The organism is Streptomyces sp. NPDC048197, from assembly GCF_043202395.1.
Taxonomy (GTDB): domain Bacteria; phylum Actinomycetota; class Actinomycetes; order Streptomycetales; family Streptomycetaceae; genus Streptomyces; species Streptomyces siderophoricus.
Window position 1 is genome coordinate 240,160 of sequence record NZ_JBIDAJ010000007.1, and the last position, 57,671, is coordinate 297,830.

Annotated in this window: 43 protein-coding genes, 1 pseudogene and 1 riboswitch (2 of these 45 only partly in view); of the genes and pseudogenes, 24 read left to right on the forward strand and 20 right to left on the reverse strand. The window is 72.4% G+C overall.

The features are described from left to right. Both ACGF4C_RS13035 and ACGF4C_RS13040 read left to right on the forward strand, forming a co-directional pair. Positions 1–182, forward strand: the end of a protein-coding gene (locus ACGF4C_RS13035) for an esterase/lipase family protein (protein ID WP_393565793.1). 619 nt of this gene lie to the left of the window's left edge; the window shows 182 of its 801 coding nt (coding positions 620–801); its start codon lies beyond the left edge, outside the window; its stop codon occupies positions 180–182. 191 nt (positions 183–373) lie between these two features. Next, positions 374–2,152, forward strand: a complete 1,779-nt coding sequence (locus tag ACGF4C_RS13040; protein ID WP_393565795.1) for a peptidoglycan DD-metalloendopeptidase family protein — start codon at positions 374–376, stop codon at positions 2,150–2,152. A gap of 75 nt (positions 2,153–2,227) precedes the next feature. Here the strand turns inward: ACGF4C_RS13040 and pcrA are convergent, their stop codons facing one another. After that, complete coding sequence (gene pcrA, locus ACGF4C_RS13045) at positions 2,228–4,705, reverse strand: DNA helicase PcrA (RefSeq protein ID WP_393565797.1); 2,478 nt, start codon at positions 4,703–4,705, stop codon at positions 2,228–2,230. A 282-nt stretch (positions 4,706–4,987) separates the two neighbouring features. After that, a riboswitch (cyclic di-AMP (ydaO/yuaA leader) is annotated at positions 4,988–5,157 on the forward strand. A gap of 7 nt (positions 5,158–5,164) precedes the next feature. Here pcrA and ACGF4C_RS13050 point away from each other — a divergent pair. Next, a complete protein-coding gene (locus ACGF4C_RS13050; RefSeq protein WP_393565799.1) occupies positions 5,165–6,307 on the forward strand; it encodes an NlpC/P60 family protein in 1,143 nt (380 codons plus the stop codon). Between the two features lie 188 nt (positions 6,308–6,495). On the opposite strand, the gene ACGF4C_RS13055 is transcribed toward ACGF4C_RS13050, so the two are convergent. Next, entirely contained in the window at positions 6,496–6,849 is a 354-nt protein-coding gene (locus tag ACGF4C_RS13055; RefSeq protein ID WP_030416551.1) for a hypothetical protein, read from the reverse strand. A 231-nt stretch (positions 6,850–7,080) separates the two neighbouring features. Between ACGF4C_RS13055 and ACGF4C_RS13060 the strand changes: the two genes are divergently transcribed. Continuing rightward, positions 7,081–8,229, forward strand: coding sequence for an NlpC/P60 family protein (locus ACGF4C_RS13060; RefSeq protein WP_393565802.1), 1,149 nt, complete (start codon positions 7,081–7,083; stop codon positions 8,227–8,229). Between the two features lie 170 nt (positions 8,230–8,399). On the opposite strand, the gene ACGF4C_RS13065 is transcribed toward ACGF4C_RS13060, so the two are convergent. From ACGF4C_RS13065 to ACGF4C_RS13080, 4 genes are all read right to left on the reverse strand, one after another. Then, a complete protein-coding gene (locus ACGF4C_RS13065) occupies positions 8,400–9,524 on the reverse strand; it encodes an alpha/beta hydrolase (RefSeq protein WP_393565804.1) in 1,125 nt (374 codons plus the stop codon). 272 nt (positions 9,525–9,796) lie between these two features. Beyond that, a complete protein-coding gene (locus ACGF4C_RS13070; protein ID WP_030416548.1) occupies positions 9,797–10,510 on the reverse strand; it encodes a response regulator transcription factor in 714 nt (237 codons plus the stop codon). 59 nt (positions 10,511–10,569) lie between these two features. After that, positions 10,570–11,868: a PspC domain-containing protein gene (locus ACGF4C_RS13075; RefSeq protein WP_393565806.1), complete on the reverse strand. Its 1,299-nt coding sequence runs from the start codon at positions 11,866–11,868 to the stop codon at positions 10,570–10,572. Between the two features lie 87 nt (positions 11,869–11,955). After that, complete coding sequence (locus tag ACGF4C_RS13080; protein ID WP_393565888.1) at positions 11,956–13,638, reverse strand: serine/threonine-protein kinase; 1,683 nt, start codon at positions 13,636–13,638, stop codon at positions 11,956–11,958. A gap of 330 nt (positions 13,639–13,968) precedes the next feature. On the opposite strand from ACGF4C_RS13080, the gene ACGF4C_RS13085 reads away from it, so the two are divergent. Next, complete coding sequence (locus tag ACGF4C_RS13085; protein WP_393565808.1) at positions 13,969–15,489, forward strand: PspC domain-containing protein; 1,521 nt, start codon at positions 13,969–13,971, stop codon at positions 15,487–15,489. Continuing rightward, entirely contained in the window at positions 15,486–15,746 is a 261-nt protein-coding gene (locus ACGF4C_RS13090) for a hypothetical protein (protein ID WP_393565809.1), read from the forward strand. The genes ACGF4C_RS13085 and ACGF4C_RS13090 overlap by 4 nt, the downstream gene beginning before the upstream one ends. 70 nt (positions 15,747–15,816) lie before the next feature. On the opposite strand, the gene ACGF4C_RS13095 is transcribed toward ACGF4C_RS13090, so the two are convergent. Next, complete coding sequence (locus ACGF4C_RS13095) at positions 15,817–16,362, reverse strand: TQO small subunit DoxD (protein ID WP_201806729.1); 546 nt, start codon at positions 16,360–16,362, stop codon at positions 15,817–15,819. Positions 16,363–16,711: 349 nt separating this feature from the next. After that, positions 16,712–17,989: a hypothetical protein gene (locus ACGF4C_RS13100; RefSeq protein ID WP_393565890.1), complete on the reverse strand. Its 1,278-nt coding sequence runs from the start codon at positions 17,987–17,989 to the stop codon at positions 16,712–16,714. A gap of 522 nt (positions 17,990–18,511) precedes the next feature. Between ACGF4C_RS13100 and ACGF4C_RS13105 the strand changes: the two genes are divergently transcribed. Together ACGF4C_RS13105 and ACGF4C_RS13110 are read left to right on the forward strand one after the other, a co-directional pair. After that, a complete protein-coding gene (locus tag ACGF4C_RS13105; RefSeq protein WP_393565811.1) occupies positions 18,512–19,195 on the forward strand; it encodes a hypothetical protein in 684 nt (227 codons plus the stop codon). Between the two features lie 9 nt (positions 19,196–19,204). Continuing rightward, positions 19,205–19,969 carry a hypothetical protein gene (locus ACGF4C_RS13110; RefSeq protein WP_393565812.1) on the forward strand — a complete coding sequence of 255 codons (765 nt, stop codon included), beginning with the start codon at positions 19,205–19,207 and terminating at the stop codon, positions 19,967–19,969. A gap of 148 nt (positions 19,970–20,117) precedes the next feature. Here the strand turns inward: ACGF4C_RS13110 and ACGF4C_RS13115 are convergent. Next, positions 20,118–20,906, reverse strand: a pseudogene (locus ACGF4C_RS13115) (class II aldolase/adducin family protein); the annotation flags it as partial. Positions 20,907–21,090: 184 nt separating this feature from the next. On the opposite strand from ACGF4C_RS13115, the gene ACGF4C_RS13120 reads away from it, so the two are divergent. Continuing rightward, positions 21,091–21,588 (forward strand): SRPBCC family protein, encoded by a 498-nt coding sequence (locus ACGF4C_RS13120; RefSeq protein WP_393565814.1) that lies wholly within the window; start codon positions 21,091–21,093, stop codon positions 21,586–21,588. Between the two features lie 103 nt (positions 21,589–21,691). On the opposite strand, the gene ACGF4C_RS13125 is transcribed toward ACGF4C_RS13120, so the two are convergent. From ACGF4C_RS13125 to guaA, 3 genes are all read right to left on the reverse strand, one after another. Further along, positions 21,692–22,597: a 2-hydroxy-3-oxopropionate reductase gene (locus ACGF4C_RS13125; RefSeq protein WP_393565816.1), complete on the reverse strand. Its 906-nt coding sequence runs from the start codon at positions 22,595–22,597 to the stop codon at positions 21,692–21,694. Between the two features lie 120 nt (positions 22,598–22,717). After that, the gene (locus tag ACGF4C_RS13130; RefSeq protein WP_393565818.1) at positions 22,718–23,320 is read right to left on the reverse strand and encodes a Uma2 family endonuclease; all 603 of its coding nucleotides are present in this window, start codon (positions 23,318–23,320) and stop codon (positions 22,718–22,720) included. Positions 23,321–23,440: 120 nt separating this feature from the next. Further along, positions 23,441–25,027: a glutamine-hydrolyzing GMP synthase gene (guaA, locus tag ACGF4C_RS13135; RefSeq protein ID WP_030812787.1), complete on the reverse strand. Its 1,587-nt coding sequence runs from the start codon at positions 25,025–25,027 to the stop codon at positions 23,441–23,443. Between the two features lie 251 nt (positions 25,028–25,278). Here guaA and ACGF4C_RS13140 point away from each other — a divergent pair, with 251 nt between their 5' ends. From ACGF4C_RS13140 to ACGF4C_RS13150, 3 genes are all read left to right on the forward strand, one after another. Continuing rightward, complete coding sequence (locus tag ACGF4C_RS13140; protein WP_393565821.1) at positions 25,279–25,635, forward strand: chorismate mutase; 357 nt, start codon at positions 25,279–25,281, stop codon at positions 25,633–25,635. Between the two features lie 514 nt (positions 25,636–26,149). Then, on the forward strand, positions 26,150–26,284 hold the full coding sequence (locus ACGF4C_RS13145; protein ID WP_393565822.1) for a hypothetical protein: 135 nt from the start codon (positions 26,150–26,152) through the stop codon (positions 26,282–26,284). 434 nt (positions 26,285–26,718) lie between these two features. Then, positions 26,719–27,858, forward strand: a complete 1,140-nt coding sequence (locus ACGF4C_RS13150; RefSeq protein ID WP_393565824.1) for an LAETG motif-containing sortase-dependent surface protein — start codon at positions 26,719–26,721, stop codon at positions 27,856–27,858. A 60-nt stretch (positions 27,859–27,918) separates the two neighbouring features. Here the strand turns inward: ACGF4C_RS13150 and ACGF4C_RS13155 are convergent, their stop codons facing one another. From ACGF4C_RS13155 to ACGF4C_RS13165, 3 genes are all read right to left on the reverse strand, one after another. Continuing rightward, on the reverse strand, positions 27,919–29,745 hold the full coding sequence (locus ACGF4C_RS13155; RefSeq protein WP_393565826.1) for a GMC oxidoreductase: 1,827 nt from the start codon (positions 29,743–29,745) through the stop codon (positions 27,919–27,921). Positions 29,746–29,796: 51 nt separating this feature from the next. Beyond that, the gene (locus ACGF4C_RS13160) at positions 29,797–31,476 is read right to left on the reverse strand and encodes a succinic semialdehyde dehydrogenase (protein ID WP_393565828.1); all 1,680 of its coding nucleotides are present in this window, start codon (positions 31,474–31,476) and stop codon (positions 29,797–29,799) included. 152 nt (positions 31,477–31,628) lie between these two features. After that, positions 31,629–33,587: a serine/threonine-protein kinase gene (locus tag ACGF4C_RS13165; RefSeq protein WP_393565830.1), complete on the reverse strand. Its 1,959-nt coding sequence runs from the start codon at positions 33,585–33,587 to the stop codon at positions 31,629–31,631. Positions 33,588–34,095: 508 nt separating this feature from the next. On the opposite strand from ACGF4C_RS13165, the gene ACGF4C_RS13170 reads away from it, so the two are divergent. The 3 genes from ACGF4C_RS13170 to ACGF4C_RS13180 all read left to right on the forward strand — a co-directional run bounded on the left by ACGF4C_RS13170 (position 34,096) and on the right by ACGF4C_RS13180 (position 37,455). Next, positions 34,096–35,103 carry a hypothetical protein gene (locus ACGF4C_RS13170; protein ID WP_393565832.1) on the forward strand — a complete coding sequence of 336 codons (1,008 nt, stop codon included), beginning with the start codon at positions 34,096–34,098 and terminating at the stop codon, positions 35,101–35,103. 481 nt (positions 35,104–35,584) lie between these two features. Continuing rightward, positions 35,585–36,247, forward strand: coding sequence for a response regulator (locus ACGF4C_RS13175; protein WP_393565833.1), 663 nt, complete (start codon positions 35,585–35,587; stop codon positions 36,245–36,247). Continuing rightward, positions 36,241–37,455, forward strand: a complete 1,215-nt coding sequence (locus tag ACGF4C_RS13180; protein WP_393565835.1) for a sensor histidine kinase — start codon at positions 36,241–36,243, stop codon at positions 37,453–37,455. Before ACGF4C_RS13175 ends, ACGF4C_RS13180 begins: the two co-directional genes overlap by 7 nt. A 132-nt stretch (positions 37,456–37,587) precedes the next feature. On the opposite strand, the gene ACGF4C_RS13185 is transcribed toward ACGF4C_RS13180, so the two are convergent. Then, positions 37,588–37,962 carry an STAS domain-containing protein gene (locus tag ACGF4C_RS13185; protein ID WP_030415409.1) on the reverse strand — a complete coding sequence of 125 codons (375 nt, stop codon included), beginning with the start codon at positions 37,960–37,962 and terminating at the stop codon, positions 37,588–37,590. A gap of 531 nt (positions 37,963–38,493) precedes the next feature. Here ACGF4C_RS13185 and ACGF4C_RS13190 point away from each other — a divergent pair. Both ACGF4C_RS13190 and ACGF4C_RS13195 read left to right on the forward strand, forming a co-directional pair. Beyond that, positions 38,494–39,126 carry a sigma-70 family RNA polymerase sigma factor gene (locus tag ACGF4C_RS13190; protein WP_393565837.1) on the forward strand — a complete coding sequence of 211 codons (633 nt, stop codon included), beginning with the start codon at positions 38,494–38,496 and terminating at the stop codon, positions 39,124–39,126. Between the two features lie 143 nt (positions 39,127–39,269). Further along, positions 39,270–40,793 (forward strand): zf-HC2 domain-containing protein, encoded by a 1,524-nt coding sequence (locus ACGF4C_RS13195; RefSeq protein ID WP_393565839.1) that lies wholly within the window; start codon positions 39,270–39,272, stop codon positions 40,791–40,793. A gap of 336 nt (positions 40,794–41,129) precedes the next feature. Here the strand turns inward: ACGF4C_RS13195 and purU are convergent, their stop codons facing one another. Together purU and ACGF4C_RS13205 are read right to left on the reverse strand one after the other, a co-directional pair. Next, on the reverse strand, positions 41,130–42,038 hold the full coding sequence (purU, locus tag ACGF4C_RS13200) for a formyltetrahydrofolate deformylase (protein WP_393565840.1): 909 nt from the start codon (positions 42,036–42,038) through the stop codon (positions 41,130–41,132). Between the two features lie 32 nt (positions 42,039–42,070). Further along, positions 42,071–42,529, reverse strand: a complete 459-nt coding sequence (locus tag ACGF4C_RS13205; protein ID WP_030812750.1) for a hypothetical protein — start codon at positions 42,527–42,529, stop codon at positions 42,071–42,073. Between the two features lie 171 nt (positions 42,530–42,700). Here ACGF4C_RS13205 and ACGF4C_RS13210 point away from each other — a divergent pair, with 171 nt between their 5' ends. Next, positions 42,701–44,056, forward strand: a complete 1,356-nt coding sequence (locus ACGF4C_RS13210; protein ID WP_393565843.1) for an ABC transporter substrate-binding protein — start codon at positions 42,701–42,703, stop codon at positions 44,054–44,056. A gap of 144 nt (positions 44,057–44,200) precedes the next feature. Here the strand turns inward: ACGF4C_RS13210 and ACGF4C_RS13215 are convergent, their stop codons facing one another. Both ACGF4C_RS13215 and ACGF4C_RS13220 read right to left on the reverse strand, forming a co-directional pair. Next, complete coding sequence (locus ACGF4C_RS13215) at positions 44,201–46,123, reverse strand: hypothetical protein (protein WP_393565844.1); 1,923 nt, start codon at positions 46,121–46,123, stop codon at positions 44,201–44,203. A gap of 329 nt (positions 46,124–46,452) precedes the next feature. Beyond that, positions 46,453–47,847, reverse strand: coding sequence for a transcriptional regulator (locus ACGF4C_RS13220; protein WP_393565846.1), 1,395 nt, complete (start codon positions 47,845–47,847; stop codon positions 46,453–46,455). 587 nt (positions 47,848–48,434) lie between these two features. On the opposite strand from ACGF4C_RS13220, the gene ACGF4C_RS13225 reads away from it, so the two are divergent. The 6 genes from ACGF4C_RS13225 to ACGF4C_RS13250 form a co-directional block, all read left to right on the forward strand. Next, positions 48,435–49,106 carry a bifunctional DNA primase/polymerase gene (locus ACGF4C_RS13225; protein WP_393565848.1) on the forward strand — a complete coding sequence of 224 codons (672 nt, stop codon included), beginning with the start codon at positions 48,435–48,437 and terminating at the stop codon, positions 49,104–49,106. 406 nt (positions 49,107–49,512) lie between these two features. After that, positions 49,513–50,292: an ABC transporter ATP-binding protein gene (locus ACGF4C_RS13230; protein WP_393565892.1), complete on the forward strand. Its 780-nt coding sequence runs from the start codon at positions 49,513–49,515 to the stop codon at positions 50,290–50,292. Continuing rightward, positions 50,289–51,929, forward strand: a complete 1,641-nt coding sequence (locus tag ACGF4C_RS13235; protein ID WP_393565850.1) for a transporter — start codon at positions 50,289–50,291, stop codon at positions 51,927–51,929. The genes ACGF4C_RS13230 and ACGF4C_RS13235 overlap by 4 nt, the downstream gene beginning before the upstream one ends. Before the next feature lie 1,181 nt (positions 51,930–53,110). Beyond that, entirely contained in the window at positions 53,111–55,495 is a 2,385-nt protein-coding gene (locus ACGF4C_RS13240; RefSeq protein WP_393565851.1) for a hypothetical protein, read from the forward strand. 457 nt (positions 55,496–55,952) lie between these two features. Further along, a complete protein-coding gene (locus ACGF4C_RS13245) occupies positions 55,953–57,248 on the forward strand; it encodes a hypothetical protein (RefSeq protein WP_393565853.1) in 1,296 nt (431 codons plus the stop codon). A gap of 323 nt (positions 57,249–57,571) precedes the next feature. Further along, on the forward strand, positions 57,572–57,671 hold the start of the coding sequence (locus tag ACGF4C_RS13250) for a hypothetical protein (RefSeq protein ID WP_393565855.1). The gene runs 677 nt beyond the window's last position; 100 of the gene's 777 nt are visible here — the first part of the coding sequence; the start codon lies at positions 57,572–57,574; the stop codon falls past the right edge of the window.

A 57,671-nucleotide genomic window follows, 5' to 3' on the forward strand; every position in this document is an offset into this window, starting at 1 on the left:
TTCCAGCCACCGCGGCCAGAATCGATCACCCGGATTTGCTCGCCCACAACGTCCATGTCGCCGGTGTCGGACATCTCGCCCTCCCGGTGAACGGCACCGTCGCGGCCGGCATACGGGAGGCACTGGCCGCGGCGGACCCGGCAGCCGAAGAAGGCGCGGGCGGAGCCATATCCGTGGCCTGAGACCGCTCCGCTCCGTGACGGGATATCGAACAGCCATCGAACGGGGCGCCAAGAACTCGCATGGCCTCTGCCGAAAGGCGGCCAAATGCCCGGTCTCGCGCAGCGTAAAACCCGTGGAAGATTGTCGCCGTCGTGTACCGCCGGGTACAGTCGCCGCTAATTCTCCTGCTGCCGAGGCGAAAGAGAAGTTGGTGAACGACCGTCACCCATCGGAGGCCGCGCTTCCGACCGGCTCCGCTTCCGACGCCTCGTATGCGCACTATCCGGCCTACGAGTCCTACGGGCAGCAGCATTCCCCGGCCGGTGGTGCCGAATACGGCGACGGCGACCCCCTCTTCGGCTCGCTCCCCGGCGCGTACGACACCGGTGCCCACGCCACGGGCGGTTACGACACCGGCGGCTATCCCGGCGGGACGTACGACACCGGCGCCTACGACATGAACACCTACGGCACGGGCAGCTACGGCGCCGGCGACTACGGCACGGGGACGTACCCGACGGCGGGCGACGGCTACGCCACCGGCACGTACGACACCGGCGGCTACCCCACGGCCCAGTGGGACACCGGCGCCTACGACCCGTACGCGCACACCGCCTACGAGACCCCGGCGCAGGACCCGAGCGGCTACGACACCCACGGCACCACGGTCTACGGCGTCGGCGGGTACGACACCGGGAACCACCCCACCACCGGCTACGACACCGGCAGTTACGCCGTCGGCGCGTACGAGGCGTACGGGACGACCGGGGCCTACGAGACGCTGGGCACGCAGGAGCCCGCCGGGACGTACGGGACGACGGGCGGCTATGACGCCCTCGGGCAGCAGGCCACCGCGGTCGAGGAGACCGCGGCCTTCGACAGGGCGGCCTTCGACACGGCCGCCTTCGAGATGGCGAACTTCGAGACCGCCACCTTCGACACCGTCGGCGTCGGCGCCCTGCACACGGACCAGCCCGACACCGCGAGCTACGAAGCCACCGCGATCTGGTCCACCACCGACCAGCCGCTGATGGCCGGCATCCCCGCCCAGCCCGGCCCGCCCCCGGCCGACTCCGCCGCCTGGGACGAACACGACGACCACGACCACACCGACGCCACCGACGAGGCCCCGGGCCAAGGGGCCGCCGCCGTGGCCGAGGCCCCGACCCAGGCGATGCCGGTGACCTCTCCGGCCCCCGCCCCGGCCGGCCGGCGGGTCACCGGGCCCGCCGCCGGGAAGCCGGTCCGCGGCCGCGGCCGGCGCCGCCCGGCGAAGCGTTCGGCGCTGCTGACCGTCGCCGTGCCGTCGGTCGCCGCCATGGGCGTCTGCGGGGTGGCCGCCGCTTCCGTCGCCGGTCTCGGCGGCAACGACAAGGACGACACCACCACCCAGGCCACCGCCCCCGACCCGGGCGGCGTCCAGCGGGCCGCGGCCAACAAGAAGCTCGACACCCAGCTCGCCGGACTCAGCGCCGGCGCCGACGACTTCCGCGACCGGGCCAGCCGTACCCAGGAACGGCTCGACCTCAAGGAACGTCAGGCGCAGGAGCGCAAGCGGAAGGCTGAGGAGGCCGCCCGCAAGGAGGCGCTGCGGCCGAAGTACGTACTGCCGGTGACCCAGCACGGGCTCAGCGCGCTCTTCGGCCAGGCCGGTGTGAACTGGATGTCCGTGCACACCGGAATCGACTTCCCGGTCAGCTACGGCACCCCGGTCATGTCCGCCACCGACGGCACCGTCCGGACCCAGTGGAACTCCGCCTACGGCAACATGGCGATCGTGACCGCGCCGGACGGCACGGAGACCTGGTACTGCCATCTGAGCAGCACCAAGATCCGGTCGGGTTCGGTCAAGGCCGGTGAGCAGATTGCCTATTCGGGCAACTCCGGCAACTCCACCGGCCCGCATCTGCACTTCGAGGTGCGTCCCGGGGGCGGCGCGGCGGTCGACCCGATCCCGTGGCTGCGCAGCCACGGCCTCAACCCCAACTGACGCCCGGCGTACCGTTCCTGCAGCGCAGGCCACCGGCCGGCGCTGCAGGATTACGTCAGAGCTGCCGGGCCTGCGTCAGAGCTTCTCCACCGGCGCGTACCGCAGCAGCAGCCGCTTGGGCTTCTCGCCGCCGAAGTCGATCGTCGCCTCGGCGTTGTCCCCGCTGCCCTTGACGGCGACGACCGTACCCAGCCCGAAGCTGTCGTGGGTGACGCGGTCGCCGACAGCCAGCGAGGCCACCTGGCGGTCATTGGTCCGGCGGGTGGCGAAGCCGCTCGGCCCCTTGGTGCGGGACGAGGACAGCGAGGAGCCGATGCCCCCGCCGAAGCCGCCACCGCCGCCGCCCCGGGACGACAGCCCGCCCATCGACGCGGACGGTGTCGCCGGGCCGGTCCGCTTCCACTCGACGTAGTCGTCCGGGATCTCCTCCAGGAACCGCGACGGCGGGTTGTACGAGGGCTGTCCCCAGGCGCTGCGCATCGTCGAGCGGGTGACGTACAGCCGCTCGCGGGCGCGGGTGATGCCGACGTACGCCAGCCGGCGCTCCTCCTCCAGCTCCTTGGTCTGGCCCAGCGCGCGCATGTGCGGGAAGACGCCGTCCTCCATGCCGGTCAGGAAGACCACCGGGAATTCCAGGCCCTTGGCGGTGTGCAGCGTCATGAGGGTGACCACGCCGCTGCCTTCCTCGTCCTCGTCGGGGATCTGGTCGGAGTCGGCGACCAGCGCGACCTGTTCGAGGAAGTCGGAGAGTGTGCCCGGATTCTCCTCGCCGCGGTCCTGCTCGAATTCCAGGGCGACCGCGGCGAGTTCCTGGAGGTTCTCGATCCGGGTCTCGTCCTGCGGGTCGGTGGACGCCTGGAGCTCGGCGAGGTAGCCCGTGCGCTCCAGGACGGCCTCCAGGATCGTGGCGGGCCCGGCGCCGGACTCCACGATCGTCCGCAGCTCCTCCATCAGGACGTTGAAGCGCTTGACGGCGTTGGCGGAGCGGGCCGCCATGCCGTACGCCTCGTCGACCCGGCGCAGGGCCTGTGGGAAGGTGATCTTCTCGCGGAGCGACAGGGCGTCGATCATCGCCTCGGCGCGCTCGCCGATGCCGCGCTTGGGGACGTTCAGGATGCGGCGCAGCGGGACGCTGTCCTCGGGGTTGGCGAGCACGCGCAGGTACGCGAGGACATCGCGGACCTCCTTGCGCTCGTAGAAGCGCACTCCGCCGACGACCTTGTAGGGCAGCCCGACCCGGATGAGGATCTCCTCGAAGACGCGGGACTGGGCGTTGGTGCGGTAGAAGACGGCAACGTCGCCGGCCTTGGCGTCGCCGGCGTCGGTCAGCCGGTCGATCTCGTCGGCGACGAACTGCGCCTCGTCGTGCTCGGTGTCGGCGACATAGCCGTTGATCTTGGCGCCGGCACCGGCGTCGGTCCAGAGGTTCTTGGGGCGGCGGTTCTCGTTGCGCTCGATGACGGCGTTGGCGGCGGACAGGATCGTCTGCGAGGAGCGGTAGTTCTGCTCCAGCAGGATCGTGGTCGCGTCCGGGTAGTCCTCCTCGAACTGGAGGATGTTGCGGATCGTGGCGCCGCGGAAGGCGTAGATCGACTGGTCGGCGTCACCGACGACGCACAGCTCGGCGGCGGGGATGTCGGCGGTGCCGGTGCCCACGAGCTCGCGGACGAGGGTGTACTGGGCGTGGTTGGTGTCCTGGTACTCGTCGACGAGGACGTGCCGGAAGCGGCGGCGGTAGTGCTCGGCGACGTCCGGGAAGGCCTGGAGGAGGTTGACCGTCGTCATGATGATGTCGTCGAAGTCCAGGGCGTTGGCCTCGCGCAGCCGCGCCTGGTACATCGCGTACGCCTCGGCGAGTGTCTTCTCGAAGCCATCCGCAGCGGTGCCGGCGAAGGTCTCCTCGTCGATGAGCTCGTTCTTGAGGTTGGAGATCTTCGCGCTGAAGGACTTGGGCGGGAAGCGCTTGGGGTCGAGGTCCAGATCGCGGCAGACCAGGGACATCAGGCGCTTGGAGTCGGCGGCGTCGTAGATCGAGAAGGAGGACGTGAAGCCCAGCTTCTTGGACTCGCGGCGCAGGATCCGCACGCAGGCGCTGTGGAAGGTGGAGACCCACATGGCGTTGGCGCGCGGGCCGACCAGCTGCTCGACGCGCTCCTTCATCTCACCGGCGGCCTTGTTCGTGAAGGTGATCGCGAGGATCTGGCCGGGGTGGACGTGGCGCTCGGCGAGGAGGTGGGCGATGCGGTGGGTGAGCACCCGGGTCTTGCCGGAGCCGGCGCCGGCGACGATCAGCAGCGGGCTGCCGGTGTGCACCACGGCGGCCTTCTGCTGGTCGTTGAGCCCCTCGAGCAGCGCGGCGGGGTCGAGGGCCGGGCGGGCGGCGCCGTCGCGGTAGTACGCGTCCCTGGGCACGGGCGCGTCGAACCGCCCGCCGAACAGGTCGGCGGGGATCTCCTCGGGGACCGGCCCGTGCTCGTCCTCGGGGGGCGGCGGGGGCTCCTCGTCCTTGTGGCCGAGGTCCGCCAGGAAGCTGTCGTCAAAGAGGCTGCTCATCGCCCACCGAGTCTAGGCCGCCGCACCGACAGCGTGCCGGGGACTGTGGACAAGTGGCCGGGACGGCCGGAGAACGGGCGTTGCGGACGGCGGCCGCACACACCGCCCGAAAACGGAACGACATCTCTCAGGTCACGAAAAGGTTTCGGGCATATCGAACATCAGCCTTCACAGGAGCCACACGAGTTGGCTAACGTCCTCGCTCAGGCAGCCCGCCTCCCCGCGGACGACAGCGTTCGCACGGGCCGCCGACGCCGAGTCCGGCCCTGCCCGCGACGTGTCCCTCCGGTCACGCCCGGGTCACCCGGAGCCGGGGACCCACCAGCAACACCGGGGTGAATCGATCCGTCCGACCGACGCCAGCGGACGTACGGACCGTAGGGCACGGCCTTCCGTCAGCGACACCGCCCGAACCCGACAGCTAACCCGGTAGGCGGTCCACGGAAGGAGTTGCCGGCCTTGGCGTCCCATCGCAAGCCGCGCACCAGCGTTCTCGTCTCGCCCGGGAGCCGCCGTACGGCGGCCGGGCTCACCACCGCCGCACTCGCCTCGGTCACCCTGCTCTCGCAGACCGCCGACGCCGCCCCCAGAGCCCCCCGGCCCACCATCGAAGACGTCAAGCAGAAGGTCGACGGCCTCTACCGGCAGGCCGAGGTGGCCACCCAGAAGTACAACGCCGCCAAGGAGCGCGCCGATCACCAGCGCGAGACCGTGGACCGGCTGCTCGACGCCGCGGCCAAGCGGGCCGAGAAGATGAACGCGTCCCGGCGGGAGCTCGGGACGTTCGCCTCGGCGCAGTACCGCACCGGCGGGATGAACCCGACCGCGCAGCTGATGCTCGCCAAGGACCCGCAGCAGTTCTTCGACCGCAGCCACCTGATGGAGCGGCTGACCGGGCGGCAGCAGCAGGCCGTCACCGACTACCAGCAGCAGGCCGCGGCGGCCGCCCGCCAGCGGGCCGAGGCGTCCCGCAGCCTGGATCAGCTGCAGAATTCGCAGGCCGCACTGAAGGAGTCCAAGCGCTCCGTGCAGCAGAAGCTGGCCGAGGCCCGGCAGCTGCTGTCCCGGCTGACCGCCCAGGAGAAGGCGCGGCTGGCCGAACTGGAGCGCCGGAAGGAGGCGGCGGCCAAGCGCCGGGCCGAGGAGGAGGCGCGCAAGCAGCAGGAGCGCGAGCGGCAGCGGCAGCACGACGGCGGCTCCACCGGGGGCCAGACCGGCGGGGACACCGGCGGCTCCACCGGGGGCTCGCAGTCCACCAAGGCCGAGAAGGCCCTCGCGTTCGCCCGCGCCCAGATCGGCAAGCCGTACGTCTGGGGCGCCACCGGGCCCTCGTCCTACGACTGCTCGGGGCTGACCCAGGCGGCGTGGAAGGCGGCCGGGGTCGATCTGCCGCGCACCACCTGGGAACAGGTCAAGGTCGGCCAGCGGGTGGCGACCAAGGACCTGCAACCCGGTGACCTGGTCTTCTTCTTCGACGACATCAGCCACGTCGGCATGTACATAGGCGGCGGCAAGATGATCCACGCACCGCACCCGGGCGCGAACGTCCGGGAGGAGTCGATCTACTACATGCCGATCTACGGGAGCGTCCGCCTGGGCTGACGCCCGCCCCCGCTCCCCCTTGGCCCACCCCCCACGGACACCCCCCACACGCCACCGCGCGGCCCTCGCCTCCGGATCCCGGAGTGCGATGACCGCGCGGTGTGCTGCTGTGGGGGGCGCTGTTGCCGGGCCCTGGGCACTACGGGCCCGGCTCCGGCGGCCGGCGTTCGCAGGGCCGGCCGGCGTTCTCAGGTCCAGAGGACGGCGATGAAGATGTTGGCCATCGTGAGGCCGCCGACCGCGCCGAACAGCGCCTTGTCGATCTGCTCCTCGTCCCGCTTGACGTAGACCAGCGCCAGGATCACCACCAGGACGGCCATCTTGATGCCGATCTTGATGTTGTTGACCGGGTGGTCCTGCGCCTGGTTGAGGCCGACCAGCACGATGCCGGTGACCAGCATCGTCAGCGCGCCGTGCAGCATGGCCGGAACGAACCGGGCGGTGCCCGCACCCATCGCCTTCATCTGCGTCAGGAAGCCGCCCAGCAGGGAGGCGATGCCGATGATGTGCAGGCCGACGAAGATATTGATGACTACGTCCATGGGGCCGGATCGTATCCGCCGCATAGCACGCGCTTTCCGGCAGGGCGTCCACATTCGCCGCTTCGGTCAGCGCGGAGCGGCCCCGGCGACCGGGCGATGACGCTCCGGTCAGCCGCGTTCCGGCAGCGGTCGAAACCGGACAATGCCGCGCAAGTGCGCCCACCCCCGTGACAGCCGGGCTTAGCGTCCTCCTCCAGGCGGCCGACTCCCGCCCCGCCGCAAGGGAAGGAAGTGACGGCCACCGTGGCCTCGCACCGCAAGCCCAGGCAGCATCCGCTCGCCTCGCTCACCGGCGGCTCGCGCACCGCGCGCACCGCCCGTACGGCCGCCACGCTGGCCCTCGCCGGCGCCGCCACCGCCACCGCGTTCGACGGCACCGGCCAGGCGGCGGACCTCTCCACCCCCGCCCAGGTCAAGGGCCGGGTCGATGCGCTGTACCAGGAGGCAGAGGTGGCCACACAGAAGTACGACGGCGCGCAGGAAGCCGCCAAGACCGCACGCGAGGAGCTGAGCAGACTGCAGGACGAGGCCGCCCGCCGGACCCAGAAGCTGAACACCGCGCGGGCCGGGCTGGGCGCCCTGGCCGCCTCCCAGTACCGCTCCGGCGGTGTGGACCCGACCGTACGGCTGCTGCTGTCCGCCGATCCGCAGCGCTATCTGGACGGCGCCGCGGTGCTGGAGCGGACGGGGGCCCACCAGGCGAGCGCGGTGGCCGGGTACGCGCGCCGGCTCGGCAGCGTGCGGCAGGTCCGGCAACGGGCCGAGGAGACCGCGGAACGGCTGACCCGGAACGAGTCCACGCTGAAGAAGCACCGGGTCACCGTCGTCCGGAAACTGGACGCCGCGGAACAGCTGCTGGCCCGGCTGACGGCGGAACAGCGGGGCCGGATGGCCGGACGGGACGGCTCCCGGGCCGGGACGGCGGGCGGCCGGGCGGACCGCGGGGGCGGCGGGCGGGACGGCGGTCTGCTCGGCGGGATCCCCACCGGCTCGGCGGCCGCGGCCACCGCCTCCGCGCAGCAGGCGCCCAACGCACGGGCCGCCCGGGCGGTCGCGTTCGCCTACGCGGCGCTCGGCAAGCCGTACGTCTGGGGAGCCACCGGGCCCGCCGCGTACGACTGCTCGGGGCTTACCCAGGCCGCGTGGCGGTCGGGCGGGGTCTCCCTCCCGCGCACGACCTACACCCAGATCAACGCCGGCCCGCGCATCGACCGTTCCCAACTGGCGCCCGGGGACCTGGTGTTCTTCTATACGGCCGTCAGTCACGTGGGGCTCTACATCGGTGACGGGAAGATGATCCACGCGCCGCATCCGGGCGCGCCGGTGCGGATCGCGCCGATCGACCAGATGCCCTTCGCGGGCGCCACGCGGCCGGCGTAGGGCCACGCGGCCGGCGTAGGGCCACGCGGCCGGCGTGCGGGAGCCACACCGCCGGCGCCGGGAGCCACACCGCCGGCACCCGGGGGGGCACGTCGCCCGGCGCCGGTGGTCGGGGCCGGTGATCGAGGGCCGGTGATCGAGGGCCGGTGATCGGGGGCCAGTCTGCTGGCTCAGGCCCGCAGCTGCAGGCCCAGCCAGCGGAAGATCTCCGGCACCTGGTTGCGCCACACCACCGTGGTGTGGCCGCCGGCGTTCGCCGCTATCTGGTGCACGGTGACCGTCGTCGGGCGCTTCGCGAGCTGCTGGAGGCCGAGGCCCGCCTGATAGCCGTCGCCTGCCGCGCCCGACACGTACAGGGCGGTGCGCGGCGGGCGGCCGGCCGCGTTGGCGGCCTTCAGGATGTGCAGCGGGTTGGACTGCACGCGCAGCGTGGGGTCCTTGCCGGCGAGCGAATCGGGCTCCAGCGCCGGGTCGTTGTAACCGGACATGGCGACCGCGGCGCGGTAGCGGTCCGGGTGGGCCAGGGCCAGCTTGGCGGCGCAGTGGGCGCCGGCCGAGTAGCCCGCCAGGGCCCAGGAGTGCGGCCGGTCGCCGGCCCGGAAGTTGTCGACGATCATCTGGCGGACGTCGACCGTCAGCCAGCTGTCCGCGTTGACCTTGCCGGTGATGTTGACGCAGCCGGTGTCGGCGCCGGTGAGGAGGGTGGTGCGCGGCGCCACGAGGATGGCGGGCTTGATCTCGCCGCGCTGCATCTTCGGGCCGAGCTGCTCGGCGACGTGCAGGGCGCCGAACCAGGCCTTCGCCGACCCGGGGTACCCGGGCAGCAGCTCGACGACCGGGAACTTCTTGTTCCTGAACGCGGGGTCGTTGTACTGCGGCGGCAGCCAGACGTACACCTCACCGACCACGCCCGAGATGCGGCCCTTGAGGTTGGTCATCTGGACGCCGGGGCCCACCTTCGGGTCGTCGGCGGGCCGGAACTGCTGGATCTGCCGGGGCTGGTTCTTGATCTGCCGGCCGCCCATGCCGTCCGGTCCGAGGTCCTTCGCGACCGCGACGTGGCTGTCGGTGCCGAGCAGGTCGCCCCAGGTGTCGTAGAGGTTGTTGGCGTTGTTGACCAGGACGAACACCACAGTGATGGCGGTGATCTGGGCGAACAGCAGCATCAGCAGCCGCGCGAGACCGCGCAGCAGCGGCGGGCCGGCTATCCGGCTCCAGATGGCGAGCGGCAGCACGACGGCGATGACCAGCAGCGCGATCGAGGTGAGGAAGAAGGGCGTGCCCGTCAGGCTCATCGGGAACTCGCTTCCAGGAACGCATGACGCGAAGGACGTGGGGTGGGGTGGTTCGGGCCCCGCCTTCGGCAGTGAGCCTCTCCGCGCCCTTAGATGGCGATCCGCGTGGTCCTGGTTGCCCGTCTTTGGCCCTTCTTTACGCCCTTCTTCACACCCCCTGCACGTCCCGTGTGGTGCGTGTGAGGTCCGTGTGACCTCCGTCCCGCCGTCCCCGCGCCGCCCGCCCGCCGTGCCTGCGGCCGCGTGTGCTGTCTCCCGGGCCGCCCCGTCCGTCAGACCAGGCGGCGGGCCGCGGCCCAGCGGGTCAGCTCGTTGCGGTTGGACAGCTGGAGCTTGCGCAGCACCGCCGAGACGTGCGATTCGACCGTCTTCACGGAGATGAACATCTGCTTCGCGCACTCCTTGTACGCATAGCCGCGGGCGATCATCCGCAGCACCTCGCGCTCGCGCTGGGTGAGGCGGTCCAGGTCCTCGTCGATCGGCGGGGCGTCCGTCGAGGCGAAGGCGTCCAGGACGAAGCCGGCCAGCCGCGGGGAGAAGACCGCATCGCCGTCCGCCACCCGGAAGATCGCGCTGATCAGGTCCGTGCCGGTGATCGTCTTGGTGACGTAGCCGCGGGCGCCGCCACGGATGACGCCGATGACGTCCTCCGCCGCGTCGGAGACCGACAGGGCGAGGAAGCGGACCGGCTTCTCGGGGTCGGCCATCATCGTGGCGCTGCGGCGCAGCACCTCGGCGCCGCCGCCCCCGGGGAGGTGGACGTCCAGCAGAACGACCTCGGGGCGGGTAGCGGTGATGACCGTGATCGCCTGGTCGACGTCGGCGGCCTCGCCGACCACCTCGACGCGGGTCCGCTCGGTCTCGCCGATCTCGGCCTGAACGCCCGTACGGAACATCCGGTGGTCGTCGACCAACACCACCCGTACGGTGCGGTCGCCGTCCTCCGCCCCGCCGTTGCCGTCCTGCTGCACGCCCTCGCTGCTCATGTCTTCCGTCCGTCCCTCGTGGTCTGCCCGGTCATCATCCCGTGTCCTGCCCGGCCCGGTCATGCGTCGGGCTCCTGCGCGGTGCGCTCCATCTCCAGCTCGACGACCGTGCCGCCCTCGGGGGCGGAACGCAGCCGGGCGGTGCCGCCGTGGCGCTCCATACGGCCGATGATCGACTCGCGGACGCCCATCCGGTCGGCGGGAACGGCGTCCAGGTCGAACCCGGGACCGCGGTCGCGCACCGAGACGAAGACCGATGAGCCCTCCACCTCGGCGAACACCTGGACCGCGCCGCCCTCGCCGCCGTATTTGGCGGCATTGACCATCGCCTCGCGCGCGGCCTGCATCTGGGCGCCCAGCGCCTCGTCCAGCGGGCAGTCGCCGACGACCACGACCTCGATCGGGACGCCGTGGTGGTCCTCCACCTCGGCGGCGGCCTTGCGGACCGCCTCCGCGAGCGTGGCCGGCTCCTCGTCCTCCTCCTTGCCGCGGCCCTCGGGTTTGTAGAGCCAGGCGCGCAGTTCGCGTTCCTGGGCCCGGGCCAGCCGCGCCACCTCGCGGGGGTCGTCGGCGTTGCGCTGGATCAGGGTGAGGGTGTGCAGCACGGAGTCGTGGACGTGGGCGGCGACCTCGGCGCGCTCCTGGGCGCGGATCCGCATCAGCCGCTCCTCGGAAAGGTCCTGGGCCATCCGCACCAGATACGGGCCGGCCAGCAGGGCGATGCCGACGAGGACGGCGAGCGCGGCCTGCAGCACCGAACCGAGGTGCCGCACCGAGCCCTGGAGCACCACGATGCCGGTCACGCCGACGCAGACCAACAGCACCCCGGCCGCGCCGCGCAGCACCGGCAGCAGCCCCTTGCGGCGGCCGAGCTCCAGCCACTGGGCGCGCCGGGAGTTGTCCGCCTGACGCCACACCAGGGCGACGCCGGCGCCGATCAGCAGCACCGGCCAGAGATAGCCGTCGGCCTGGCCGAGCTGGAAGCGGGAGGCGACCACGGCCGCGCCGATCAGCAGGGCGATCAGCGCGAAGACCTGCCCCCGGTCGGGCCGGCGGGTCAGCAGCCGCCGCCTGCCGTCGCCGGGAGCGGGCTGCCGGTGCTCCACGCCCCCGACGCCCAGCGGGACGAAGAACCAGAACGCGGCGTACAGCAGGGCGCCCATGCCGTCGGCCATGAAGAGGGCCACGAAGACGATCCGCACCCAGGAGACCGGCAGGCCGAGGTGCCCGGCGAGGCCGCGCGCGACGCCGCCGAGCAGCCGCCCGTCGGCGCTGCGGTAGAGCTTGCGCACGGGCGGCTCGTCGGGGTCCGGCGCCGGGGCGTAGATCGTCTCGGCGCGCGGTGGTGCGGTGGTCATGTCCCCGATCGTCACACGCGCCGGGCGCCCGGGGCATCAGGGTCGACCCTGAACCGGCCCTGAGGTTCCCCTGAGCCGGTCAGGGGGTCAGCTCTTGGGCGCGCTCTTGCGGAAGCCGTCCTTCACGTCCGAGAAGACCTTCTCGAACTTCGTCCAGTTCGCCGCGGGCGCGGAGACGTAGAGCGCGTACTCCTTGTCGCCCTCGCGTCCGAAGCCCAGGTCGATCCCGCGGTACGTGCGGGCCCGGCCGCCGAACGTGAACTCCCAGATGGCCGCGGGGTCTCCCTGGAAGACCGTGTCCTGCAGGCGCAGCCGGCTGTACACCGGGTACAGCTTCCTGAAGTCGGCCTCGACGTCCTTGAGGTGCTGCACCTGATCGGCCGAGGAGAAGTCCAGGACGCTGACGGTGAGCTGGGCGAGTTCGGCGTTGGAGGCGTAGACGATCTGCCGGCCGCCGTCCTTGACCTGGCGCCGCCATCCGTCGGGCACCGGGAAGGTGACGCCGAGCCCGCGTTCGACGGCCTTGTGGTAGCCGGCCGGGAGGGGCGGCGGCGGTCCGATGCTGCTGCTCGGCACGCCCGGCATCACGGGCACGCCCTTGTCACCCGCCGCCTTGTCGCCCGTCACCTTGCCGGCCGCGGCGGGCTCCTCGCCCTGCGTCAGATACCAGGCCGTTCCCGCGCCGCCGCCGACGACCAGCACCGCGGCGATGCTCAGGGCCACGCCCCGGCCGCCCCGCCGCTTACGGGACGCGGGGGCGCCGGCTCGTACGCCCGGACGGCCGCCGAGGCCGCCGTCCGGGAGGGCCACCCGGCCCGTGACGCCGCCGTCGACGGGCAGGCCCGTTCCGGTACCGGTGGTTGCTCCGGCGCGGCCCGGGCGGGTCGGTACGCCGCCCGTGTGCGGCACCGCGCGGGTCGTCGCCTCCGAGCGCTCGTCCGGTGCGGCCGGTTCCTCGCCCGCCGACCCGGGGGCGAGCGGCGGCCAGCCGAGCAGCGCGGTCTCCGCGTCGGTCTCGGCGGCCCGCAACGCCTGCTCGACGATCTCGGCGGTCGGCCGGTCCTCCGGTTCCTTGGCGAGCAGCGCCTCGACGAGCGAGGTGAGCGGCCCGGCGTTGCGCGGCGGGTCGAGCGGGTCCATGGCGATCGCGTAGGCCGTCTCGACCGCGGTGTTCTTACGGAACGGCGGCCGTCCCTCGACCGCCTGATAGAGCGTCGCGCCCAGCGCCCACAGATCGGAGGCGGGGCCCGGGGTGCCGCCCTTGACGCGTTCCGGCGCCAAGTAGTCGATGGAGCCGACCAGCTCGCCGGTCTTGGTGAGGGTGGAGGTCCCGGAGGCGACCGCGATGCCGAAGTCGGTGAGCACGACCCGGCCGTCCTCGCCGAGGAGCACGTTGCCGGGCTTGACGTCGCGGTGCAGCACACCGGCGGAGTGCGCGGCCCGCAGCGCCGCGATCATGCCGCGGCCGATCCTGGCGGCCTCGCGCGGGGTGACCGAACCACCGGTCCGCGCGGCCTCCTTGATGGCGTCGCCGAGGGTCGTGGAGGGGACGTACTCCATGACGATGCAGGGCAGCCCGGCGTCGTCCACGACGTCGTGGACGCCCACGACGTTGGGGTGGTTGATGCGCGCCGCGGCCTGCGCCTCACGGGTGGTGCGCTCATGGCGGGTCGCCAGTTCGTCCGCCTCCAGTTGCGGCGACACATGCAGGCGCTTGACGGCGACCTGACGCCCGAGGAGTTCGTCCCGGGCCCGCCAGACGGTGCCCATACCGCCCTGGCCTATCCGCTCAACCAGGCGATACCGCCCGGCGACCAGTCGCCCCTCGTCCACCGACGCCGCCTCCGCCACCGCACGCCCCTCCGGAAACCCGTACGTATCCGAGGCGCAACGATAGTCTCCGGCGCCGGCGGTCAGACCGCGGCCCACCGCAGGCCGACTCGTGTCCGCCGGTCCGGGCGGGAGCTCGTGGCATATGCCCGCCGGCGGGGGATTTCCGCACGGCCCCGAGAGGTCTCGGGGATGCCGGCGACGGATCTCAGGGATCTGCCAGGGTTTTCACGGATGTCGCGGCCGCGTGGATCTTGTCACCATGGGCCCATGAACGAAGCAGCCCCCGTCGCGGAGCCGGCACCGTCCGACCCCGCCGGCCCCACCCCACCGCATCCGCCGCTGCGCCGCAGCCGGCGGCACAAGGTCGTTGCCGGGGTGTGCGGCGGGCTGGGCCGGCAGTGGGACCTCGACCCGGTCATCTTCCGGATCGTGCTGGCCGTGCTCTCCGTCGGCGGCGTGGGCCTGATCCTCTACGGCTTCGCGTGGCTGGCGATCCCCCTCGACGGCGAGGAGGAGAACGAGGGCCGCAGACTGCTGTCCGGCCGCGTCGAGGGTTCCGCGCTGACCGCCCTGCTCTTCGCGCTGGTCGGCTGCGGACTGTTCCTGACCACGCTCGCCAAGGGCAGCATGATGTCGTTCGCCATCATGCTGCTGCTGGCGGTGGGCGGTTCGGCGTACTGGTCGCGGCGGCGCCGGCAGGCGGCGGCCCAGGGCCCGGAGTCGATGGACGCCGCCACGGCCCAGGCGGTGGCCGACGCCCCGCCGGAGACCAAGGCGCCGCCGGTGCCCGCCAGTCCCTCCTGGTGGCGCGATCCGCGCTCGGGCGGCGGCGGCTATCTGTGGGGCCCCGAGACCACCCCGCTCCCCCTGGACCTCACCTACCGCTTCACCCATGGCGCGGGCGCGGCCACCGCTTCCGGTCAGGACGCCTGGTCCGGCGCCGGCCGGCCGCCGGGACCGCACATGCCGGCGGGCGGCGCCCACCCTGCCCGCAGCCCCCGCAGAATCCGGCGCCCCGGCCGCCCGATAGGCGGCTGGACCTTCCTGCTCGCCCTGTTCGGCGGCGCCGGCACCGCCCTCGCCCGACACCACACCTTCGTACCGTCCGTCCAGGCGGGCCTGGCCGCCGCGCTGGTCGTCTTCGGCCTGGGGCTGGTCCTCAGTGCCTGGTTCGGGCGGACCGGCGGCGGCACGGTCTTCCTGATGGTGCTGACGGCCCTGACGCTGGCCGGCGTGACGGTGCTGCCGCGCACCTTCACGGCCGACTGGCAGGACCGCAGCTGGGCCCCGACCACCGTCGCCGCCGTGCAGTCGCACTACGCACTCGGCTCCGGCTCAGGCGAGTTGGACCTCGGCGCGTTGTCCCTCAAGGGCGGCCGTACGGTCCACACCAGCGCCGAGGTGGGCGCCGGCCGCCTCCAGGTGATCCTGCCGCCGGGCGTCACCACCCGTCTGCACATATCGGTCGGCCTGGGCGACATCCGGCTGCCCGGCGAAGCGGCCGAGCACGTGGAACTGCTGGCGGGCGGTCAGGACAAGACGATCACGCTGCCCGCCGAAGACCTGAAGCAGGGCGAGAAGCCGCACGGGGTGCTCGACCTGGACCTCAGCGTCGGTGCCGGCCAGGTCGACATCCAACGCGCCACCCCGGTCCCGGCCCCCGCCCCGGCCCCGTCGGCATCCGTCTCACCGACGCCCGCCCCGCCGGCCGGCCGGCCCACGGCGTCCGCCGCCCCGCGACCGGCCGCGGCACCGGCCACCCCGACCCGCGAGGGAGCCCCCCAGTGAAGCGCCACCCCTTCGAACCGGCCCGGTTGATCTCCGGCGTCACCGCCCTCACCCTCGGCACGGGCTACGGCCTCGACGCCCTCGATGTCTGGGATGCGCCCGGCCCCTGGCTGCTTCTGGCGCTCCCCGCGGGCCTCCTCCTCTCCGGCATCACCGCCGCCGTGTGGGCCACGATCCGCCGCCACCGCACCGACCGTACCGACCACGCCAACCGCACCGACCGCGCCGAGGAGGCACCCACGACACAGCACCCATAATTCCCTGGGCCCGACGGGTGTCCCGAGCGGCGTCCCGACGGGTGTCCTGACCGGCGTCCGACCGGTGTCCTTAGCCGAACAGCTGCGCACCGTGTCGTTTGCGGCGATTGGCGAGGGCCGCGTCGAGGGAGAAACGCGGCGTGCCGGCCAGCACGAGCGGCAGCCAGGCCACCAGGTAGGCGAGGTCGTTGCCGTAGTAGTACGGCGTGGTCGCCCAGCTCACGGTGAGCCACAGCGTCAGCGAGATCAGCGCACCGCCCAACGCCGCGAGCCGGCCCAGCAATCCGACCAGCGTCCCCAGTCCGACCGCCAGCTCGCCCGCGGCGATGGCGTAACCGAAGCCCACCGGGCTCTTCTCTGCCAGGTCGACGAGTTGCGGCAGGGCCGCCACGTCATGGACCTGACGCAGCATCTCGCCGAGCGAACCGGACCCGCCGGCCGCCAGGAAGGCCCGGTCGGTCAGCTTGTCGATCCCCGCGTAGAGGAAGGTGACGCCCAGGAAGAGGCGCAGTGGGAGCAGCGCGTGGCGCGCCAGTGGTCCGCGCAGTCCGGCGGCAGGGCCGTCGGTGCCCGAGCCCGCCAAGTCGGCACCGATCGTGCGATTCGCGTGAACCATGACGTCCGCCTCTCCGTTGCCACCGGGAGCGACGATTGTGCCCGCACCCGCGCCTCAGAGGGAGGTACGTACGCACCTGCGCAAGAGGTTCAACGGACCGCTGCACTTCCGGCGACTGCCGCACACAGAATCGACACCCGGGGGCTCAGTCCCCCATGTCGATCGGCCGGGAACCCACACCTATCGGCCAGGAACACACATCGATCGGCCAGGAACCACGCCCGCCGGCCAGGACCACACGTCGATGGGCCGGGAACTCACGTCGATCGGCCAGCAACCCACACCGCGGCCATGGACGCACCCATCGCCCAGGAACCCACCTCAATAGGCCGGCCCCCGCCTCGATCGCTCAGTCCACCACGTCGATCGGAAAGGCCGCCGTCTCGACTCCCGCCGCCGTGATGACCCGGACCTCCACCCGGCCCGGTTCGACGTCGACCGGGACCGGGACCGTGAGCACGCCGTCCGTGGGGTTGGCGAAGCCGCCGGCCACCGGAACCAGCGGCACGGGGACGTGGACCGCGCCGATCCGTACGACGGTGCGGGCCAGCCGGTCGGGCGTGGTCGCTCCCGGGGGGACGAAACCGGCGCCGCGGATCTCGATGTCGTCGCCGGTGCGGACCGGCGCCGCGAGATCACCCAGTTCGCGGGCGCGGACCACCGAGAGGATCACCGGCCGCCCGCCGGTCACCAGCTTTCCGGCGAGGTACGCCGTCCCGGAGACGCCGGCCAGGGCCACCAAACCCCAGGGAAGCCGCGGCAGTTGCTCCGGCTGCCTGGCCAGCCGGACCAGGGCGAACGCCAGCACCGCGGCGTTGGCCAGGACGTACTGCACGTCCAGGAAGCTGCCGCGGCCGGCATCGTCCGTCAGCAGATCGGCGCCCCGCGGCCGCTCCGCGGGCACCTTCTGCAGCCACCCGGTCCGTACCCGCACGGCCACCAGCCCGTACGCCAGCACCGCCACCCCGCAGACGAGGCCGAGCAGCCCCAGCGCCGTACCGGAGTGGACAAGTGCCAGGCCGCGGAGCAGACGGTGCCGCTCGTCGGGGCCGGTCGCGAACGCCAGCCGGACGGCCATGATCAGCACGGCGTACAGCACGACCGCCGCCCAGGCCGCGGCCACCGTCCGCGAGGTCGACAGCCGGCCGTCCTCCCCGATCAGCGGCGCCAGCGCCCCGCCGTGCGACCGGTGCAGCCAGGCCGCCGCCGTCACCCCCAGCGCCAGCAGGACGGCCGCGAGCAGTGCCGCCGTACGGAACACCGTCCAGCCGGCGCCGATCGCGGTCAGCGCCTCACCGACCAGCAGGGCCACCACGGCGCCCCAGACCACGAGCAGGGTGCGCCACCGCACGGCGGTCAGCCAGGCGACGCCCTCGGCGGCACCGCGCCTGGCCAGCTCCCGTGCCGACAGGGTCAGTTCGTCGGAGACCCATTGCCGGGCGGCGCCGGCCGAGCGCGCGAGTCCGGCCGGGACGCCGCGCCCGGCGGCGAAGTCCTCGCGCAGCGCGACGAACGCGGCGACCGCCTGCCGGTGGCCCGTCCGGGCGCCGTGCGGGCACCGTCCGCACCGGCACTCATCACCGTCGGCGCGCTCCGCGCTGCCCTCCGGCTCGCCCGTTCCGGCCATGCTGCCCGCCGTATCAACCGACACGTCCGTTACCGTCCCGCCACCGCTGCCATCAACTGGTCCCGTGTAAAGGCGAATTGTGCCTCAATCGGCGACGCCGACAGCAAACGTCCAGCTGGTGCCGGGTGGTAGCGACATCGGTGCGTTGACGCGGCCTCGGTACGTTGACGTGACATCGGTGCGCTGACGCGACATCCGTACGTCGACGCGGCGTCGGTACGTCGTCCCGCCGCCACGGCCCAGCCCGCACCACGCCCCTCTCCCCTCCCCTCCCCTCCCCCGCCCCGCCTTCCGCACCTCCGCTCGGCGGGCGAGCGCGGAAAGCCGACACTTCCCCTATTCGGGCGAACCGGGGCGCGGTCACGGCTGAGCCGTTCGCCCGCTGCGCAAGCTCTCGCCGTGTGCCAAATACACGAAGCTGCACCACCGCACCGACACCACCCACGACGACACGGACCGGACCGCCCGAGGGTCAGGCAGGCGGGTTGCCTGGCCGCCGCGGCCGCCGTCCTGCTGACGGGGATGGTGGCGCTGTTCGCCGCCGCGGCCCCGGTGAGCGCCGGCGAACCGGCCACCGCCGGTGGGCGGATGGCCGTCCAGGCCCGGCACGAGAGCCGGTACCAGGGCCTGCACGAGAGCCGTTACCAGGCCCGGCAGGAGAGCCGGCATGAGGGCGGCTACGGCCGCTCGGCCGCCGGCGACAATTGCGCCTACGCCGGGACCGCCCCGCCCGTGGACGTACCGACCGGCTTCCCCATGCCCCACGGCTGGCACTTCCCCTGCACCAAGGCGACGCCGCCGCCCGCTCCGTCCCGCCCGCCGACCCCGCGCCCGCGCCCGCGCCACCCCAAGCCCGCACCGTCCCCACCCGCACCCCGACCGACGCCACCCCCAACTCCCGCGCCTCTCCCGCCCCCACCGCCTTCACCGTCACCGCCGGCACCGCCGCCCCCTCCCCCCTCACCGGCCCCCCGCACGCACACCCCTGACCCGCCGCCCTCACCGCGGCCGGAACCCCGCCGCCCCGCCCCGCCCGCGCCCGTGCTGCCCCGCAACTACGCCCCCCGGACGTACCACAAGGCGCACGCCGGGCGCTCGATGGTGACCACGACCCTGCTGATCACCGCCCCGGCCGTGCTGGCCGGCGCCGCCCTCCGTCCCCGTTCGAGCTCCTCGTCCGGTTCCGCCGGGCGCCGTTCCTCGTAGGAGGTCCCCATGTCGCAATGGCTGGTGCTGGGCATCGCCATGGCCGCGGTCTGCGGCGTCGTCCTGATCATCACGGTCCTCAAGGAACGCCGGATCGCCGACGACCACGACCACGACCCGACCGAAACACCCGATGTGATCGAGTACCTGACGATGATGGTGGGGGTGGTCTACGCGATCGTGCTGGGCCTGGCCATCGCGGGCGTCTGGGAGGCCCGGAGCGCGGCCGAGGACACCGTACGGGCCGAGGCGCAGGCGCTGCACGAGGTCAGCGAGCGGGCCCGGGCCTATCCCGCGCCGGTACGGGACCGGATCCGCTCGGACGTGGACGCCTACGTCTCCTATGTCGTCCACAAGGAGTGGCCGGTCATGTCCGACCAGGGCCAACTCACCCCGCGGGGCACGGAACTACTGACGAAGGTCCGTGCCGACGTGACCGACTACCACCCGCGCAACGACTTCGAAGGGCAGTCCTACCAGCCGCTGGTCGACCAGGTCGGGGTGGCCGACGGGGCCCGCAACGCCCGGGCGGACGCGGCCGATTCGACGCTTCCGGGGGTGGTGTGGTTCGGGCTGATCACCGGCGGTGCGATCTCCGTGGGCATCATGTTCACCCTGCAGATCCGGCGGTCGGGCCGGGAGATGCTGATGGCCGGCCTCTTCAGCGCGTTGATCGCCTTCCTGCTGTTCCTGGTCTGGGACTTCGACTCGCCGTTCAGCCGTGGCATCTCCGCCGGCGCGGACCCGTTCCTGGACCTCTTCCCACACCTGTGACCGCGCCTTGCACCACGCTTTGTGCCGCGCTTTGTGCCGCGCCCCAACCCAACGGCTGACCGTATGGCGTGAGTTCTCATAGTGCGAGGGCCGCTCGCAGTGTCCCCCGGGCAAAGTCCGGGGGACACTCACGCGTCGGGCCGGGCTCCTAGTCGAAGAGATCCGGCTCGCTCCGCGTGATCTGCTGGTACAGCGGCTGGTAGTTGATCCATGCGACCAGGTCGTTGCCCAGCTGCTCGCGGGTGTGGACGGCATTGTGGTGATCGATCAGGACCGGTTTTCCGGCGGCCTTCGCGGTCAGCTGGACCTGGCAGGAGCGCTCCATGGTGATGAACCACCACGCCGCCGCGTCCACCGAGTCGCCGACTGTCAGCAGTCCGTGGTTGCGCAGGATCACCGCCTTGTGCGGCCCGAGGGCGGCCGCGATCCGGCGGCCCTCCTCCTCGTCCACCACGACGCCCGTGTAGTCGTCGAAGAGCGCGTGGTCCTCGTAGAACGCGCAGACGTCCTGGGTGATCGGCTCCAGCAGCTCACCGAGGGCCGACAGCGCCCGCCCGTAGGTGGAGTGGCTGTGGGCGGCCGCGATGACGTCCGGGCGGGCCTGGTGGACCTGCGAATGGATCGCGAACGCCGCCTGGTTGACGTGGTAGCGGCCCTCGACGACCTTGCCCTCGGCGTTCACCAGGATCAGATCGCTGACGGTGATGAGCTTGAAGGACATCCCGAAGGGGTTCACCCAGAAGCAGTCGGGGAACTCCGGGTCGCGCGCGGTGATGTGCCCGGCGACGCCCTCCTCGAAGCCGAAGCGCCCGAAGAGGCGCAGCGCCGCGACCAGACGCTCCTTGCGGTGGCGTCGCTCGTCCTCGACGGTCTGGTGTGTCGGCGGCATGGCGAACTGCAGCTTTTCGGTGGGTATCGGCGTCGGTTCGGGCATCGCCGTTCTCCTTCTGGCATGTACCTGGCTCGGGCGGCTCGCTGCGGAAGCTACCCTCCGCTACCCCAGGTAACCAGCCCCGCGACGTGCCCGGATGGTGCGCACCGGCATGATGGGCGTCCGGACGTGAGGCACCGGACGGGTGCCGGCGACGGTCGCCGGACGGCGTCGGTGCAGGGGGTGGACGATGACGGCCCACAGGACACTGTCGGTCAGCAAGGACATCGACGCGGCACCGGAACGGCTCTTCGCCGTCCTCCGGGACCCGGCCCGGCACGCCGCGCTGGACGGCTCCGGGATGCTGCGCGGCCGCCCCGAGGGGCCGTCGCCACTCGGCCCGGGCGACCGCTTCACCATGGGGATGGCCCAGGGCCCGGTCCCGTACCGGTCGGTGAACGTCGTGGTGGAGTACGAGCCGGACCGGCTGATCGCCTGGGAGACCTGGGGCGAGCTGCGCGGCCGCCGGCTCGTCGGCGGCCAGCGCTGGCGCTACGTCCTGACGCCCCTGGACGGTGCCGCGGACGGCCCCGCCGCCACCCGGGTCACGCACACCTACGACTGGTCCCGCGCCCGCTTCCCCCGCCTCGTGGTCGAACTCCCCGGCTATCCCCGCCGGATGGGCCCGGCCATGACCACGACGCTGGAACGCCTGGCAGCGGCCGCACGGGAGGCCGGAAACAGCTGAGCGTCGCCGGCGTCCTTACGGGACGACGACGGAAACGGCCGAGCGCCGCCGGCGACCGTACGGGCGGTGCACGGCCGACGGCGGGGGCGTTACGGGTTACCCGTTACGCGTTACGCCCCTGCTCCCGCCCGTAGCCGCTGAGCAGCTCGACGCCGCGGAGCAGCGCGGAGTGATCCAGGGCGCCGTCGCCGCGGGCCACCGCGGAGGCGATCAGCTGGGCCGCTACGGCACCGGCCGGCAGCGTGGCGCCGACGGTGCGGGCGGCGTCGGTGACGATGCCCATGTCCTTGTGGTGCAGTTCCAGCTTGAAGCCGGGGGTGAAGTCGCGGGCGAGGATGCCGTCCTTCTTGCGGGCCAGGACCGTGGAACCGGCCAGGCCGCCGCCCAGGACCTCCAGCGCGGCTCCCAGGTCGACCCCGGACTTCTCCAGGAAGACCACGGCCTCGGCCAGCGCCTGCAGATTGACCGCGACGATCAGCTGGTTGGCGGCCTTGACGGTCTGGCCGGCGCCGTGCGGTCCGCAGTGGACGACGGTCGCGCCGACCGCGTCGAAGACCGGCCGGGCCGCGTCGAAGTCGGCCCGCGCACCGCCCACCATGATCGACAGCACGCCCTCGACGGCGCCCGCCTCACCACCCGAGACGGGGGCGTCCAGCACCCGGATGCCCTTGTCGGCTGCGGCCTTCGCCAGGTCGACGGAGGTCTGCGGGGTGATCGAGGAGTGATCGATGAAGAGGGTCCCCGGACGGGCGTTCTCCAGGATGCCGTCGGGCCCGTAGGCGACGGCTTCGACCTGCGGGGACGCCGGGACCATGGTGATGACGACGTCCGCGTCCCGGACCGCCTCGGCGATCGATCCGGCCTCCTTGCCGCCCGCCGCGACCAGCGCGTCCGCCCGGCCGGGGCTGCGGTTCCAGCCGACGACGGTGTGCCCGGCCTTGGCGAGGTTCACCGCCATGGGGCTGCCCATGATGCCGAGACCGAGGAAAGCGATCGTGCTGGTACTCATTGCTGCGCCCACTTACTTCCATATAGCGGATTCAGACTGCCGTAATACGGAAGCAATCCTCCGCCGCGGGCCGCATGCCGTCAACCGCTACCCCCCAGCGCCGCTTCTCGGCGCCGCTTCTCAGCGCCGCTTGTTGATCGCCGTGAGATCGATGTCGATCGGGAAGGGCACGGAGACCTTGATCCGGTCGTGGTAGATGCCGGTGGGCGTGTACGCCCCGGTCGCCGGGTCGAGCTCATAGACGTAGACGACCGGGAGGCCGTTGCTCTTCTCCACCCGCCAGAAGTGCGGGACGCCGGCGGCTGCGTACTTGTGAGGCTTGACCTCGCGATCACGCGCCACGGAGTCGGGCGAGACGACCTCCACCGCAAGGACGACGTCTTCCGGGCGGTACCACGTCTGGTCCGCGTCGTCCGTGACGCCTTCCTGGCGGAACACCACGATGTCGGGTTCCGGTTGGTTCTTGCCGTCCAACCGCACGGCCATCTCCCGGTCAACGTCCAAATGACCCGGCGCTTGAGCCAGGAGTGCATTGTCCAAGAGGCGCATGGTGCGCGAGTGAAATCGAGTCTGCGGACTCACGAAGACGAGACTCCCGTCGATCAGCTCCGTATGCGGAGGAAGGTCCGGAAGCCGGTCGAGGTCGTCCGCGGTCCAGCCGCCCGGGGGCGGGACGGGGTAGTTGTACTGCTCGTCCAGCTCGTACTCGGGTGCGGCGCTCATGATTGCTCCCATACGACGCAGTCTCGCCTGTGCAGTCAGCGTACCGAGGGGGAACGACAACGCCGCCGCTCAAACGAATGAGCGACGGCGTTGCGTTGACATCATCGGGAGATCAGACGATCACTCCCACTCGATGGTCCCCGGCGGCTTGCTGGTCACGTCCAGGACCACGCGGTTCACGTCCGCGACCTCGTTGGTGATCCGGGTCGAGATGCGGGCCAGCACCTCGTACGGCATCCGGGTCCAGTCGGCCGTCATGGCGTCCTCGGAGGAGACCGGGCGCAGCACGATCGGGTGGCCGTAGGTGCGGCCGTCGCCCTGGACGCCGACGGAGCGGACGTCGGCCAGCAGGACCACCGGGCACTGCCAGATCTCGCGGTCCAGACCGGCCGCGGTCAGCTCCTCGCGGGCGATCGCGTCGGCCTCGCGCAGCAGGTCGAGGCGCTCCTTGGTGACCTCACCGACGATGCGGATGCCCAGGCCGGGGCCGGGGAACGGCTGGCGGTGGACGATCTCCTCGGGCAGGCCGAGCTCGGTGCCGACCGCCCGGACCTCGTCCTTGAACAGCTGGCGCAGCGGCTCGACGAGCTCGAACTCGATGTCGTCGGGGAGGCCGCCCACGTTGTGGTGCGACTTGATGTTGGCGGTGCCCGTGCCGCCGCCGGACTCGACGATGTCCGGGTAGAGCGTGCCCTGGACGAGGAAGGCGACCTCCTCGCCGTCGGCGCCGGCCTCGGCGACCAGCTCGGCCTGGGCCTGCTCGAAGACGCGGATGAACTCGCGGCCGATGATCTTCCGCTTCTGCTCGGGGTCGCTGACCCCGGCCAGCGCGTCGAGGAAGCGCTCCTCGGCCTCGACGACCTTCAGCTGGACGCCGGTGGCGGCCACGAAGTCCTTCTCGACCTGCTCGGACTCGCCCTTGCGCATCAGGCCGTGGTCGACGTAGACGCAGGTCAGCTGGTCGCCGATGGCCTTCTGGACGAGGGCGGCGGCGACCGCGGAGTCCACGCCGCCGGACAGGCCGCAGATCGCCCGCTTGCTGCCGACCTGCGCGCGGATCGCGGCGACCTGCTCCTCGACCACGCTGTGGGTGGTCCAGCTCGGCTGGAGGCCCGCGCCGCGGTAGAGGAAGTGCTCCAGGACCTGCTGGCCGTGCGTGGAGTGCATGACCTCGGGGTGGTACTGGACGCCGTAGAGCTTGCGCTCGTCGTTCTCGAAGGCGGCGACCGGGACCATGTCCGTGGACGCGGTGACCCGGAAGCCCTCGGGGGCGGCGGAGCAGGCGTCGCCGTGCGACATCCAGACCGACTGCTCGGCGGGGGTGCCCTCGAAGAGGGTGGAGTCGGTGCGGGAGACGGTCAGGGCGGTACGGCCGTACTCACGCGCGCCGGTGTTGTCGACGGTGCCACCGAGGGTGGTGGCCATGAGCTGGAAGCCGTAGCACATGCCGAAGACCGGGACACCGGCCTCGAACAGGGCACGGTCGAGGCTGGGGGCGTCCTCGGCATAGACCGACGACGGCCCGCCGGAGAGGATGATCGCCTTGGGGTTCTTGGCGAGCATTTCGGCCACCGGCATGGTGGACGGCACGATCTCGCTGTAGACCCGGGCCTCACGGACGCGGCGGGCGATGAGCTGGGCGTACTGTGCGCCGAAGTCGACTACGAGGACGACGTCCGGGGCAGCGGCAGGGGGCGCTGATGGCACTTCGGCGGCCTTCCGGCGGTGTGGAGCAGGGTTGGACTTTCGATTCTAACGGGCTCATACTGTGGCCCATGTTCCAGCAGCTGACCTTCGTCTTTACCTATGGCACCGGCCCGTCCGGCTGCCATGGTCGTGCTGCTTGATCCACTGACGAGCAACTTCCCAGGCGCCCCGGGCCGACAAGGTCCGGGGCGCCTGCGTCTGTCCGGATCTCGATCATCGGCTCCGGGGCCACACCCCCAGGAGACACGGACATGAGCACCTCGACCGCCGGCCCGGCCACCCGTCCCACCACCGGCCGCGCCGCCGCAACCGCACCCTCACCGTCACCCGCCCCGACGCCCGACACCGGCGCCCATACGCCGGAGGCCGCCGGGCTCATCGCCGACGCCCGGCGCCGGATCGACGATCTCGACGGCCGGATCATCGGTCTCGTGCAGGAACGGATGGCCGTCTCGGCCGTCATCCAGCGCGAACGGATCACCTCCGGCGGGCGCCGGGTGAACCTCTCCCGCGAGATGGAGATCCTCGCCCACTACCGCGACCAGCTGGGCAAGCCGGGCACCGCACTGGCGATGACCCTGCTGGAGCTCTCCCGGGGGCAGATCTGAGCCGGCCGGACCGCCGGCGACTGCTGGTGGCCGGTTTTGTGCGCCGAAGGGGTCGATTCCGGTCGGCGGACGGCCGGTGGGCGGTCGGTTCGGGGCGGACGTGATCACCGTCGCGCCGGTGTGATGCCGGTTCCGGGCGTTGCGGGCGCAGGCGGGGCGCATGGCAAAGGAGTGTGCGCCCGGCGCAGCTGCCGCATCTGAGTTCGGTTGCCGACTCACCCGTACGGCGCGTGACCGGCCGCCGCGGGGCTTCGTTGTTCCCGGTGCCACGCCAGCCAGGCGCGGCCTGCAGGACTACGCGTAGACGCCGCCCCACGGGCGGAAGACCGGAGCGATGAGACGCCGGCCGCCTTCCGCGGCCCGCGTCGTGGGACCTCGTTCCGGTGCCGTGACCGGTCAGCAGGGGACAGCAGCCCGGTCACAATCCGATGGGGTGGTCGGTCCTGGGGACGCCCGGGACCGACCGCATCCGGTCGAAACGGTTGCGCCAGGTGAGGCGTATCCAGGACGATGCTTGACGAACGACATACCGCGCCTGGTACGGACTTTTGCCGTGCTGCGTGTCCGCGAACCGCGACGACCCGGCACCGGCATCGGTCCGGACCACCGCGCGCACCGCACCATCGAGCACCACGCACCACCCCTGTAAGCCAGCGGCGCTACCCCCCCCCAGCGCCGCACCTCGGTGCCGGCGCTGCCCTGACGCCGGCACCGAAAGCCAAGGGCCCCGTGGCCGTCCGCACCCCCCTCGCGGACGGCATCCGGGGCCCTTCGCTATGGGGCCGGGGACCCTCTCCAGGGGGGCGCACGCCGGGCGCACGACCACCCTCGGCCGGTCCGTTCCGCCGCTGCCCGCAGGCCCCCTCCGCCCGGCGACTGTGCGATGCCTGTGGACCGGCTGTGCGGCGGCTGTGAGCGATGTGACCGGGGTCACCGAAAGAATTCGGTTCGAGTGGGCAACCTTTTTCGGCCATGACCGGTCATGTACGTGAAATCGCACGGCCATACCGCGCCCCCCAACGCGACGGCCAGCTATCAACTGGTGCCGACCCACGGCACATTGGACCCCGAGAGGTCTTCTCGATGAAGCTTCGCCGTGCCTTGACGGCTGCCGCTGCAACGGCCGTCATAGCCCCTGCCGCCCTGATGGCGGCCCCTGCCGCGTTCGCCACCGGCGCCGACGCCGAGACCACCGCGAGCGCCGAGCCGACGCCGGGCACCCCCGGTCAGGACCAGACCGACGACACCACGACGCAGCCGGAGACGCCGGCGGGCGGTGACGAGACCACCCCGGGCGACGAGACCAAGCCCGGCGAGGAGACCGGTGGCGAGACCGCCACCGGTGGCGAGACCGGGAACGGTGGCGAGACGGGTACCGGCGGCGAGACCGGTACCGGTGGTGAGACCGGCAACGGCGGTGCGGACGGGTCGGGCGGCCCGGGCACCCCGGGTGACGACACCAAGCCCACCAGCGACCCCAAGCCCACCACCTCGGCCAAGCCCACCGCCAAGCCGAGCGGGAAGCCGACCGAGGACACCTGCGCCGAGCAGTCGGACGAGACGGCAATCAGCACCGAGCTGCGCGGTCTGCCGAGCAAGGTCGTGGCCGGTTCCGGCTGGAAGAACTTCACCTTCCGCGCCACCAACACCTCCGACAAGGCGATGAAGTCGGTCGACGCGTACGTCGCGCTGGGCGCCATCAGCACCCACAACTTCGACGACGTCTCCAAGCTGCTGACCGTGCAGTGGTACGACGAGGACTCCCACGCCTGGGAGGCCATCACCGACGAGGACGGCTACTTCGCGTCCGTGGACGGTCTCAAGCCCGGTGAGTACGCCGACGCCAAGCTCCGCCTGAAGGTCGACGCCAAGACCCCGGGCAGCTACGGCTTCGCGTTCACCATCGGCGCGTACCACAACGAGGACGACGTCTGCGGCTTCTCCGACGTCGCGGAGTACGACTTCGACGTCCTGGTCGCCGGCAGCAAGCCGGGCAGCGTCCCGCCGGCCAAGAGCAAGCCGGGCAAGAACCAGCCCAACAAGCCGGCTCCGCAGGGCGACCTGAAGGAGCTCCCGGTCACCGGCAAGCTCGCCGAGACCGGTTCCTCGTCCGCGCTGCCGACCGTCGCCCTCGTGGGCGGGGTCGCGATGGTCGTGGGCGCGGGTGCGCTCTTCGTCGTCCGCCGTCGTAAGACGGACGGGAACGGTGCCGCGGCCGCGTAACCACAGGCCGTGAGCCGCAGGGCCGTTGGGGAACCGACTCCCCAACGGCCCTGTGTCGTACTACGCCAGGGACTTCTTCGGCGGTACCGGCGGCACGGCCAGGAACGGCAGCTTCAGCGCGCCGTGGGCCTTTTCCGGGACGGCCGGGCGGACCGGCTCCACGGGGGACAGCCGCTCGTAGGGCCGCCCCGGGGCGGGCCGCGGGTCCGCCTCGCCCTTGTTGGGCCACAGCGACATCGCGCGTTCGGCCTGTGCGGTGATGGTCAGCGACGGATTGACACCCAGGTTCGCGGAGACCGCGGCACCGTCGACGACGGAGATGCCGGGGTGCCCGTACAGCCGGTGGTACGGGTCGATGACGCCGGTCGCCGCCGAGTCGCCGATCGGGCAGCCGCCGAGGAAGTGGGCGGTGAGCGGGGTGCCCATCAGCTCGCCGACGTTGGAGCCGGCGAAGCCGTTGATCTCCTCGGCGAGCAGGGTCGCCGCCCGGGTGGCCTCGGGGATCTGGTTCGGGTTGGGGGCGCCGTGGCCCTGGCGGGCGGTGAGCAGGCCCTTGCCGAGGCCGCTCGGCTTCCGGTACGTGGTCAGCGAGTTGTCCAGGGACTGCATGACCAGGCCGATGATGGTCCGCTCCGACCAGCGCCGGTTGGAGAGCGCGCGCAGGGCGAGCCAGGGGTGGCGGGCCATGTTGGCCAGCCAGCCCCGCACCCGGCCCGCCGGGCGGTACGGCACCTGGAGGATCGTCAGCCCGCCCATCGAGTTGGAGCCCTTGCCGTACCTGACCGGTTCGATGTGGGTGTTCTCGTCGGGGTGGATCGACGAGGTGATCGCGACGCCCTTGGTGAAGTCGGCCTTCTCCGCGCCGTGCCGCTTGCGGTAGCGGCGGTTGTCGGTCTGGGCGCCCACCAGCGCCTCGGAGTTGGTGCGGGTGAGCGCGCCGAGGCGGCCGGAGACGTACGGGAGCAGCCCGCTGTCCTTCATGCGGTGCAGGAGTGTCTGCGTGCCGTAGGTGCCGGCCGCGAGGACGACGCGGCGGGCGGTGAAGGTCCTGCCCTCGCCCTTCTTCTTGTCGTCCGTCGGGAGCGTCCGGACGGCGAAGCCGCCCCGGGAGTCCTCGGTGAGCGCGACGACCGACGTCATCGGGTGGATCACCGCACCGGCCTTCTCGGCCAGGTAGAGGTAGTTCTCGTTGAGGGTGTTCTTCGCGCCGTGCCGGCAGCCGGTCATGCACTCGCCGCATTCGGTGCACGCCCTGCGGGCCGGTCCGGCACCGCCGAAGTACGGGTCCGGCACCTCCTCGCCCGGCTTCGCCCGCACCGTGCCGTCGGAGTCGTCGCCGTCCCCGAAGAACACCCCGACCGGCGCCATGTGGAAGGACTCCCCGACGCCCATCGCCTCCGCGGTCGCCTTCAGGTGGACGTCGGACGGCGTCATCGTCGGGTTGAGCCGCACCCCCAGCATCCGCCGGGCCTGGTCGTAGTACGGCTTCAGCTCCTCCTGCCAGTCGGTGATGTCCTTCCACTGCGGGTCGTCGAAGAACGGCTTCGGCGGGACGTAGAGGGTGTTGGCGTAGTTCAGCGAACCGCCGCCCACGCCTGCGCCGGCCAGCACCATGACGTTCCCGAGGAGGTGGATGCGCTGGATGCCGTAGAGGCCGAGGGCCGGCGCCCACAGGTAGTTCTTGAGGTCCCAGGAGTTCTTCGGCAGCGTCTCGCGGGTGAAGCGGCGGCCGGCCTCCAGGACGCCGACCCGGTAGCCCTTCTCGGTCAGGCGCAGGGCGGAGACCGAGCCCCCGAAGCCGGAGCCGATGACGAGGACGTCGTAGTCGTAGCCGTCGGTCCGGGTGCCGTCCGGGTCCTGGCTCTGGGCAGAGTTCTCCTGGGGCACTGGCTCTCCCTGCTGTTCGGGGCGGAGGGGCGGGGCTGCCGTGGGGGGTGGTTACCTCAGCCGGAACGCCTTCATGGCGCGCAGGCCGGCGGTCATGAACCGGGCGTACTTCTCATCGGTCAGCCCGAAGGCCGGTGCGAGCGGCATCACCCGCTGGTGGGCGACGGTCTGCGCCTCGGTGTACTTGAGGATGCCCTCGGAGCCGTGCCGGCGGCCCAGGCCGGAGTCCCCCATGCCGCCCATCGGCGACTGCACGCTGCCGTAGCCGGCCGCGTACGACTCGTTGACGTTGACCGTGCCCGTGCGCAGCCGGGCGGCGAGGGCCCGGCCGCGTCGGCCGTCCTTGGTCCAGACGCTGGAATTCAGGCCGTACGGCGTGGCGTTGGCGAGCGCCACGGCCTCGTCCTCGTCGCGGAAGCGGTAGACGGAGACGACCGGGCCGAAGGTCTCCTCGTCGCAGACGGCCATCGGGGCCTGGACGCCGTCGAGGATGGTCGGTTCGTGGAAGAACGGGCCGATGTCGGGGCGCGCGCGGCCGCCGGCGACCAGCTCGGCGCCCTTGGCGACGGCGTCCTCGACGTGCCGGACGACGGCCTGGAGCTGGCGTTCACCGGCCAGCGAGCCCATGTCGGCGCCGTAGGCGAGGGCGTTGCCGAGCCGCATGGCCTTCGTGCGGGCGGCGAAGCGCGCGAGGAAGTCGTCGGCGACGGATTCGTGGACGTAGAGCCGCTCGATGGAGATGCACAGCTGGCCGGCGGAGGAGAAGCAGCCGCGGACCGCGCCCGCCGCGGCCTTGTCCAGGTCGGCGTCGCGGAGCACCAGCATGGCGTTCTTGCCGCCGAGTTCGAGCGAGACACCGATCAGGCGGGCGGCGGCGCCCTGGGCGACCTCGCGGCCGGTGCGGGTGGAGCCGGTGAAGGAGACGTAGTCGGCGTGCTTGACGACCTCGGGGCCGACGACCGGGCCCTCGCCGATCACGACCTGCCAGACGTCCTCCGGCAGCCCGGCCTCGATGAGCTGCTCGCGGGCCCACAGCGCGGTCAGCGCGGTCTCGGTGTCGGGCTTCATCACCACGGCGTTGCCCGCGACGAAGGCGGGCAGGGCGTCGCCTATGGAGAGTTCGAAGGGGTAGTTCCAGGGGGCGATCTGCCCGACGACGCCGCGGGGGTGGCGGAGTTCGGTGACCTTGGTGAGGGTCGGGACGACGCCGGTGTGGCGCTTGGGGCCGAGGTAGGCGGGGGCCTTGCGGCCGTAGTGGCGGGCGGCGACGGCGACCGCCTGCACCTCCTCGTGGGCGTGCAGCCGGGCCTTGCCGGTCTCCAGCTGGATCAGGTCGAGCACCTCGGCCTGGCGGCGCAGGACGAGGTCGTGGAAGCGCAGCAGGACCGCGGCGCGCTGCCGGACCGGGACCCTGGCCCAGCGCTCCTGCGCGGCCCGGGCCCGTTCGAAGGCGGTGGCGACGTCCTCGGGGGTGGACTCCGGCAGGTCGGCCAGCTTCTCGCCGGTGAACGGCGTGTGGTTGGCCGTACGGCCACTGCCGAGCACGCCGCGGGTGAGCCGGGCGGCGATCTCGGGGGTGACCACCTCGGCGGCGGTGCGGCTGCCCGCGGGGGCGGGCGCGACCGGATTGCCCTCGGTCGGCGCTGCGGGGGCCTCGGCGGGGGCCTCGGGGGCTTCGGGGGCCTCGGCGGCGGTGGAGGCAGCGGTTCCGGTGTCCTGCGAGTCCGTCATGTCGGCGAGCGTATTCCTCCCCGGACGCTTTGTGTACCCGGCAGTAACGGGTTTTCACCGGCCGCCCACAATCGCGCCAGCATCCGCTGGCCGTAAGGGCTCTGGTCAGGGACGACCGCGGGCCCGGCGGCCCCGGGGCGGATCTTCGACCGTCACGTCCCGGTCAGCCGGAAGGCGTCGAGGGCGGTGTCGAAGTGACGTTTGGCCTCGGTGCGGGAGCCGACCGGCGAGGAGATCCACACGTCGATCATCCGGCCGTTCTCGTCCCAGCTGAGGTCGTAGGTGTAGCGCGAGCCGCCGTCCGCCGCGCTGCCGTCCCAGACGAACTCCCAGAGTCCCGCCTGGAGTCCGTTGTGCGTGGTCTCGGTGACCTGGCCCGACCGGTAGCCGCGGTAGTTGGCCGGGCCCTCGGCGTCCGCGGTGCGCATCGCGCCGATCGGCCCCTCCGGTACCCGCTTCTGCAGCTGGACGCCGATCCGGAACCGCCTGCCCTGGGAGGAGTAGTAGACCCGGTCGTGCTCGTAGGAGCGGGTGAAGCCGACCGGTACGGCGAGCGCGAAGCCGACCGGATCCTTCACGAGGCGGTAGCCGTCCGGGACCCCGCCGGTGGCACCGGGGGAGGGCGCGGAGGTGACGGTGCCCGTGGGGCGGGGCGTGCCCGGCCGGGCGTTCTTCGGCGGGCCGGTGTGCGAGGCCTGCTGGGAGTGGCCGGGCCGGCCGCCCTGGCCGGCGGCCCCGTCGGTGCCGCCCTGCCGCATCAGCAGGGCCGTGATGCCGGCGCCGGCTCCGGCGACCACCACGACGGCGAGCGCGATCAGCAGTGCCGTACGGGTCCGGCCGGTGTGCGGGCGGGCCGCCGCGGCCAGCGCCCGCTCGTCGAGGGCGTCCCGGATCGGCAGGCCCGGGGCCCGCCCGCCGGGCGGCCCGCTGACGGGGCCGCCGGAGGCGTGCCCCAGGGGCGCGGGGGCGGCGGCCAGGGGCTCCTCAGCGGGCGGATGACCACCGGGCACGGGCTCGCCGGGCAGCGGCACACCGGGCGGGCCGCTGACGGGGCGGTCGTGCGGCGGAGCGGGGGCGCCGGGACCGCCCGGCGTCGGAAGGGGCGGGGTCCCGGGGAACGGCGTACCGGGAGCCTGCGCACGCGGAAACGGCATATCGGGAGCCTGCGCACGCGGAAACGGCGTCCCGGGGACGGCCGGTGTGCCTTGGCCTGCTGGTGTGCCTTGGCCTGCTGGTGGTCCGGGGACGGCCGGCCCGGCCGGGTCGCGCTCCGGGGCGCGGCCCGAGTGGAGGTAGCCGCGCAGCAGCTGCTCCGTCTCCGTCAGCCCCATCCGGCGGTCCGGGTCGCGCTCCAGCAGGCCGCCGAGCACGGCCTGCAACGGCCGGGCGGGCTCGGGGAGTTCGATCTCGTCGTACACGACGGCGTGCAGCACCCCGCCCAGGGAGTCGCGGCGGAACGGCGACTCCCCGTTGAGGGCGGCGCACAGCAGCACGCCCAGCGACCAGAGGTCGGCCTCGGGGCCGGTCTGCCGGCCGGCCATCCGCTCCGGGGCGGTGTACTCCGGCGAACCGACGAAACCGCCGGCGTCGGTCAGCGTGGTGACGCCGGGGACCTGGGCGATGCCGAAGTCCGTGAGCACGACCCGGCCGGTGCCGGACTCCATCAGGACGTTGGCCGGTTTGAGGTCGCGGTGCAGCACGCCACGGGCGTGCGCGGCGCGCAGCGCGCCCAGCAGCGCCACGCCGATCCGGGCCGCCTCGCGCGGCGCGACCGGGCCGCCGCTCTGCAGCCGGTCGGCCAGCGACGGGCCCTCCACGAGCTCCATCACGATCCACGGCCGGCCGTCCTGCTCGACGACGTCATGCACGACGATCACGTTCGGGTGCTTGATCCCGGCGACCGTACGCGCCTCACGCATCGCCCGCTCGCGCTGCACCCGCGCCTCGGGTTCGGCGGTCGCCTCGTCCAAGTGCAGTTCTTTGACGGCCACTTGGCGGCCCAGCAGCTCGTCGGTGGCCCGCCAGACCGTGCCCATGCCGCCGCGGCCCAGCCGTATACCCAGACGGTACCGACCGCCGACCAGCCGGCCCTCGCCCCCGAAGATCCCCATGCCCCCCTATCTTGCCGCACCGCCCCCCGCCCGGCGGGAGCGGCTCCCCACCGTGGCGACGGCATCCGCCCACCCCGCCGCTGACCTGCACCGACCGCGCGCGGGACGGTCCCGCGGGCGCCCGCTGCGGTGCGCCCGCATGATCAACTTCCGCTACCGGGGCAGTCGTTGTGCGCATCGCCGCCGTCATCGGCACCCCACCGGTCCCGGCGTCACCCACGACGTCCACAACCAGGCCGCCGAACTCCCTCCGATCCGCGACCGGGAGTCCTCCGGCGCCTCCCGCGCCATACGGTCGCGACCCGCCGGGGCGCCCGGGACGTCGTCGCGGCGACCGCACGACAAGTGCGCTGAACACACCAACCGGCCCGCACGACACACGGGGTGGAACCTCCACCGGCTCTCCCACCGTCCTTGACACAGTGAGGCTGCCGTACGGGAACGGCCGGTACGGCGGCTGCGGCACGCGGAGCGGGGGTCGGTCAGCATGATGCAGGACGGCGGAACGGTGGACGTCCGACCGGGCACCGACCCCGGCCGCGCCGCTGTCGAGCACAGCGGCGCCTACCTAGCCACCGCTCTGTGCCTGGCGCTCTACGGCGGCGCGCTCGCCGCCTGGACCGTCTACGGCATCGTCCAGTCGGACGGCACCCTGGGCGACTTCCTGGAGGGGCTGTTCAACCCGGGCGCCTCCCCCGTCCTACAGATCCTCGGCCCCTACGAGTGGTCCCTCACGGTGGTGTTCCTCGTGGTCGCGGGTCTGGCGCTGGCCCAGCGCCGGGTGGCCCGCTCCGCGGCGCTGCTCTCCGGCTTCCTGCTGCTCGCCCTGTCGCTGCGGGAAGGCGTGGGCCTCTTCGACACCGCCTACCGCGACCAGTACCGCAACGACCCGCTGGGCGGCTGGACGCTGGCCACCCGCGGGCTGGGGCTGGTGGTGGCGCTGGTCGTGCTGGTCGTGATGTTCCCCGCCACGGAGCGGCGCCGGGCCGGGGCGGGGCCGCGGGCCGCCGGCCCGGACCCCGCGTGGCGCCGCCCGTCGCGGGTCTGCGGGGTGCTGTTCCTGCTGATGGGCCTGGCGCGACTGGGCTGGACCGGGCGCGATCTGACGGCCGGCGGAACGGACGTGGTGCGCTATCTGCGCGGGGTGGTGGACGGGTCGGTGCACGGCACGCTCGACCTGGAGTCGTCCATCGAGTTCACCACCGTCGGTTCGGTGGCCGTGCTGCTGGTCCTCGGGGTGCTGGCCTTCCGTGGCCGGCACGACGTACGGGGCGCGCTGCTGGTGTTCGCGGCGGTCGAGCTGTATCTGACCGTGCGGACGGTGGTGTGGCTGACCGTCACGGGCTTCTTCAACCGGTCCTTCGAGACCACCGAGGGCGCGCTGTCGATGGCGACCACGGCGTACGGCTTAGCGGCGATGACGTCGGTGGTGGTGCTGGCGACCGGCCGCGGCTTCGGGCCGTACGGCGGCCTGCGGGCGGAGGGACTCCGGGCGGCGGGGGCGGGACGCCCGTAGGGGTTCCGGCGCAGCGAGTGCCCTGTAATTCCCCGTAGTTCCCCGTTGTTCCACCGTAGCGGAAGGTGCCCTTGGCGAAGGGTGTCCGTAAGGGGCGTGAGGGTGCAGGGACGTCGTCGTCACGGGCGTCAGAAGCGTTCAGGGGCGGGCTTCCGGCGGTGCGGGGGAGATCCCCCTCCGAACCGCCCCCGCACGCCATGCAGCGGCCGCCGCGTGTGGGGGTCGCGGCGGCCGCCGATGTGAACTGCAACGCGTCCTGGGCTTGTGGCCTCTTCAGTGGTGCAGCATGTGGACCACTCTGCCCGTGAGGCGCCCCGCATGGCATCCTCCCGAGGTCCCGGGCTCACCCCCGCCGCTCGGCGGGGGTCCGGGTCCGTCGAAGGGCGGGGACCGGGACAGAGGTACGGAGTCGCGCAGCGCCGGGCGGTTCCGCGGCTTCGGGAACGGGTGTGAACCAGCAGAAGGCAGAAAGGGGCGGCCGGTGATCCGTGTCGCTGTGGTGGACGACGAACGGCTGGTCAGATCCGGACTCCGGATGATCCTGGGGACCGCCCCGGACATCGAGATGGTCGCGGACTGCGGGGGCGCCGAGGCCGTGGAGACCGTGCTGCGCTGCGCAGCCGAGGTGGTGCTGCTCGACATCCGGATGCCGGACGTGGACGGGCTGACCGTGCTCCGGCAGTTGCACGCCGCGCCGGAGCCGCCGGCGGTGGCGATGCTGACCACCTTCGACGCCCAGGAGTACCTGACCGCGGCGCTGCGCGAGGGCGCGGCCGGCTTCCTGCTGAAGGACTCCGATCCCGAGCAGCTGGTGCGGGCCGTACGGACGCTGGCCGCGGGCGGCAGCGTGCTGGACCCGGGCGTGACCCGGGCCGTGATCGGCGGCTATCTGACGGCCGAGGACCAGGCGGCGGCCGCCCGCGCGGTCAGCGGGCTGACACCGCGGGAGTCGCAGGTGCTCTCGCTGCTCGGCGAAGGGCTGGGCAACGCCCAGATAGCCGGGCGGATGGGACTGGCGCCCAGTACGGTCAAGGACCATGTCCGCGCCGTCCTGGGCAAATTGGGGGGCATCAACCGCATCCAGGCGGCCATCGTCGCCGACCGTGCGGGCCTGGTGTCCGGGGCTCCCCGGGGGGCGTGGTGAGGTCCGGCGGCGGGCGGCCGCTCGCCCGCGGGGCGGCCCGGTGGCGGACGTTCGCGGCCGGGAGGTGGGGTCGGCGGCTGCGCCGGACCGCGCCCGTGGTCGTACCGGTGCTGCTGGCGATCGCCGACGCGGTGCTGGTCAACGGCCTGGAACTCGCCCTGGAGCTGGGCGTTTCGGTGGTCGCCGCGGCCGCCCTGCTGCTCCGCCGGCGCTTTCCGCTGCTGGTCTTCCTCGTGACGCTGCCCGGCCTGTACATCGGCTACATCTGGTTCGCGCCGATGATCGGGCTCTACACCCTGGCGGCCCGGCGCCCCGGCCGGCGGCGGCTGGGGATCTGTGCGGTGCTGCTGATCGCCGCGCACTTCCTGCCGTACCCGATCTCCGACTTCGAACTCACCGCGTACCGCGAGAACACCCTGGTGCTGATCGACGCCTGCGTCACCTCGGCCGCGCCGATCGCGCTGGGCCTGCTGGTGCGCACCCGCCGCGAACTCGCCTCCCGGGTCGAGGACCTGACCCGCAGCCTGCGCCGCGAGGACCGGCTGCTCGCGGACCGGGTCAAGACCACCGAACGCGCCCGGCTCGCCCGGGAGATGCACGACGTGGTGGCCCACCAGGTCAGCCTGATCAGCCTGCAGGCGGGTGCCGTGCAGGTCAGCACGGAGGACGAGGCGGCGCGGGCCGGCGCCCGGACGATCCGTGAACTCTCCGTGCGGACGCTGGAGGAACTGCGGCACATGGTGGGGGTGCTGCGGGCGGACGGCGGGGACGGCGGCGAGGCGAGCGGACTGGCGCCGCAGCCCGACCTGGAGGAGCTGCCGCGGCTGATCGAGATGAGCGCGCTGGACGTGACGTACGAGGGCGGGGTGGTGGCCGGTACGGGCGGCGCGAAGACGGTCGAACGGGCGGCCTTCCGCACGGTCCAGGAGGCGCTCACCAACGTCCGCAAGCACGCGCCGGGGGCGCGGGTGCAGGTCCGGGTCGATCCGGCGGACGAGGTCTGCGGGGAGGCCGGGCCGGGACTGCGGGTGGAGATCCGCAACGGGCCGCCGGACGCGACGGCGACCGCGCCGGTGCTGCCCGGCGGCGGGCACGGCCTGGTGGGACTGCGCGAGCGCGCCCAGAGCCTGGGCGGAACGCTGGAGGCCCGGCCCACCTCCGACGGCGGCTTCATGGTACGGGCGGAATTCCCGTACGGGGCGGGGTGAATGGGGGGCGGGGGACCGGAGGAGCGAGCCGGGTGGCGGGCGGGCAGCGCCGTTTTGTCCCCTCGTACGCTTCCGGGGCTGAGGCTTCGGGGCTGGGGCTGGGGGATGGGCCTCGGAGCTCGGGCTGGAGCTTCAGGCGGAGAGCGGTGCGGCGGCCTCGTCGACGGCGGTGGACAGGTCCGGGTAGACCTCGAAGAGCCGGCGGACGCCGAGTGCGGCCAGCACCCGGTTGACGTGCGAGCCGTCGACGGCCCCCTGGGCGGGCAGGATCAGCCGCAGCCGGCCCTGGCACGAACGCATCAGCCGGCGGGCCGCGATCAGCACGCCGACCCCGCTGGAATCGCAGAAACGGACCTCGGAGAGATCGAGCACGAGGGATCTGCGGCCGTCGGCCACCGCATCGTGCACGTGCTGGCGCACCGCAGGAGACGTGACCAGGTCCATCTCACCGGAAACCTGGAGTACGGCCCAGGGGCCCTGTGCGTCCTCTGCCACCTTCAACGACACGCGCTCGAAGCCTTTCGCTCGCTTTCGGACCGGATGTGCCCGGTTACATCCGGAACTCATCCTTCCCCGGCTCGACTGCCCGGCCTTGATGTCCTGAAACTCATCCTGGTTCCCGGCGGTAGCCGTGGGACGTAACAGGCCGTTCACGCCCAAGGCTATGCCCCAAGGGCGGCAACTTTCCGCCCACCTCCGGTCACACCCGGATAACACATCGCCTCATACGCGCATGAACGATCAGCAAAGGGCAACTTCGAGCGCTCCGCTGCTGCTCCCGGGCGCCTCCCGAGCGCCTCCCGAGCGTTTTACGGATCCGCTCCTCGCCGGGCCCGGGCCGTCAGCCCCTTACCACCCGCATCCCCCTCAAGGTTCGATTTGCCGCAAAGGAGCGTGTGTTGTCAGACCCGCGCATTACATTCGAGGCACGGAGGTTTCCGTGATCGTGCCCACCGTTCCGGGCATGAAGGTGTACAGATGCGCAGGAGTGACGGCTGAGGTGTGAGCCCGCAGGCGACGGGCAGGGATGGGGGTCCGATGGGACACGACGCGCCACCGCGCTGGGACAGGCGGATGCAGCAGCGGCTCGCCCGCGGCGAGGCGGCCGCGCTCGGCGAGCTCTACGACCGCTTCGCCTCGCTCGTGCACAGCCTTGCCTACCGCGTCCTGGAGGACGAGGACGCCGCCGACCGCATCACCCGCGAAGTCTTCGCCGCCATCTGGGAACACCCGGATTCCTACGACCCCAAGCAGGGCCCGCTGCGCTCCTGGATCGCCGGCCTCACCCGCCATCAGGCCGTCCAGCGGCTCCGCCAGACCGAGGCCGCCGGCGCCCGCGACGGCGGCGACACCCCGGCGCAGGCCGATATGGAGCAGAAGATCCGCGAAGCGTCCACCGCCGCCCGCGCCGACTACATCGTCACGTCCATGCCCGCACCCCTGCGGGCCGCCCTGGAGCTGGCGTACTTCCAGCGCCGTGACTACCGCCAAACCGCCGCCGACCTCGGCGTCACGGAGGACGAGGCCCGCCGCCGGCTGCGCCTGGGCCTGCAGCTGCTGTCCACCGCCCACAACGCCACCGCCCTGCCGCCCACCCGCCGCTCGGCCTACGCGTCCACCGCCCCCGGCACCGCCGCCCCGCCCGGCCAGGGCCACGGACGGGCGCTGTGAACGGCCCGGACGAGTGGGACGGCCCCGAGCTGCCCAGCGGCCCCGGTGAACGGCCGCGGATACCGGCACCGCGCCCCGCCGCCGAGGACCACGGCCCGCTCCCCGACGCCACACCGGCCCCTCCCCCACCGTCCGAACCCTTCATGCCGCCCGTACCGCCCGTGACCCCTGTGCCACCCGTAGTGCCCGCACCGCCCGTACCGCTCCACGCCCCGGCCGCCGAAGCGCACGGCGACCTCTCCGACGATCCGTCCGCCGATCCGGCTGCCGATCCGGCTGCCAATCCGGTTGACGATGAAGCTGATGGCGCAGGTGGTGGTGCACGCGCCGATGCAGGTGGCGCAGGCACCACACACAGTGCGGGCCATACGTGCCATAGAGGCAGTACAGGCCCTACAGGCCCTACGGGCGCTGCGGGCGGCCCCACGGACGCCGAAGCCCCGCCCGCGGAACCACCGCGCGCAGACGCCCCGCGCGAGCACTCCTCGCGTGCCCCGGAAGCCGAGCCCATGACCGACCCCGCCGCCCCGCCCGCCCCACTCCCGGGCCCGGCGCCCACCCCGCCGCACCGCGTCCTGAAGTCGCTGCTCGGCGCCTGGGCGCTGTCGGCCTGCTCCGCCGAGGAGACCGCCGCCGTCGAGGCGCATCTGACCGACTGCGCCTCCTGCGCCGACGAGGCGGTGCGACTGCGGGACGCGGTCGGCCTGCTGCACCCCGCCGACAGCCTCGACCTCGACCCGTTGCTGCGCTCCCGGGTGCTGGAGGGCTGCCTGGGCCGCCGTCCGGCGCGTATCCCGGTGCCCGAGTGGGCGGCGCCGTACGACGCGGAGACCGCCAAACTGGACGCCCTGCTGCGCGACATGGGCGAGGCGGAGTGGCGCGCACCGGTGCGGCTGCGCTGGTTCGAGGGCGAACGCCCGGTGGAACGGCAGACCACGGTCGCCGGGGTCATAGGGCATCTGATGGCGGTGGACGGCCTGGTCGCGACCGCGCTCGGGCTCCCCGACCCGCTGGGCACGGCGGCCCCGCCGGGCACCCCGGACCCGCTCATCCGCACGGAGACGCTGTGGCGCGGCTGCAGCGACACGGGCAGCCCGCTCGCCACCCATGAGCCGTGGCGCGAGCAGAGCTACTCCTTGATGAGACAGGTGTCGTTCGCCGGCGGCAAGGTCGCCGAACTCGCCGTTCCCTACGGCGACTTCCAGCTCGCGCTGCGCGACGCGTTCCTGGACCGCGCATTCGAGTGCTGGGTGCACGCCGGCGACATCGCGGACGCGGTGGACTATCCGTACGAGGCCCCGGCCGCCGCGCACCTGAACCGCATGGTCGACCTCGCCGCCCGGCTGCTGCCCAGCGCGCTGGCCGACCGCCGCCGGGCCGGGCTGGCGTCCCCGCCGCAGCGGCTGGTGGAGGCCGGCGCCCCGGGCCGTACGCTCCATCTGGAGGTCGAGGGCAACGGCGGCGGCCATTGGTACATAGCGCTGGACTCACCGGCCGCGCTGGGCACGCCCGACCACACCGTCGCCCATATCGCCCTGGACAGTGCGGAGTTCTGCCAGCTGGCGGCCGGCCACATCTCCCCCGAGGACGCCGCCGCCGGCCAACACGGCGAACGCGACGCCATCCGCGAGGTCCTCTTCGCCACGGCGTCCTTGTCCCGCCTCTGAACCACGACCGGAAGGAAACCGCCAATGGCGCGCGCAGGCGCGTGCTGGAAGGCACGCGCCTGCGCCTCCACGTAAACCCACACGTAGGCCTACGCCTACGCCGGTGCGGCCGGGCTCCGGGGTACCGCGCTCCGGGAATGCCGGGCCCAGGGAGCGCCGGCCCCCGGGAATACTTCCCCGCCCCGCCACGTTGTGGCCCAGCAGGGGGCCCGTCGAACCCCTACGGGATCTGTTCGACTCTCCCCTAGGTGAAACCCAACGGCCCCGCGCAGGCGAAGACCACCGTTACGCGCCCCCCACCGTTACTCGGCCCCCACCATCACGCGAAGACCACCGTTACGCGAAGACCACCGTCCGGCTGCCGTTCAGCAGCACGCGGCGTTCGCTGTGCCACTTCACGGCGCGGGCGAGGGCCTGGCACTCGACGTCCCGGCCGATGGCCACGAGCTGGTCCGGGGTGACCTCGTGGCCGACCCGCTCGACCTCCTGCTCGATGATCGGGCCTTCGTCGAGGTCGGCGGTCACGTAGTGCGCGGTGGCACCGATGAGCTTCACGCCGCGGGCGTGCGCCTGGTGGTACGGCTTGGCGCCCTTGAAGCTCGGGAGGAAGGAGTGGTGGATGTTGATGATCCGGCCGGACAGCGCCTTGCACAGATCGTCGGAGAGCACCTGCATGTAGCGGGCGAGCACCACCAGTTCGACGCCCTCCGCCCGCACCAGCTCCAGCAGCTTCGCCTCGGCCTGCGACTTGGTGTCGCGGGTGACCGGAATGTGGTGGAACGGGATGTCGTACGAGCCGACCAGCTCCGCGAAGTCCGTGTGGTTGGAGACCACGGCCGCGATCTCGACCGGCAGCGCGCCGATCCGGGAGCGGAAGAGCAGGTCGTTGAGGCAGTGCCCGAACTTGGACACCATCAGGACGACCCGCATCTTCTCGTCGGCCCGGTGGATCTGCCAGTCCATGCCGAAGGAGTCGCCCACCGCCGCGAAGCTCGCCCGCAGCTTGTCCACGCTCACCGACGCGTCCGCGCTGAAGTGGACGCGCATGAAGAACAGCCCGGTGTCGTGGTCGCCGAACTGCTGGCTGTCCTCGATGTTGCAGCCGGTGATGAAGAGGTAACTGGACACCGCGTGCACGATCCCCTGCTTGTCCGGGCAGGACAGGGTGAGCACGTACTGATCGTTCCGATCGCTGTGATCGTTCCGACCGTTTCGACCGGGCTGGGTGGGCTGCGACTCGCTCATGACCTCATAGGGTCCCATACCTGCGGAGCAGGTCAGACCGGGGCGTCCGCGCCGCCCGTCATGATGGCCAGCACCTCCAGCGAGCGCGGCGGCGCATCGGGGTCCTCGCCGTCCGCCGTCGCCATGTGCACATGGGCCGCACGGGCCGCCTGTACTGCCTCGGCCCAGCCCTGGTGCGCCATGTAGGCGGCGACCGGGGCGTCCGCGCCGACCTGGTGCATGATCCGCAGCACCCTCAGGACGGCGGCGTCGACCAGCTGGGCCTCCTGGGCGTCCCGGAAGATCGTGCCGACGTACTTGTCGGCGGACCAGTTGTCCAGCCAGGTGTCCTCGACGAGCCGGTAGACGGCGTCGGTGACGTCCCCGTACCCAGGCCGTCCGGCCAGCCAGGTCTCCTGGTGGAAGGCGGGGTCGGAGAGCATGTGCAGCGCGGAGCGCACATTGCAGCGCCAGCGCCACCACGGCATGTCATTGAGTGGCATGCCGCCCATGGTGGTCGAGCGACGGCCGCGACGGGAAGACTTCTCCGAACCTTGCACAGCATTCGATCGTACGTTCCGTGCGAACGATCTCGCACGGCCCCCCGGAGTTCACCGCTACGTCACCATCCGTTGCCCTTTCGTCACTCGGGCGTTCCGGGCAGGACGGAAGGCTGCGGTGCCATGACCGGACGGCGACGCTCCTCCCCCCGCCCCTTGTTGCCCCACGCTCCCGCGGTCAAGATCGCCGCGGCGGTGACATGTACGGCGGCCCTCGCGTCGCTGCTCTCCGGTTGCGGCTCCCTCCCCGGAGCGGGGAATTCCGGGGAGCGGGAGCCGGTCACGGTCATGACCTGGGCACCGGAGGACACCCGGGCGACCAATATGCCGGGAATGCCGGCCATGGCCCAGGCGTACGCCCGCTCGGTCAACGCGCGCGGCGGCATCCGGGGCCACCGGCTGCGGGTGCTGACCTGCAACGAGCGCAACGACTCGGTGGCCGCCGCGCAGTGCGCCCAACGGGCGGTGGACGAGGGCGCGGTCGCCGTCGTCGGTTCCTACAGCCAGTTCGGCCGCTCGTTCATGTCCCCCCTGGAGGTCAAGGGCATCCCGTTCATCGGGGGCTACGGCGCCTCCGACGAGGAGTTCCAGAGCCCGCTGTCGTACCCGGTGAACGGCGGCCAGGCGTCCCTGCTCGCCGGCAACGGCCGCCAGCTGGCGGCCGACTGCAGGCGCGTCGCGCTGGTCCGCCCGGACACCATCCAGGGCGACCAGATGCCGTCCCTGCTCGACTCCGGCCTGCAGAGCGGCAGCCGGCACCCCGCCAAGGACATCAAAGCGCCCGAGGACGGCACCGACTACTCGCCCCAGGTGACCCAGGCCCTGCGCCAAGTGGGCGCGGATCCGGCCGTCTACGGAACGGCCGAGGCCGGCGGCAAGGCCCCCGGCGCGTGCGTGGCCGCGTCGCTCGGCGACCACACGGACGCGTTCTTCGACGCCTTCCGGCGGCTCCAGGAGGACAGCCCCAAGGTGCGGGTCGCGTCCGTCCTCGGCAGCGTCGGCCAGGCGCTGGTGAACCGCTCCGGCGGCACGTCGGGCCCGCTGGAGGGCGCGGACATCACCGGCTGGTACCCGGTGGCCGGCGACCCCCGTTGGCGGCCGATGCGGAAGGTCATCACCGACTACGCCTTCGACGACAACCGCATCGACCCGGCCGACCAAGGGGTGCAGACCACCTGGATCGCCTACACGGTGCTGCACTCACTGATCGAGCAGCTCGACGACGCGGGCGTGACCGACATCACCGCACACGCCCTGCAGGCCACCCTCGACCGCGGCGAGCACGCCATCGACACCGGGGGCCTGACCCCGAAGCTGCGCTGGCGCGACGACGACATGATCGCCGTCCAGGACTTCCCGCGCATCGTGAACGGCATGGTGACGTACCAGGTGGTGCGGAACGGCGAACTGGTCTCCGCCCAGGACGGGTTCGTGAACGTCACCAGGACCTTGGAACGGCGTCGGACGGACGACTACTGAGCGCGCGCGTGCCGCCTGCCCTCGTAAGTGTTGATCGACCTCGCACGTACTACTGAGCGCGCACGTGCCACTGAGCACGCACGCGCATTGACGTCCGCGCGCACGCGCATTGACACCAGGAGCCGTCCCGCGCCGTCCGCCGGCTCAGAGCTGTTCCGGGCGGCGCTCCGTCAGGCCGTACTTCTGGGCGAGCGGGTTCCACAGCTGCGCCGCCTGCTTCTTGGCCTGCGTGGCCTGGCTGCTGGCCGCGTTGCCCTGGACGGCTTGCCTGGTGCCGCGGGCCCGCCCCTTGTGGCAGCCCTTCTTGCCGCCCAGCTGGCCGGCCCAGGCCGCGTAGTGGTTGTCCGCGGCGGCCGAGGACTGCCACGCCTTGGTCAGCGCCGCGGTCAGCCGGTCGTGGTCCGGGATCTTGTCGACCGGCAGCTGCTGCAGCCGCTTGACCAGGTCGTTGCGCTGTCCGGCCGCGGCCCGCAGGTCCTTCGCCGCGTTGCCGAGGTTGCTGCACGACTTGATGTTGTTGACGGCACCGATCACGGAGGACCGGCTGTTGTTGCTGTCGCCCAACAGGGCGTCCAGGCCCTTCGCCTGGGCCTCGGCGGGGTCCGCGGTGGCCTTCGGCGCCTCCGACTCCTTGGCCGCCTTGGTGCTGCCGCCGCCGGAGCCCTGCTTCTTCGCCGTGTCGTCGCTGCTGCCGCCGCTCAGCGCCCAGCCGACACCGAGGCCGGCGCCCGCGAGCGCCACGATGACGATGCCCACGATCGCCATCGGGGCCAGCCGCCGGCGCCGTCCGCCGCCGTCCTCGTCGTACCCGCCCTGCGGGTCGTACGGGCCCTGCTGGTCGTAGCCGCCGGACGGGAACTGCTGGCCGTATCCCTGGCCGCCCTGGCCGCCGTACGGGGGCCGGCCCGGGTCCTCGAACCGGGGCAGCTGCGCGGTGGCGTCCGGCGCACCCGCCGGGGCCGCCGCCGGCCCGTCACGGAACAGGCCGTCGAACTCGGCGGGGGTGGGGCGGTCGCCGGGCGCGCCCGGACGGACACCGAACGGCGCGCCAGGAGGCGGGGTGGGCACACCGGCGCCCACCGGGGGAATGAGCTGGGTGGCCTCGGAGTCGCTCCCGCCGCCGGCACCGGGCATCGCGGCACCGGGCATCGGCTGGCCCTGGCCCTGCGGCCTGCCCTGCCCCGGCTTCACGGCCCGGAGCATCGTCGTGGACTCGTCGGGGCTCTCCGGGCGGGACGCCGCCTCAGGAGGCAGCGGGGCGGCGCCACCGGGGCCGCCGGACCGGGCGTCGAACGGCGGGATCACCGTGGTGGCCTCGGCGTCGCCCGTGGCGGGCGGGAGCGGCGCACCGGCCTGCCGGGTGGCCCGCACCAGCTCACCGGAGGACATCGGGAGCTGCCCGGGCTGCTCCTGGGGCTGGCCCTGCTGCGGGGGCTGCTGCCCGTAAGGCTGCTGGTCGTACGGCTGCGGGGCGGGCGGCTGGCCGGGCGCCTGCTGCGGCGGCAGCTGCGGGGCGGGCGCCTGCGGCGGCATCGACGGCGGCATGGGCGGCACCGGGGGCTGGCCCTGGGCCGACGGAAAGCCCTGCCCGCCGGGCTGCTGGGGCGGCAGGGGAGCCTGCGGTGCCTGTGCGCCCGGAGCCTGCGCCCCCTGAGCCGGTGCACCCGGAACCGGTGCCCCGGCATCCTGCGCCGGCGGATATCCGTAGCCCTGTGACGGCGCCTGGCCGTAGTTCTGCCCCGGCCCCTGGCCGAAGCTCTGGCCCGAGCCCTGGCTGTAGTTCTGTCCGGGGAGCTGGCCGTAGTTCTGTCCTGCTCCCGGCTCCTGTCCGTAGTTCTGCCCCTGGACAGGTGCCTGCCCGTACGGCTGCTGGGGGGCGGGAGCGCTCTGCGGTGCGGGCGCGGCCTGCTGGCCGGGACCCCAGGGCTGGCCCCAGGGTTGCCCCGCCGACGGAGCGGCCTGCTGGTCGGGGATGTACGGCTCACCGTTAGCGGGCAGCACAATGCCCTCTCGCGCGGGACCGGCCGCAGAATTCTGCGGGTCGTGACCCTGTCCGCTCTGCGTCACCGTGACTCCTACCAACGTGCAGACCTACGGAATCGTCGGCTGCACGCTACCGGGTCGCAGCAACGTTCGACCACGTCCCCTGGTCACCACCCCCTTCCGCCCCCGCCGCGCCCCGGACGGGACGGGGCGCGTAACGGACGGGAACGGGGCGCACACCGGGCGGGCCGTGATCGACGGCCCGCCCGGTGCCCTACGAGAAACCGGCGACCACTACGGCGACGCACCTGGCGATGCACTTGGCGATGCGCCTGGCCACAAATCTGACGACAAACCCGACTCCGTCCGACAAAGCAGTCTCCGTGCTGTAGTGGACGCGCCCCGAGCGTGGATCACGCCGCCGCGGCCCGTAGTTCCAGCCGTGCACTGAATTCCCTTACAACCGGTTCGTCCCGATACGGCTCCAAGCGCAGCTGGAAGTCCTCCAGATACTCGGCGCCCCGGTCCGACCGCAGCCCGCTCAGCAGCTCCACCGCCTGCGTGCCCGTATGGCAGGCCTGCTCGACCTCGCGCTGCTGTGCCTGCGCGCCGGCCAGCAGCAGCAGACCGATGGCGCGGCGCCGCGCCCGGCCCTCCGGATGCCCGTTGAGCGCCTCCGACGCCCGTTGGGCGGCCGGGCCGGGCTGCCCCAAGTCCCGGTGGCAGTGCGCGAGTTCGTCGGCCAGATAGGCCGGGTCGAAGTGGGCGATCCACACCGGGTCGTCGCCCGCTTCGGTGGCCGCGCCGGCACGTTCCATCGCGGCGAGCGCCCGCCCGGCCACCGCCTGGAAGGCCCGGCCGTCGCCCATCAGGGCGTGCCCGCGCGCCTCCGCCGCGAAGAACATCGCCTCGGTGCGCGGGGTGACGTGCCCGCGGGCGCCTTCCTGGGCGGCGCGGGCGAGTTGGGCGATCTCCCGTGGATTGCCGAGCGAGGCGGCGAGGTGGCTCATGCTCGCGGCGAGCACATAGCCGCCGTAGCCCCGGTCGCCGGCCGCCTGGGCCAGCCGCAGCGCCTGGATGTAGTAGCGCTGCGCCAGGCCGGGTTGACCGGTGTCGACGGCCATGTAGCCGCCCAGTTCCGTCAAACGCGCCACGGCGGCGAAGAGTTCCCGCCCGACGGACTCCCGGTACGAACCGGCGAGCAGCCCTGACACCACGCTGTTGAGGTAGTGCACCACCACGGGCCGTACGTGCCCGGCGCCGAAACGGTGGTCGAGTTCGCTGAGCGCCGTGGTCATGGCCCGTACCGCCTCGACGTCCGACACCCCGACCCGGGCCCCGGCGTTCCGTGCGACCTGACTGTCGGCACCGGTGATGAGCCAGTCACGGCTCGGCTCCACCAGGGCCGAGGCCGCCACCGTGGAGCCACTGAGGAAGTCACGGCGCCCGACGTCGCTGCGCCACAGCTCACAGACCTGCTCGATCGCCCCGAGGACGGTCGGCGAGAACTGCAGCCCCACCCCGGACGCGAGGTTCTTGCCGTCGGCCATCCCGATCTCGTCGATGGTGACCGTGCGCCCCAGTTTGCGGCCCAGTGCCTCCGCGATGACGGCCGGGGCACGGCCCCGCGGCTGCTGTCCGCGCAGCCAGCGGGCCACCGAGGTCTTGTCGTAGCGCAGGTCGAGGCCGTGTTCCGCCCCGCACATGTTGACGCGGCGGGCGAGCCCCGCGTTGGAGCACCCGGCTTCCTGAATAAGCGCCTGCAGCCGTTCGTTGGGCTGCCGCGCGACGAGTGGCCTGGCGGCCATGCTTGTACCCCCTGGTTTGCTGCGCGTTCACCGTGGAACGCCGTTCCCCGGGATCGCTTCCCCACGGATATCCCGGATATCCGAGAGATCCGGGATACGCGCGATAGGAAGGATCTGAGCGATACACGCTTTGCAGGTGGATGCCGGATGCTGTGCGGTTTGCACGCTATCCGGAGCACTTGCGTGCGAAGCGCGGTTTCACGAGACGTGCTTCGAAATCGTGCACGAAGCCGGTTTCCGAAGGCCTTTCCCGAAGACCGTTCCGGGATCACGAGCCTCGGCCACGGGATTCGGTCACGCTTGTCCGGTCACGAAGTCGGTTCACGAGACGTGTGCTGCTGGTGGGGAATGGCGCGGCGGTGCCCGTGCACTGGTAACGGCGCCGCCGTGCAGGGCTCCCCTGGTGCACCGCGGCCTGCCGTCGGGCGGCCTCTCCGCCCGTCGCACAGGTGGCTACCCAGCCACCGGGCCCGGTCCGCATACGCGCCCCCACCGGTGCACCCATGCGCCCCACGTGCAAGAACGATGCGCCGGGCAGGTCATCCATTTGGCCGTAACCCTTGGTGACAGGGGCAGTTGTCTTCTGCGTGGAAGAGACCATCGGAGTCACAGGAGCCCCGCAGATCCCCAAGCAGCGCGGCGAGCAGCTGCTCGAAACTGCGGTGCGTTACGCGGAAGAACGCCACTGGGACGTGTTCCCCGGCGCATGGCTGGAGCACGACGGTGAGACGCCGCGCTGCTCGTGCGACGCCGATGACTGCGCCCTGCCCGGTGCGCACCCGATGGCGCCCGGCTGGGCAGGCCTGGCATCGGGCAGCGCGACCGCCGTCCGCCGTATGTGGAGCAAGCAGCCCCGGGCGTCGATCCTCCTGCCGACGGGGCGGACCTTCGAGGTACTCGACGTGCCCGAGACCGCGGGCTGTCTGGCGCTGGCCCGTATGGAGCGCATGGGGCTGACGCTCGGGCCGGTCACCCGCACCCCGGACCGCCGGATGCTCTTCCTCGTCCTCCCCGGCGCCGCGGCGAAGGTCCCTGACCTCGTACGGGGCCTGGGCTGGGCCCCGGCCGTGCTCGACCTGATCTGCCGGGGCGAGGGCGAGTACATCGCCGCCCCGCCGACCCGGGTGGGGGCGCACGGGCTCGTGCAGTGGGCGCGCCGCCCCACCGCCACCAACCGCTGGCTGCCGGACGCGGAGGAACTGATCAGCCCCCTGGCGTACGCCTGCGCACGGGACGCGGTGGCGGCCCGGGGGCGGTGAACTACGGGGGCTGAACTACGGGGACGGTGAACCGTGGAGGTGGCGAACTACGGGGCGATGCACCGTGAGGGCGTCGAAACAGGGGGGCTGCGAACCAGGGGACCGTGAGGGCGGCGAGCCAGCAGGCCGCGAACCAGGGGGACCGTGAACCGTGGGGGCGGGTCGTCGCCCCCGGTCGGCGTCCCGCACGGCCGGTCGTTGCCCGGCACGCCCTCCGCCCGCCGGCTTGTCAGTGGCCGCTCGTATCGTGGGACGCGGACGGGGGTCAAGGCGGCTCCTGCGGGGACGTCGGAGGGCAGGACCGGTGGGCAACGAGCCGGAACACAACGAGGTGCGGGCCGGTGTGGCGCCGCCCGAGCAGACATCGGCCACTTCTCCGGGCGGGCCGTCCGCGGCCCCGAGCACCATGGACGGGGCGCCCGCCGTCCGTATCCAGGGCCTGTGGAAGAAGTTCGGCGAGCAGATCGCCGTCCACGGCATCGACCTGACCCTCCCCGCGGGCCGCTTCATCGGGCTGGTCGGCCCCAATGGCGCGGGCAAGACCACCACCCTCTCCATGGTGACCGGTCTGCTGCGGCCGGACTCGGGCGTGGTGGAGATCGGCGGGCACGACGTCTGGGGTGACCCGGTCGCCGTCAAGTCCCGGATCGGCGTACTGCCCGAGGGGCTGCGGCTCTTCGAGCGCCTCTCCGGACGCGAACTCCTCGCCTACATGGGCCGGTTGCGGGGGCTGCCGGGCGACGAGGTCGACAAGCGGGCCGGCCAGCTGCTGGACGTCCTCGATCTCGCCGGCTCCCAGCACAAGCTGGTCGTGGACTACTCCACCGGTATGCGCAAGAAGATCGGCCTCGCCGCGGCCCTGCTGCACAACCCGGAGATCCTCTTCCTCGACGAGCCCTTCGAGGGCGTCGACCCGGTCTCCGCGCAGACCATCCGCGGCGTACTGGAGCGCTACACCACCTCCGGTGCGACCGTGATCTTCTCCAGCCATGTGATGGAGCTGGTCGAGTCACTGTGCGACTGGGTAGCGGTGTTGGCCGGCGGACGGATCCGCGCGGACGGCCCGCTCGCCGAGGTCCGCGGCGCCGCACCCACCCTGCAGGACGCCTTCCTCGAACTGGTCGGCGCCAACGACCGCAGCGCCGGGCAGAGCCTGGACTGGCTGGGCGGTGGCGGCGCCCGATGAGCACCGATTCCGCCGCGGCGGCGTCACGCCCGGCCGCCGCATCACCGAACCTCACCGCCGTCTTCGTACGGCTGAAACTGACCCTGCTGCGCAACGGCCTCCGCCAGTCGGCCGGGCGCACCGTCGCGTACGTCAGCTCGATCCTCGTCGGCCTGCTGTTCGCGGCCGGCGCGGTGCTGGGGCTGATCGCGCTGCGCGGCAACGTCCATGTCGGCGCGCTGGCCGTGCTGTTGACCGGGATCCTCACGCTCGGCTGGGCGGTGATGCCGCTGTTCTTCCCGACGGGCGACGAGACGCTGGACCCGACCCGCCTGGTGATGCTGCCCCTGCGGCCGCGCCCGCTGATCGGCTCCCTGTTGGTGACGTCCCTGATCGGCATCGGCCCGGTCGTCACCCTGGCGCTGGTGACCGGCGCGGTGGTGGCGCTGGCGGACGGGCCGGCCGCCGCCCTCGTCGGCGTCCTCGCGGTCGTCCTGGTGGTGCTGGTGTGCGTGGCGCTGGCCCGCGCGATCGCCACGGCGTCGGTGCGGCTGCTGACCAGCCGGCGCGGCCGCGATCTCGCCGTTCTGAGCGGCCTGTTCATCGCGCTCGGCGCCCAGGCCGTCAACATCGCCGCCCAGAAACTCGGCCGCCCGGACGGCCTCGCCGTCCTGGAACCGCTCGGGGACGTCCTGCGCTGGCTCCCGCCGGCCTCCGCGATCGGCGCGGTCGAGGCCACCGGCCAGGGCGACTACGGGCGCGCACTGGCCGGCATGGCCCTCACGGCGATAGCCCTGGCGCTCCTCCTCTTCTGGTGGCAGCGCTCGCTGACCGCCCTGATGACGTCCCCGGACTCCTCCACCCTCCAAGCGGTGGAGAAGGACAGCGCACGCCGGTCCGGCGGCGGTGAGGGCAGGCTCGGACGCCTGCTGCCGGGCGGCCGCACGGGTCCGGTCATGCTCCGTACGCTGCGCTACGCCTGGCGCGACCCCAAGTCGAAGATGTCCTGGGCGACCGCCCTCGGTGCCGGCCTGCTGGCCCCGGTCATCTCCTCGATCCAGGGCGGCGGCAGCATCTACACCGCGTTCTCGGCCCCGGCACTGCTCGGCATACAGATGTACAACCAGTTCGGCCAGGACACCTCGGCCTTCTGGATGGTCGCTTCCACGCTCGCCACCCCGCGCGACGCCTACCAGGAGCTGCGCGCCCGGGCGTTCACCCTCGCGCTGGTGGCCGTCCCGTACGTCACCCTCGTCTCGGTCGGCGCCGCCGCGTTCATCGGCCCGTGGTCCGACTTCCTGCAGGTGTACGGCCTTTCCCTGGCCCTGCTGGGCGCGCTGATCGGAACCGGCGCACTGACCTCGGTGATCTTCCCGTACTCGGTCCCCTCGGAGAGCAACAAGAACGTGGCCCCGGGCCAGGGTTCGATCGCCTGGTTCAGCCTCTTCGGCGGCTTCCTGGTAGGCGCCGTCCTGTGCGCGCCTCTCCTGGGCCTCACCATCTGGCTCCACCTCGCCGACCTCCACCACCTGCTGTGGATCCTGCTCCCCCTGGGCGTCCTCTACGGCACCGGCGCAGCAGAACTGGGCCTCCGCCTGGCGGCCCCACGCACCCTCAAGCGCCTGCCGGAGATCCTCGCGGCGGTGAGCAAGGGGTGAGGGAGGACTGAGGAGCGGGAGGGGTGAGGAGGGCTGAGGACGGGTGAGGAACGGCTGAGGGAGGGTCGGGGTGGGGTGGGCCGGGGCGGTCTCTTGGGCCGGTTTGCCTCCTGGCCGTTCGGGTTGACTGCTTGACCTTTTTGGTTGGGCGCCTGACGGCTTCGGCTGGGCTTTTGACCAATCCGGTCGGGCGCCTGGCCACTTCCGTCGGGCGCCTGACTGCTTCGGTCGGGGCCTGGCTGCTTCGGTCGGCTCCTGCTAGCCGCCTGACCACTTCGGCCCGGGCTTTTGGGGTGCTTTCGCTCGGGCGGGCTGACCGGACTGATCCGGTCTGGGTGGGCGTGCTGCCTGGTTGGGCTGCTTGGGGCTGTTGCCTTGGCTTTGCCGTTGCCTTAGCTGCGGGTGCCTGGCTGGGGGTGCCTGGCTGGGGGCTTGAAGTGGGCTGCTTTGGCCGCTGGTGGCTGGCTGGTGCTGCTTGAACTTGAGCTGCCTTGGCCGCCGGAGCCTGGCCGAGGCTGCTTGAACTGGCGCTGCTTAACCGGCTGCCTGGCGGACTGTGCCTGGTTGCAGCCCATTTACCTGTTGCGGGTCGTTGCCTGGTTGCGGCTCGTTGCCTCGCGCGTATCCCCCCACCCCCGAACCCACCCCCCGCCCCCTCCCCCGAAGGGGGAGAGGGGGGGCGGGGGCGGGGGAAGCCACCGGCGGCGCCTCGGGCGCGGCCAGCCTGCCGGCGTCGCCCCGCGGGCGAGGCCAAGCCACCAACGCCGCCCGCGGGCAAGCCAGCCCATCGGTGCCCCCGTTGCCTCCGGCAGCCCGTCGTGTTGCCGCTGCTTCGGGCAGCCGCCGCATTGCCGCTGCCTCTCAGGCAACCGCCGTGTTGCCGCTGCACGCGAGCCGCTGGCCGACCGAGGAAGAAGGAAGGCGGCCTTGGCTCAGCCTCTCCCCCGCTGAGCTGCCGCCACGTACGGAAATGTGCATGCTCGGGCGAGGCGGAGAGCCCAGCGCGTGAGGGTCGTTGGCGGGCTCGTTGGCAGGTGCTTGACAGCCTCGCCTACGGGGCGAGGCACGGCACTCAGAAGGCGGCGAGGCACGACGGCTGGGGCTGGTCGTGAAGTTATCCACAGGGTGCAGCGGGCGACGGGCGGGGGCGGTAGCTTCATGGCATCGACAGGAACGAGGGGGTGGGGGCGGTGCTGCGCGCCGGAGTTGTGCTGGCCATGGGCTGGTTGGCGGTGCTGTTCTGCGCCGGTGCGGTGCAGGCAGCGCCGGGCGGTGCCGACACCCCGACGCAGACTGCGTATCTCGCCGGGCAGTTGCGCAAGAACCCGGTCTTCATCAGCGACCAGATCCCGCGCGCGGTACCCCGGTCGACCGCGCCGGACTTCGCCGAGGAAGCCCGGCGGCTGGGCGTTCCGACGTACGTCATGGTCCTGCCGAACACCCACTACGGCTCCGAGGCGACCGGCCTGCTCGCCGGAGTCCATGACCGGCTGGGCCGCAAGGGCCTGTATGTGACGCTGAGCCCCACAGGTCTGGACGCGGTGCAGACGTACGGGGTGAGCCTCCCCGGCGCCGAGGACGCGAGCCGGGCGACGCTGTACGAGCTGCCGTACGACGCCACCCCGCGCGAGGTGTTCCGGCATTTCGTCGACGTGCTGGCCTCCGGCCATGCGCATCAGCGCGCCGAGGCGGCACACGCCAAATACGGCGGCTCGGTGGACGAGTTGCCTCTCCTGCACACCGACCAGACCGCCCGCGAGGACCAAAGCTTCGCGACCGGCCTCGCCGTCACCGGCATCCCACTGACGGCCCTGCTGCTCACCCTGTACGCCTTGCGGCGCCGCCGGATACGGCGCGCTGAGGCGGCAGGCGATCCCTTGCGCCCCGGCAGGCGGCCTGCCACCCCCACGAAGACGGCATTTGCGAAGCGAAGCCCGGCCGGGAGCAGGCCGAAGGGCCCACGGGCAAGCAAGACGGCAAGCAAGCCCGGAAGCAAGACGGGGAGTGAGAAGGGCGGCCCTGGAGGGAGCGCGTCCGGGCAAGGCGCGAAGACGAGGGGCGTCGGTGAGTCGGGCGGGCGGCGTACGGGGATGCTGCCGCTGGTGGCGGCGGCCGTAGTCCTGGGCGGCCTGGTCGCGTTCACCGCATCCCAGGTTTTCGACGACACCACCAGCGGGGATGGTTCGCGTCCCACCGCCGCCGATATGCGGGCGAGGATCGATCGGGTGGCCTCAGGACTGCGCCGTGACCCGTTGTACGTCGATCCCGAGAGCCCACCCGCGCTGGACGCCACCGAGCGCAGCCATCTGCACGCGAAGCTGCGGGCGCTGCGCACCCCGGTGATGATCGCCGCCGTCTCCAGCAATCCGGACGACGAGTCCGACGGTCAGAAGGACCTGCTGGCCAAGGCGCTGCACGACCGGTTGCACCGCAATGTCCTGATCGTGCTGGCCGAACCCTCGGACGGCGGGATCGAGGTCGTCAACTACGGCACCCGCGTGGACTCGACGTATCTGATGAACCGGCCGCACTACCTGGAATACCCCGAGTCCGCCGACCCGGCGCTCGGCCGTCGTCTCGATCAGTTGCTGACGTACCTCGGTAAGGCCCCGACCACCAAGTCGGACACCCCCCAGTCGGATCCCCTGGCCTACGACCCGCCGCCTGCGGTCGATCCGGTCAAGGAACAGGCGCTGCCTGGTCTGTTCACCGGGGACTTCCATCCCGGCCTGACGCTCGGCGTCTTCGCCGCGCTCCTGGTCACGGGGCTGGTGGCGGCCGGTTGCGGGACGATACGCGTGATCGTGACGGCCCGGCGCCGGCGTTACGGGGCCGGGGGCGGCTCAGGGGCCGCCCATGGCCCGCATGCTCCGGAACGGCCTTCATTGGGATGGCTGCGGCGGGCCGCCCGTCATGACCTCGACGCCCTCACCGCAGCGCTGGAACCGATGACCGTGCCGGAACCGACGGTCGGAGCGCGGGAACCGGTGTCTGCGCTACCGGCGGAGGCCCAGCGCCGGGCATGGGAGTGCCTGGACGCGGCCGCGTTGCTGATCGACGGGGACGCCGACGGCCGGATCGACGCGGATGCCACCCCGGCTGTCCTCGCCTGCGCCATCGTGCTGGCCCGCGCGGGCCGCACGGCGATCGACGAGCCGGCCGCGGCCCGCCACGTCTGCCACCGCAATCCGCTGCACGGCACCGCCCGTAAGCGCACAGAAATACGCCCGGGCGGCGGCAACCCTGGCGGCACCCCCGGCGGCATCCCCGGCGGCAGCGCTCGCAGCACCGCCGACGCGGCCGGCACTCGCGGCACCGGCGGCCCTGCCGGCACTCGCCACGCTGCCGGCAGGACCCGTGCCGGCAGCACGATGTGGTCGCTGCCGGTGTGCGAGGGATGCCGGGTGACGCCTGGGGCCGTGCTGCGGCTGCGTTCCCAGGAGCGCAACGGGCGCGGAGCGTACGTCCCGTATGCCACCCTGCCCGGACCGCTGGCCGCCCTCGCCGACGGTGCGGAAATAGATCAACTCACCCGCGATGTACGGGAGTACTTCGGTGTGCACTGACCCTGGCGACCCCGCCGGCGCGACCCGACGGCAGGACCGGACCGCCCAACGACGCGACGGGACCGCCCACCGACGCGGTCAGATCGCCCAACGCCGTAACTGGATCGTTCGGCGACGCGACCTGATAACTGAACGGCGCGCCCGGCCCGCTCACCACCCGGGCCAGGCCGACCAGCCGAGCCAGGCCGCCCAACCGGCCCAGGCCACCCAACGGGGCCAGGCCACACAGCTGGGCCAGACCGCCCAGCGGCGGGATCCGATCGGCCGACCGGACGCCACCCGGGACGCACGGCCAGGCACCACTGCTCCCCGGCCAGTCGCCCCGGCCGCGCTGCCAAGCCCCCAGGCCGCCCGCCGGATGTGGCCCGCGCTCTCGCTCACGCTCGTACTCGCGCTCGGGATATCAGCCGCCACCCTGTTGTGCGGTGCGGCCGCGCCCGCCATGGTTAAACCCACCATGACCAGGTCCACGGGAGCCACATCCACTGTGGCCGCGTCCGCTGCCGCGACCGGGCGGGAGGGGCTGGCCAGCCACAGTCCGGCCAGCCCGGCCACCCCGGCCAGCCCGGGGAAGAAGATCGCGGAGGCGCTGCGGGGTTCGCCCGTGTATGTGGATCCCTCGCTGGCGACGGCCGTTGATGCGGCGCAGAAGCGGGAGCTGGTCGCGCAGATCAAGGAGACCAAGCTGCCGATCCGCGTCGTGCTGGTGCCCCTGGTCGAGGGTGACAGTTGGGGCGGAAAGCCCGAGCAGCTCGCCGAGGTGGTGCACGACCGGATGGGCGGTGGCCCGTCCATCCTCATCACGCTCGGGGACCTGCCCGACGATATCGCCGCCCGGGAATGGCCCGAAGGCGCCCATCAGGCGATGCACGCCGCCGCGGCGGTCTTCTTCCAGGACGCCATGAAGGGTGCGGGGCTGGCCAAGCGCGTCTCCCGGGCGATCGGCATCATCAAGGCGGGCAACGGTGACAAGGTGTATGAGGAGGCCACGGCCAGCCTCAACACGTCGAAGCCCACGCCGTCGGGTGAGGCCGACGGGACGGGCAAGGACACTGCGTCCTCGCGTGCGGGGAGCGGCGGGTCTCCTCTCGTACGGCTACTGAGCCTGGTCGTCGGGCCGTTGTTGCTGCTGGCCGCGGCGGGAATGTTGTTGCGCCGGCGTTCGCGGCTGCGTGATCTCACGACGCCGTTCGCGCTGCCGCGCTCGGTCTTCGCCGCCGCCCGACAGGCCGACGAGGCTGGGCTGCGCGATCGGGCCAGCGAGGAGGTCGTGCGCCTGGGTGAGGAGGCACGCGCCGCGCAGGGCGATCCGGCGGCCGTCGAGCGGGCCCTCGATGCGTACGCCGCGGCCGGCACGGTCCTGGACCGTGCGCGCGGAGTCGTCGACCTGGCCGGGGTGTTCGCGCTGGTCGCCGAGGGTCAGGCGGCGTTGTCCAAGGCTCCGGCGGCCCTCCCGCTGTGCTTCTTCCACCCGCTGCACGGGCCTGCCGTGCGCCGCATACCCTGGCGGCCGCTGGGCCGTCGTGAGCAACTGCGGGTTGCCGCCTGCGAGACCTGCCTGCGCGCGGTACGGACCCGCCGCGCCCCCGAAGTGCTCACCGACCGTCGGGACGGCCGACCGGTCCCGTACTTCGAGATACCCGCCGAAGACAGCATCTGGGCGGCCACCGGGTATGGCTCGCTGCTGAGCGGGGACAGTGACTCCCTTACCGGCCGGGTTCAACGCGGTGACTTCACCCGCACGTTGGGCTGACCGATCCTTCGCGATTATCAAAGCAGGTGCGCGTCAGGACTACTTATCCGGCAAATAGGGAGAAAGCGCGGCTAACGTCGCGAATGCGTTACACCCACACTTCGACCACGATTCGACCGCAACTCAACCGCGCATAGGCCGTACAGAGAACACACCTTGACTTTTGCGGAAATTGACGCGAATCCACTGAAGTTGTTTGCGCGGGCCCTGCCAGAATCGTTTCGACAAGACTGGTGCATGGCCTTACGCTCCGCCGAAACAGCCGTTCGCACGCACTGGAATGGTGTGGGTGCGCGGGGGAGAACGTCTGCTGGGAGAGCGTTTTGCTGCACACGAAGACCGCTTGGCTGCGCGTAGCCGCGCCCGTCGCCGTACCGGCGCTGGCCCTGACCGCGTGCGGCGACAAGAAGGACACGTCCGCCA

Excerpts from the sequence above, each read along its gene's own strand:
- ACGF4C_RS13205 (WP_030812750.1), bottom strand. The coding sequence starts at position 42,529 with ATGGGCGGCATGCCACTCAATGACATGCCGTGGTGGCGCTGGCGCTGC.
- purU (WP_393565840.1), bottom strand. The coding sequence starts at position 42,038 with ATGAGCGAGTCGCAGCCCACCCAGCCCGGTCGAAACGGTCGGAACGAT.
- ACGF4C_RS13080 (WP_393565888.1), bottom strand. The coding sequence starts at position 13,638 with ATGGGCACCGTCTGGCGGGCCCGGGACGAACTCCTCGGGCGTCAGGTC.
- ACGF4C_RS13125 (WP_393565816.1), bottom strand. The coding sequence starts at position 22,597 with ATGAGTACCAGCACGATCGCTTTCCTCGGTCTCGGCATCATGGGCAGC.
- ACGF4C_RS13085 (WP_393565808.1), top strand. The coding sequence starts at position 13,969 with ATGAACGAAGCAGCCCCCGTCGCGGAGCCGGCACCGTCCGACCCCGCC.
- ACGF4C_RS13100 (WP_393565890.1), bottom strand. The coding sequence starts at position 17,989 with ATGGCCGGAACGGGCGAGCCGGAGGGCAGCGCGGAGCGCGCCGACGGT.
- pcrA (WP_393565797.1), bottom strand. The coding sequence starts at position 4,705 with ATGAGCAGCCTCTTTGACGACAGCTTCCTGGCGGACCTCGGCCACAAG.
- ACGF4C_RS13120 (WP_393565814.1), top strand. The coding sequence starts at position 21,091 with ATGACGGCCCACAGGACACTGTCGGTCAGCAAGGACATCGACGCGGCA.
- ACGF4C_RS13105 (WP_393565811.1), top strand. The coding sequence starts at position 18,512 with ATGGTGGCGCTGTTCGCCGCCGCGGCCCCGGTGAGCGCCGGCGAACCG.
- ACGF4C_RS13195 (WP_393565839.1), top strand. The coding sequence starts at position 39,270 with ATGCCGCCCGTACCGCCCGTGACCCCTGTGCCACCCGTAGTGCCCGCA.
- ACGF4C_RS13230 (WP_393565892.1), top strand. The coding sequence starts at position 49,513 with ATGGACGGGGCGCCCGCCGTCCGTATCCAGGGCCTGTGGAAGAAGTTC.
- ACGF4C_RS13065 (WP_393565804.1), bottom strand. The coding sequence starts at position 9,524 with ATGAGCCTGACGGGCACGCCCTTCTTCCTCACCTCGATCGCGCTGCTG.
- ACGF4C_RS13245 (WP_393565853.1), top strand. The coding sequence starts at position 55,953 with ATGACCAGGTCCACGGGAGCCACATCCACTGTGGCCGCGTCCGCTGCC.
- ACGF4C_RS13160 (WP_393565828.1), bottom strand. The coding sequence starts at position 31,476 with ATGACGGACTCGCAGGACACCGGAACCGCTGCCTCCACCGCCGCCGAG.
- ACGF4C_RS13075 (WP_393565806.1), bottom strand. The coding sequence starts at position 11,868 with ATGACCACCGCACCACCGCGCGCCGAGACGATCTACGCCCCGGCGCCG.
- ACGF4C_RS13220 (WP_393565846.1), bottom strand. The coding sequence starts at position 47,847 with ATGGCCGCCAGGCCACTCGTCGCGCGGCAGCCCAACGAACGGCTGCAG.
- ACGF4C_RS13095 (WP_201806729.1), bottom strand. The coding sequence starts at position 16,362 with ATGGTTCACGCGAATCGCACGATCGGTGCCGACTTGGCGGGCTCGGGC.
- ACGF4C_RS13150 (WP_393565824.1), top strand. The coding sequence starts at position 26,719 with ATGAAGCTTCGCCGTGCCTTGACGGCTGCCGCTGCAACGGCCGTCATA.
- ACGF4C_RS13190 (WP_393565837.1), top strand. The coding sequence starts at position 38,494 with ATGGGACACGACGCGCCACCGCGCTGGGACAGGCGGATGCAGCAGCGG.
- ACGF4C_RS13110 (WP_393565812.1), top strand. The coding sequence starts at position 19,205 with ATGTCGCAATGGCTGGTGCTGGGCATCGCCATGGCCGCGGTCTGCGGC.
- ACGF4C_RS13235 (WP_393565850.1), top strand. The coding sequence starts at position 50,289 with ATGAGCACCGATTCCGCCGCGGCGGCGTCACGCCCGGCCGCCGCATCA.
- ACGF4C_RS13140 (WP_393565821.1), top strand. The coding sequence starts at position 25,279 with ATGAGCACCTCGACCGCCGGCCCGGCCACCCGTCCCACCACCGGCCGC.
- ACGF4C_RS13130 (WP_393565818.1), bottom strand. The coding sequence starts at position 23,320 with ATGAGCGCCGCACCCGAGTACGAGCTGGACGAGCAGTACAACTACCCC.
- ACGF4C_RS13210 (WP_393565843.1), top strand. The coding sequence starts at position 42,701 with ATGACCGGACGGCGACGCTCCTCCCCCCGCCCCTTGTTGCCCCACGCT.
- ACGF4C_RS13070 (WP_030416548.1), bottom strand. The coding sequence starts at position 10,510 with ATGAGCAGCGAGGGCGTGCAGCAGGACGGCAACGGCGGGGCGGAGGAC.
- ACGF4C_RS13055 (WP_030416551.1), bottom strand. The coding sequence starts at position 6,849 with ATGGACGTAGTCATCAATATCTTCGTCGGCCTGCACATCATCGGCATC.
- ACGF4C_RS13165 (WP_393565830.1), bottom strand. The coding sequence starts at position 33,587 with ATGGGGATCTTCGGGGGCGAGGGCCGGCTGGTCGGCGGTCGGTACCGT.